The sequence below is a fragment of the Pseudomonas sp. FW215-R2 genome (assembly GCF_058789255.1).
In genome coordinates, this window is the sequence record NZ_JBYTBO010000006.1 from 110,346 (window position 1) to 165,934 (window position 55,589).

Consider the following 55,589-nt stretch of genomic DNA (forward strand, 5'->3'; position numbering starts at 1 on the left):
TGAATAAGCTGCTGGCGATCCTGCTGATATTGCAACTGACCGGCTGCGCCACGGCACGCACGCTCGATGCCGCCAAGCCCGGCGCGCCGGTGGTGTATTCCGGCACGCGGCTGGATCTGTATGCGATGAATGGCGGGTGTTGTGCGATGGATCGGTTCGGAGCCGAGGCGCCAAGCTATCCCGGGGTGGACCTGCCGGCCAGTGCGTTGCTCGATACGCTGCTGTTGCCGTTGTCGTTGCTGACGGTGATCGGCGTAGGCTTTCAGGCGACTGGCGGGCTCTAAAAAAATCGCAGCCGATGGCTGCGATTTTTTGTTTTTACTTGCCGAGCTTTCTCAACTCATCTGACTCGACGATCCGCACTCCGTCCTGTTCCTCAAGCGCCAGCCGCCACATGGCCCGGGCCAGTTGGCAGGCTTCGATGCCGCGGTATTTGCCGGGAATCAGTTTCGAAAACGGTGCGGCAAGCTGCTCGCCCAGCCGTGGCTCGCTGCGATCCCCTAGCAACAACGAAGGCCGGCAGATGGTCAGTTGCGGCCAGTCCTGCGCGCGCAAGGCGTGTTCCATCTCGCCTTTGACCTTGTTGTAGAAAATCGAGGATCGGCGATCAGCCCCCAGGGCACTGATCACGATCAGGTGCCGTGCGCCCATTTCCCGGGCGCGTTTGGCAAACGCCACGACCATGTCCAGATCCACGGCGCGAAACGCCTCTTCGGAGCCGGCCTGTTTGATGGTGGTGCCGAGGCAGCAATAGGCGATGTCGACGCGACCGGCCAGTTGCGGCAGGAAGGTCTGCGGGTCGCCGACCGGGTTTTCCAGATGGGGGTGTTCGGCCAGCGGCCGGCGTGAAGGGGCCAGGACGCGAGTGATCGTCGGTTCGTTGAGCAAACGGTCGAGCAGGTGTTCACCGGTCAGCCCGGTGGCTCCGGCAAGCAAGACATGCTGAGGCGTCAAGTACATAGTGTCTCTCCCTTGATACTGTTCAGCTTAGTTGCTCTTTGTCGCTCCGTCGTTCAACGCAGCACTTTGCAACGCTTTTCTCGCTTGCTGCTTGCGCAGCAGCTGCCAATGGGCGAGCACTGTTTTCGGCGCCCAGATCTGCGGTTCCGAGGCTTCGAAGTTGTCCGCCAGTTCGCGCTCGGCGACGGTGGCCTTGGCCAGTTTGAAGGCTTGCTCCAGATCATCGGTCTGGTTCAGCGCCTGGGCAAACAGGGCATCGCCGAAGTAGGTGAAGTTGGCTTCTTCGGAGCAACCGAACGAGACCCGGTCGGCGCGCGACGCGGTCATGATCAACGTACGTTCGTCCTTCAGCGCCGGAATGAAACCACCGGAATAGCACGAGGAGATGACAATGATCTTGTCGCGGTTCTTCAGCGGTGCGAGCACGGCGGCGAGTTCGTCGGCGGGCAGGTCGGCCAGTTCCATGCGCGGTTGGTCGAGCACCAGTTCATGTTCGGCGGTGCCGTGGCTGGTCAGGTAGATGAACACCAGATCTTCCGGGCCGCTGCGTTCGGCCAGGGTCAACGCCGCGCGGCGCAGATTTTCGCGGGTGGCCATCGGCCGGTCACCGAGGTGGTCGCGATGGTTGACCAGGCGGATCTGGCCAAAGGCGCCGAAGCGGCTGGCGAGCATGTTGGCCACGTAATCGGATTCGCGCAGGAACACGCTCTGTTTGCCGTCGCCGCCGAGGGTCAGGGAGTACAACTCCACCGCCGGGGTCGAGGCTGGCACATTGGCCAGCGCTTCCTCGAGCAGGCGGCCCTGGGCCAACAGGCCGAGTTCGAGTGTATCGGGCAGCAATTTGCCGTCGGCGTCGCGCACGCGCTGGCCGTTGATCCAGGTGCCGCTGAGCACGCTGCCGTCAGTCAGCACCAGCGTGCCTCGGCCCGCGTAGCTGTCGCTGTCGAACCCGCCGATGTAGAAACTGCCGTCGGACAGGTTCAGTCGGCCCTGACCGCTGAAGCGCCAGTCATTGAAGTAGCCGGTGTAATGGCTGCCGTCGGCGCCGATCAACTCGCCCTTGCCGGTCAGCGCGCCTTCCTTGAACTGGCCGAGCCAGACGTCGCCGTCGGCGTTTTCGTAGCGGCCCTTGCCGTGTAGCTGATTGTTCTTGAAGCCGCCGACATAGATGTCGCCGTCGGCGCTGTTGAAGGTGCCGTTGCCTTCGAGCTGGCCGTTCACGAAATGGCCGGTGAACTGATTGCCGCTGGCATCGCCGCGCTGGCCCTCACCGTTGGGTTTGCCGTTTGCGAACTGGCCTTGATAGGAGCTGCCGTCGTCCAGCTCCAGACGGCCGAGCCCGGAATACTGGTCGGCCTTGAATTCGCCGCGATAGGTCATCGCGTTTTCTTTGAGGGTGCCTTCGCCTTCGCGCCGGCCGAGCTTGAAACTGCCGGTGTAGCTGCCGCCGTGGGTGGTCAGTGAGCCCTGGCCGTCGAACAGGCCTTGCTGGAAATTCCCGCGATAAACCTCGCCGTTGCTGCCGTGCCATTCGCCCTGACCGTGCCACTGGCCCTTGTCGAACTCGCCCGCGTACCAGCTGCCGTTCGGGTAGTCGACCCGGCCCTGGCCTTGCAGCAGACCGTTGACCAGCTCGCCGCGATAGCGTCCGCCATCGGGCAGGCGCGCATCCGGGGGCAACAGCGATTCGCCATCGCCGCAAGCGGTGAGCATCAGGGTCAAGGCAAGCGGTGCAAGAGCAGCAAGTGAGCGCATAGCGGGATCCGGGCAATTAGGCGACCGAGTATGCCGCAGCTATGTGACCTTATACAGCCGGCAGAGGGGAGTGGATGCGAAACAGCGTGAGCCGCTTCGCATCCCGGCACTCAGACGAAGCAGAGCGACAGCGGTTCGGCGATGTAGGCCGGTTTGTCCGAGCCTTCGATCTCCAGAGTGGCGGTGGCCTTGAGCAGCCACTGGCCCGGTTTCTTCTCGGTCACTTCACCGAGGTCGACCTTGAGCCGGACTTTGGAATTGACCTTGACCGGCTGGATGAAACGCACGCTGTCCAGGCCGTAGTTGACCACCATCTTCACGCCTTGCGGCAGGATCAGGATGTCTTCCATCAGTTTGGGGATCAGCGACAACGACAGGAAACCGTGTGCAATGGTGCTGCCAAATGGCGTTTGCGCGGCTTTGACCGGGTCGACATGGATGAACTGATAATCCCCGGTGGCTTCGGCGAACAGGTTGATGCGCTCCTGATCGATAGTGAGCCATTCGGAACGTCCGAGTTCCTTGCCGACATAATCTTTGAGCTCTGCAACTGGAACATAGGGCATTGAGACTCTCCTTGGGTTCATCGGTTTTATAGTTTTTCAGGTGGGGGATTTGACCGCCCTGCGAACCACTGTAGATCATCATGACGATTTGCTCAGGTCAACCGACCATGCTTTTGGCGAATGCCGATCCATAGCGCAGGCGTGCTTATAATGCCCGGCCCGTGCTTGGCGGGATGTCGGACGGAGATGACGGATGTTGCTACGCGGCCTGACCATGCTGGTGCTGTTTCAATTGCTCGGCACCGCCCTCAATCATTTGCTGTTGCCGGTGCTGCCGGGGCCGATCATCGGCCTTTTGCTGTTGCTGGTGTTCCTGATCGTGCGCGGTGAAGTCGGCGAGCCGCTGAATCTCGCCGCCGGCAGTCTGTTGCGTTATCTGCCGTTGCTGCTGGTGCCGCCGGCGGTGGGCGTGATGGTTTACGCCACGGCCATTGCCGCCGATTTCTGGGCCATCGTCGGTGCGCTGGTGGTCTCGCTGATTCTGTCCATGGCCTTCGCCGGTGTGCTGATGCAACGGCTGGTCAAGCGTCACGCCCCGCATTCGGAGGAATCCTGATGCTGTTCGACTGGCAAGGTGCCTGGGCTTCGGTGATTCACCATCCACTGTTCGGCATCGGTATCACCCTGGGGGCTTATCAACTGGTGCTGGCGGCGTTCGAGAAAACCCGCTGGATTTTCCTGCAACCGGTGCTGGTCTCCATGCTGTTGGTGATCGGTGTGCTGGTGGGTTGCGGCCTGACTTATGTCGAGTACCGCAAGAGCACCGAGATCCTCAGCATTCTGCTGGGCCCGGCGACCGTGGCACTGGCGGTGCCGCTGTATCTGAATCTGCGGCGCATCCGCCAATTGTTCTGGCCGATTTTTACTACGCTGGTGATAGGCGGGGTGGTCGCCACGGGCATGGGCGTGGCGCTGGGCTGGTGGTTCGGCGCCGATCACATGATCCTGATGACCATGGCGCCCAAGTCAGTGACCTCGCCGATCGCCATGCTGGTAGCCGAGCAGATCGGTGGCGTCGCGGCGCTGGCCGCGGTGTTCGTGTTGATCACCGGGGTGATCGGCGCGATCTTCGGCCCGGCGCTGCTGACCCGCCTCGGCGTGCATAGCCCGGAGGCGCGCGGCATGGCGCTGGGCATGACGGCGCATGCGGTCGGTACGTCGGTGGCGTTGCAGGAAAGCGATGAGTGCGGCGCCTTCGCGGCGCTGGCGATGAGTCTGATGGGCGTGGCCACGGCGGTGTTCCTGCCGTTGGCGGTGTCGATGGTGGTGTAAGGAAATGTCTATGAGTCTGCCGCTTTTTCCGCTGAACACGGTGCTGTTTCCCGGCTGCAATCTGGATTTGCAGATCTTCGAGGCACGCTACCTGGACATGATCGGCCGCTGCATGAAGCAGGGCGGTGGGTTCGGCGTGGTGTGCATCCTTGAAGGCAGCGAAGTCGGCGTCGCCCCCGAAGGTTTCGCCATGGTCGGCTGCGAAGCGCGCATCACCGATTTCCAGCAGCAGGACAACGGACTGCTGGGCATCCGGGTGCAGGGCGGGCGCCGGTTCATCGTGCAGCGCACCGAAGTGCAACGCGATCAACTGATCGTCGCCGAAGTCGAGTGGCTGGACGACGAACCCGAGCAACCCTTGCAGGATGAAGACGCTGATCTGGTGGCGCTGCTCAAGGCCCTGGCCGAGCACCCGATGGTCGAGGCGCTGAACATGGGCATCGAAGCGGCCGGGCAGCAATCACTGGCCAATCAGTTGGCGTATCTGCTGCCGTTCGCCGAGGAAGACAAGATCGACCTGCTGCAACTCGACGACCCACAGCAGCGACTGGATGCGATCCAGGCGCTGCTCGATGAATTGCAGGGCGAGTTGTTCGCTTAAGACGCGTTCAGGTTATTCGGGCCAGACGATGTCGTTGGCGAACCAGTCCTTGCCGCTCGGCAGTGAGAGGATCGGCTTGCCTGCCTTGGCCACCGCATCGATCAAGGCATCGTATTCACGTTGATTGGCCACGCCGCTGTGGGTCCGCGCCTCGATGTCGCTGCCGATGTAGCTGCTTTGGGCTTCAGCGGCGACATCATCGACCTTCGCCGCACGGGTGAAGGTCGAGTCCAGCAGCCAGAGACGCTCCGATTCAATGCCCCGCTTCGACGTGGAAATCAACGCTTCGAGTTCGTCTTCGGGAAACCAGGCACTTTTTTCCAGCGCAGCCAGATTGAGCAGGTGGTTCTCTTCGTTGAGGACCACTTCCATCCTTCGTGTATCGATGACGTAGGCGAAAATGAACTGCTGATTGTGGCGGATCGTCTCGTAATTGCGTTCGACGTCCAGTTCCATGTCTGAAACATCGGACCAGTCGTTATCGGAATTCCCGGAATCGTTATCGGGCTCGCCCGGCTTTTTGCCGGGGTATTTGTTTCTTTGGCTGTTGTAGCGCAGGTATTCCGGATCGGGAGCGTCGGTGCCCTTGCCGCCATACATCTTCACCAGCTTGTGGCTGACCGTGGCGCTGATCGGTTTCTCGGTCGTGGCGCCGCGCGGGTGTTTCAAGCGAGGCAGCATGCGTCCGTCGTTGTGGAACTCGAAAGGCGTGCGCTCGTCCGCCCGGAACAGGCCGGGAATGTCGGTGCGGTACAGGCAGTCGCTGCTGTTGCGCTGGTAGCCGAGAGTGGCCAGGAAAGCGTCGAGAAAATCGCGGCTGACACTTTTGTCGAAGTCCACCAGATCGCTGCGCAACTTGCCGTTTCTTACGGGCAGCAGCAGGGGTTCGATTTCCTGGCGCAGCGTGTCAAAGCGAGTCGGATCGTTCACATCCAGGGTGAGTGATTGGTGCTGTTCGGCCCACTCCGGCATCCGTTGGGGGCTGGCAATCAGGTCGTTGTGCAACCGAATGTGTTGCCCTGGCGAAAGATTGTAGGTGCGCAGCAGCTCGACACGTTGGCCATGAGTCAGCAGCGGATACATCTTGAGCAGTGAGTCGCCAAGCAGTCGGGATGTCGCTTCCCGTGCCGACAGTGGCGAGACCGGAAGCTGTTTGGCCGGCACTTGTTCACTGCTGTGATCGGGTTCGGGCAATGGGCGTTTCAATGGGTTTGGCAATTCCATCTGCCGGGCCGGGCTCCAGGTCGTATCGTCGGTATTTCTGTAGAGCGCGGGTCCCGCTGGCAGTTTTCCGTAAAGATCCGTCGCCCGATAAGTGCCAAGACCCGCGTCGAACTCGACATGCACGGTGCCGATGTCTTTGATGTCGACGAACCGCCGACCGACGACAAAGCGAAAACCGTCGTTGTCCGCAGGTTGCATGTTGCGCAGCAAGGCCGGATTCAACAGATAGCGGTTCATCCCGCTGTGCGATTCGGGGGGGAGGGTGGACAGGTCGGAGATTTTGACATTCGTTGGGGCAGCGTTGCCCTGAGGACGGTTGCCGTGAACTTGATCGGTAGTAGCCCCAGGCCGATGTGTCCCGGGCAACGGCAATTGATGCAGCAACGGCAGATCAGCGTCGGGCCGCACTCGACTCGATCCCGGGGCAGACTGGCCGGGCGTATTGCTTTTCGGGGCGTTGGAGGCAGCAGGTGGTTTGGGGCGCATGTGTCATTCCTTGACGACTGGACGTTGAAAAAAACACTCAGACTGTCGGCTTTACGGCCGTAGGTTGTTCGATGACCAGTTGCCCGGCCTCGATCTGACGCGTCGGGTCGCTGTCGACCTGCCAGCGACCGGAATCCGCGAGGTAGAAAATCTTTCCTGACGGGAACTGCGGCAATCGAATGTATTGAACGTGGACTCGGTCGCTCTCCAGTTCATCGTGCTGCCTGTGTTCCTCGATCAGCGTGACGATGGCTTGGGTCGAGGCGCAGCCTCGTGCGTCGAGGGCGTAAAGACTGATGACATCGAACAGGGCATTGACCCGGTAACGGTGTCCTGACGAAACAATCACATCGACACTCTCCAGTGGCAGCGAAGGGTCGCGGCTGTCCGGCAGATGAATGTGAAGGCTGCCGATCTTCAGCAGGTCGTTGCTGATGGCGAGCTCGCGCCGGGTGATGGTTTCTTCCAACTGCGCGGTGTAGATAGCCCAGCTCGAAGAACCGCTGACGCTTGCGTCGGCCGGGGCGGTCGAGAGCCGGATGGACATGTGGCTGGCGGGATGGATTTCGTAGTGCGCCGATCGACCCTCAAGTGCGTAGATGGCGCTGTGCGGTGCAGCGTTGAAATCGATCCGCTGAGGGGTTGTCTTCAAGGTGCGCTTTTCGACAGAAGGCCGGATGAAAATGTACTGGCCCGCGCGCTTGTGCAGTGAGGCGCGGCTTTGGATCTGACGGTAGCCGGTGTTCCTTGCATCATCGAGATAGGCGTTGTCGGGATAACCGAGGCGATAGGAAACACCGTCTCGCATGACCAGCGTCAAGGCATGATTCATTTGCCAGCCGGAGGCCATGATCCCGGCCCCCATGTCACTTTTCCTGCCCGGACGCTCTCTCACGGCACCGTGCAATGAAAGCAGGCCGCCATGACCGAAAGTGAGGGTGAAGTGGACATTCGTGTAGCTGAGAAATGTGAAGGCGTTTGGCGTTGTTTTTTCAACGGTGTAGAGGGCGCGGACTTCGTCGATTTCCGTGCTGTCGTAGTCGACATACAGAGTGCTGCGAGTGGGTTTGTCACTTTGCGCGGCCACCAGGATCGTGTGATAGATCTGACGGGAAATGAAGTAGTGCGAGTGCGGATTCTTCGCGAGGGTACAAGGGCGATCGTTGACCGGCACCGGGGCGGGTCCGGGCATACCGACGGTCAGAACACTGACACTCACGGTCAAGTCGGCGAGGTCTGGGGTTTCAGCCGGCCATACGGGCTGCAAATGGTAGCCGTCCTGGGTAATGAACGCCCATTTATCGTTGCGCAGGGAACGTTTGCCATCGACAGTCCGGTACACCGCCTCTAGCGCCAGTTCACGTCTCGGCGACCGGACGTCATCGTCGCGCAGTGATTCGATCACCAGAGCGTCATCGCGGATGTACCAGCGCTGGATCGCTTCAAGCGTTACGCCCAGATAGACCTTGCTGGGTTCCTGGCCATCTTCGTGGATGAAAACCTTGCGGCAACTCGGGTCGAGTACATAGGTGTCACTGCCGCTGCCGCCCTTGACGGTGCTATGGAAACCGCGAACGGAAATCAGGTCATCCCCACCCCCGGCATCAACATCGTCATCCCCATTGGCGGCAATGATTTCCGCCTCGTCGGTACCGGTCACGCGATTGATCGCACCGGCGAGGGTCTCGACCTTTCGACGGACTTGAGCGTCGAATGCAGCACAGGTTCCAGCGCTGGATCCGCAGGGTGTAATGCCAGCCTGCCGTTTTTCAGGTCGATGTCAAAACCGATATGACGCGGAGGATTGGGGCCATGGTTTTCGTGTCGGTGATTGCCTTGCAGCCACAACAGGTCGGTGCCGTCACCTCCCGACAGATCACTCACTTTGATCGGATCGGATGAGAGCGCTTCGGATGCCGACTGAAACAGAAAGGAGTCGTCCTTGTTGCCACCGCTCAGGCTTTTACTGCCGGCGGTATAACTGAAGAAGTTCGGCTTTTCCCGCACGCCTTGCACGCGGTCATTACCGCCACCAAGACTCCAGAAAATCCCTTTGACGGGATCACTCTTGGCCTTGATGATCAAATCGTTTGCGGCGGGTAAACCTTCCCTCGCATCATACGTGTCATCTGTGTCACTGATGACGGGGAGGTTTTCGAGGGTGTAGGGCGTTTCGCCCTTCGATTCATCCCATTGGTAGCGATAGATGCGGGTTGGCTGCAACTTGACTTCGAACCGGCCATTGACGATCGCGTCGACACTGTCCTTGAATTCATTGTCGAGCCAGCCGAGGCTGCGGGTCTTCAGGGCTTTGGCGTAGTCGCTCGTGGTTTTGGCAATCAGGTAGCGATCCATCAGCGCCTTGTCCTGATCCTGTCCGGTGAACGCAAACCAGCCGGCACGCCAGCGCTCGTTCACGGTCAGCTCTATGTAATCGTCGATGTCGTCGACCATGCGCACGGCGCCATAGACTCTGGCACCGACAATCATGATCGCCGCTGCTGCAATGCCCACCGGGCCGGCGGCCTGAAATCCCATCAGTGCCGCGCAGCCAAGGGCGATGGACAATGCGCCGCTGAACACACTCAGTCCGCCAGTGACATACAGATCCTGCGCCTCCTTGCCCTGAGCCTTGGCTGCATCATTGAAGGACTTGATGGCGGTGTAGATATCGAAGGGCAGCGTCAGCACACTGGCGATCAACCCTGCACTTCGACAGAGCCATTTGCCCATGGACGTCTTGCCGAATTGCTCGAAGGCCATGGAGCCTTGGCGGAGCATCCGTTCACCAGTCTTGCTCAGTGCGTACTCCAGGCCCAGTGAGGTGATCTCCGTGAGGCCGCCGCCGATATTGATCAGTGCCTCACCCATCTGGCCTTTCCTGAGGGCGTCGATGGCGCCCATGTAGGCGCTGTACAGCCCGTAAGCCTGCAGTCCTGCCCCCATGCTGGTCATCCCGCGACTCTTGGTCTTGTCCACCCAGCTCGGCAAATGCTCGGGCAACGGGCTCCTGTGGATATCCAGGCGCTGGGTGGAGGCCAGCAAGCGATTGATCTGGTTCATCGCGACAGCAGAATCGCCCGCAGGCATTTCACGCAGCAATGGCGCTGCATCGGGAGAGCGCAGGGTGACGATTTCGTAGAGTAATTCCGGTACCCGTTGACGCGCTTGTCCATCGATTGACTTGATCCGTTGCTCAACCTGAACAGGGTCGAGCTCCAGTCCGTCGGTGAAGACCTGATCGGGCTCGGGAAAGTACGTGTTGGACGCTGTAACGGGCTCGCCGTTGATCCGGGCTCCAAGTGCTTGAAGCTCCTGGCGGCTCACGGTCAGCTCGCCAAATCGAAGGGGACCGAACAACTTGTCCAGGTCTCGCAGATCAGGGGATTTTTCGGAAGTGCCTTCCGTTTCTACTGTTGGTGAAGTGGTTGGAACGTTAATGTCGGAAATTGTAATTGGCGCTGTAAGAATAGTTTCAGTGTTTGCAGTAAATGTCTTGGCCAAAATCAATACTCTGCAGTGATGTGTCGATTGAATCTGGCATGAAGGGGTGAAGGTTTCAGTAGTTATTGTTTTTCTGATTGTATTGTTGTTTTTTGTATTGTGTTTGAAGTGCTCTGCGGGTTGATTGTCCGTTGTTGTTCCTCTAGTTTGAAGTCGACCCGAATGAAACGGGCTTCATCATCAAGGAGGACGATATGACGATTTACGAAGATGAGTGGGCTTTCTGGGATGACATCGCCGGGAAGTATATTTTCAAACATGCAGGCGTCGATCTGAATAGCGATATCATCATCAAGGGCGCAGGTTACTACGCTGACTCGATGGTCCTTGAACGGCGCAAGCGCAAACGGGTGAAGAGCGAGCTTGACGTTGCGGTGCCGACAACTGACAAGTGAAGTCTCGGTTGAGTATTTGTCCGGTTTAAATAACAAGAGAGTTGCTATATGTCCAATGCAAAAAATACTACATTTACGGGGCATCTTTTTGCGGGTGGTCTTCCGCTTGTCATCAACTATCAGGTGATGGAGCAGCGTTTAAAGCATCCGCGAATTACGACGGGTCAACGATTGAGTGCGGAAATTTCTCTTAATGACGAAGTTGCATCGCGCATTATTACCCTGGCGGATCATGACGATGCGGAGCCGCTGCTGTTTGAGTTTGTTCCGGATAATCAGGGGCGTTACACCCTTGGCGTCAAGACTGTCGGGCGCTATTTCAATTGGCGACTGCGGATGGATCAGAGCTCCCGGCATCTTCTGGTGGACAAGAATATCGGCAGCTACTTCGAGCTGGAAACCTACGCCGGGAAGTTGAAGTCTTTTGGCGACTTACCTTCCAATCCGGCTTCTGTGGCGCTAGTCAGTGTCGAGAAGAAGCTGGGGCTGTTTCAACACGAAACAAAGGGAGGTCTCAAGTACTTCCTCGACAGGAATCCGAACGACACCGAGCACAATGCCTACAACCCCGTGCCAGTGTCGTTCGTCTTGAGAACCCAACCTTCGGCGCTGTCTGCCGTCGCCTAGTACGAATATCGCAACAATGTATGCGGCAAATGCCGCAACACGAAGAAACCGAACAAGGCGACCAGTGCCGGCAACACCAGCCACCAGACTTTCTGCGGCATCGCTTCAAGGGGGGAGCGGCGCTGAATCAGCCACAGGCTCGCGGCGCAGACACAGGCGGCAAGCATTGCGCCGGCCAGCACATCGGTTGGCCAGTGTGCCCCCAGGTACACCCGTGACAAGGCAATCGCCAGTGCCGGAATGCAGCCGACCAACAGCCAGGTCAGGCGCATTCTTGGCGGTTGTCCACGTCCGGCCAGCACCGCCAGGGTCAGGAACAGCGCGAACGATCCGGACGCGTGGCCGCTGGGCATGCTGTAACTGGTCAACGGGTCGGTCAGCACTTCCGGGCGTACCCGGGCGAAAAACAGTTTGGTCCCGGTGTTGGCCAGCGCGGTGACGAGCAGGGTACTACCGGCGAAGATTGCCTGACGCCACTGGCGGCACAGCAGCAACAGGCCGGTCAGCAAAATGCTGAACACCAGCATGTTGCGGAACTCGCCGATCAGGGTAAAGACCACCGCGACCTCGTCGAGCACCGCGTTGCGGTGTTCCTGTACGAGGGTCATGACGCCCTGATCAAGGGCGGTCAGGTATGGGTAACCGACAAACAGACCGATCAGGATCAGCAGGCTCATGCTGCTGATCCAGATTGTTGCCCGACGATGGCGGCGCAGGCTGCTGTTGGCGCTCAGGCCGACCATCACCGCAATGCTGGCGGCGACGATCCCGGCCTGCAGCCAGAAACCCTCCGGCAATGGCAGACGAATCGCCGCCCCGGTGGCCCAGCCCGGCAGCAGGTACGCGATGCTCCAGCCCGCCGCCGCCAGCAGACTCACGGCCGCGAAGCGCGGGAAGGGCATGTCGCACATCCCGGCGACCATCGGCAACATCGGTCGCAATGGGCCGATGAAACGCCCGACCAGCAGGCTGGCGATACCGTAGCGCTGGAAATAGGTCTCTGCGCCGGCCATCCATTCCGGGTGATGGCGCAAGCCCGGCAGGCGCCGGATGTTCTGGTGGAAGTGGCGGCCCAGGAAGTACGAAATCACGTCGCCGAGAATCCCGCCGAGGAAACCCAGCAACAGGGTTTCGCTCAACGACAGCGCACCGCTGCCGGCCAGCACTGCCACGGCAAACAGCAACACGGTGCCGGGAACAATCAGCCCGGCAATCGCCAGGCATTCAACGCAGGCTACGACGAACACTGCGGCGGCCAGCCACTGCGGATTGGCGGCCAGCCACCCGGTCACGCTATCGAGCCATGGGCCCATACAACACACTCCATTTCATTGATGTCCCTGACCGGCGTACCGCAGAGGGGAAATTCACAGCAGAAAATAATCGCGTCCTTCGACCTGACCCCGGCGCAGCGGGTTCCGGGTGCACCACTGGGCGTAGGCCGCATCAACGAAGCGATACATCAAATGCTCGTCACGCCCGTGGGGGATGCCCAGGCGGGTGGTCTGGATGATGTGGCCTGGCGCGGGGCCGGTGTCTTCCACCAGCAGTATGTCGTGGTCGAAACGCTTGGCATCCCACACCGGCACTTTTAGCCCCAGGGCCTTGCACAGCAGGGTCTGCCCGGCGCAAAGCTTTTGCGACGGTCGCGGGCGACCCTGTGCATCGGGGTTGTTCAGCAGCATCTGCGCCAGGCTGGCCGGGCCGCTGATTTCATCGACCCATGGATAGGCCGATTTGATCAGCACCGCATTGCCAGGACCCTGTGCACTGAAGTTCAACGAATCGCCGCCACGGGCGTAGTACATATAGATGTGGCCGCCATCCAGAAACAAAGCCTTACGCTTTTCCGTGTAGCCGAGGGAGGCATGGCTGCCTTTTTCTTCGCAGTAATACGCTTCGGTTTCGATGATCCGGGCACTGAGCCACAGGTCGCCGACCCGGTGACGAATGACTTTGCCGAGCAGGTCCCGGGCAAGCGTCTGGGCGTCACGGTCGAAAAAAGCGTCCGGAAGGCCCATCGGCAGGCGCTCGGCGTGGGCACGAACGGTCAGATTGGACATGGCAAACGGTGTTTATCCAGGCGAAAGAGGTCGTGATGATAACAATCCGAGCCTTAATTACGGCTGAACATCGGCAAATCGCCGTCCATTTCGACCATCCGCCCGTCACCGCTGTTAGTCCCGGGACGCGACAGCTATAATCTGCCGCTTTCCTCTTTGCCAAGACCCCAGCAGACCATGACTGAGTCCGTTCTTGACTACATGACCCGATTGGGTCGCGCCGCCCGCGAAGCTTCCCGGGTCATCGGCCGTGCCAGCACCGCGCAGAAAAACCGCGCCCTGCTGGCTGCCGCCAATGCCTTGGACGCAGCCCGCGCCGAGCTTGCGGCAGCCAATGAACAGGATCTGGCCGCCGGTCGCGCCAACGGTCTGGAGCCTGCACTGCTGGAACGTCTGGAACTGACCCCGGCGCGTATCGACGGGATGATCGTCGGTCTGCGTCAGGTGGCGGCCTTGCCGGACCCGGTCGGTGCGATCCGCGACATGAGCTTCCGTCCGTCGGGCATTCAGGTCGGCAAGATGCGCGTGCCGCTGGGCGTGATCGGGATCATCTACGAGTCCCGTCCGAACGTGACCATCGATGCCGCGAGCCTGTGCCTGAAGTCCGGTAACGCGACGATCCTGCGTGGCGGTTCCGAAGCGATTCATTCCAACCGTGCGATTGCCGCCTGCATCCAGCGCGGCCTGGCCGAAGCCGAGCTGCCGGCCGCCGTGGTGCAAGTGGTGGAAACCACCGACCGTGCCGCCGTTGGCGCACTGATCACCATGCCCGAGTACGTCGATGTGATCGTACCGCGAGGTGGCCGTGGCCTGATCGAGCGCATCAGCCGTGATGCGCGGGTGCCGGTGATCAAGCACCTGGACGGCATCTGCCACGTCTATGTCAGCGAACACGCCGACCTGCCGAAAGCCCAGCGCATCGCCTTCAATGCCAAGACCTATCGTTATGGCATCTGCGGCGCGATGGAGACCTTGCTGGTCGATCAAAGTGTTGCGAAGGATTTCCTGCCGTCGATGGCTGCCCAGTTCCGCGAAAAAGGCGTCGAGCTGCGTGGTTGCGAGCGCACCCGGGCGATCATCGATGCCGTGCCGGCCAGCGAAGAAGACTGGGGCACCGAGTATCTGGCGCCGATTCTGTCGATCCGTGTGGTCGACGGTCTGGACCAGGCCATCGAACATATCAACCATTACGGCTCCCATCACACCGATTCGATCGTCAGCGAAAACCTCGCCGACACCCGCCAGTTCGTGGCTCAGGTCGACTCGGCGTCGGTGATGATCAACACCCCGACCTGCTTCGCCGATGGTTTCGAATACGGATTGGGTGCCGAGATCGGCATTTCTACTGATAAGCTGCACGCCCGTGGCCCGGTGGGCCTCGAAGGACTGACCTGCGAGAAGTACATCGTGGTCGGTGATGGCCAGTTGCGCGGCCAGGCGACGGTCTGACTTGTCCGACCTCGACCTGAAAGCGCCGAAATCCGGCAGAAAGTCTCGCCCCCGGCGCATTGGCGTTCTGGGCGGAACCTTCGATCCGGTGCATGTCGGCCATTTGCGTGGCGCGCTGGAAGTCGCCGAAGCGCTGGCCCTCGATGAGCTGCGCATGATGCCCAGCGCCCGGCCGCCGCATCGCGATACCCCGCAGGTGTCGGCGCAGGATCGGCTGGCAATGGTTGAATGTGCGGTGGCCGGAGTGCCGCCGCTGGTGGTGGACGCCCGCGAATTGCAGCGGGACAAACCGTCCTGGACCATCGATACCCTGGAGTCGCTGCGCGCCGAAATGGCCGCCGAGACCCAGGTTTTTCTGCTTTTGGGCTGGGACGCATTTTGCGGCCTGCCCACTTGGCACCGCTGGGAGGAGTTGCTCCAGCATTGCCACATCCTGGTGCTACAGCGCCCGGACGCCGACAGCGAACCGCCGGATGCCTTGCGCAACCTGCTGGCAGCGCGTTCGGTGAGCGACCCGCTGGCCCTGAAAGGGCCGAGCGGACAGATTGCATTCGTCTGGCAGACACCGCTTGCGGTCTCCGCCACCCAGATCCGTCAACTGCTGGCCAGCGGTAAGTCGGTACGTTTCCTGGTGCCCGACGCGGTCCTGGCCTACATCGATGCGCACGGTCTGTATCGTGCGTCGAACTGAACAAGGCGTGCTCAAGTAACACGATCATCGTGGGACGAGACGCCGAATACATGAGCAAAACGAGTTTTATATGACTGACAAAGACCAAACCAAAGTAAAGCGCAAAGGCACGTTCAAGAGCGCTCCGCTGCCAGAGCCGGTCAACACCAACGAGCCGCTGAAAGGCGACGAACTGGTCAAGATTGCCGTGGCAGCCCTGGAAGACGTCAAGGCCCAGGACATCCAGATCATCGATGTGCGCGACAAGCAGAGCATCACTGACTACATGATCATCGCCACCGGTACGTCCAACCGCCAGATCAACGCGATGCTGGACAAGGTTCGCGAAGAAGTGAAAAAGCAGGGCGCCAAGCCGCTGGGCGAAGAAGGCAAGGGCGACAGCGACTGGGTGCTGCTGGACCTGGACCTGGTGATCGTGCACATGATGACCGCCTCGGCTCGTCAGTTCTACGACCTGGAGCGCCTGTGGGCCGGTGCCGAGCAAAGCCGTGCGGCGGATGCCAAGCACCACAGCCCGGAAAACACCCACGAGCATTTCACCAAGCTCAACAAAGACCAGCTGTAAGGGACGCGCTGTGCGACTGCGACTGATCGCCGTCGGTTCACGCATGCCCAAATGGGTGGAAGAAGGCTGGCATGAATACGCCAAGCGTCTTCCGTCCGAGCTGGCGCTGGAACTGGTGGAAATACCGCTCAATACCCGTGGCAAGAATGCCGACGTGGCACGCTTCATCCGTCAGGAAGGCGAAGCCATGCTGGCCAAGGTCGGGCAGAACGAGCGGATCGTCACCCTCGAAGTGCACGGCAAGCCCTGGAGCACCGAGCAACTGGCGGTCGAACTCGACCGTTGGCGGCTGGATTCGCGCACGGTCAATTTCATGGTCGGTGGCCCGGAAGGGCTGGCGCCGGAAGTCTGTGCCCGCGCGGATCAGCGCTGGTCGTTGTCGCCGTTGACGCTGCCGCACCCGCTGGTGCGCATCCTCATCGGCGAGCAGTTGTATCGTGCCTGGACCGTGTTGTCCGGCCACCCTTACCACAAGTAATCCTGCCCTCATGTCCCAGCCGATCCGCATCAAGGACCACGAAAAAGACGCCCGTCTGGTGCGTAGCCGCGTCGTGTTCGGGGCCATTGCGGTGGTGTTGCTGATCTGTGTGCTGATTGCCCGGCTGTATTTCCTGCAGGTCATCCAGTACGAGTACCACTCGACCCTGTCGGAAAACAATCGGGTGCATGTCCAGCCGATTCCGCCAACCCGCGGGTTGATCTTCGACCGTAACGGCGTGGTGGTGGCGGACAACCGCCCGAGCTTCAGCCTGAGCATGACCCGCGAGCGCTCCGGCGACTGGCAGCAAGTGCTCGATGTGATCGTCGAGGTGCTGGAGCTGACGCCGGAAGACCGGGTGATCTTCGAGAAACGCATGCGTCAGGGGCGCCGGCCGTTCGAGCCGGTGCCGATCCTGTTCGAGCTGACCGAAGAGCAGATCGCCCGCGTCGCGGTGAACCAGTTCCGTCTGCCGGGCGTGGAAGTGGTCGCGCAACTGGTGCGTCACTACCCGCAGGGCGCGCATTTTGCGCACTCGGTGGGTTACATGGGGCGGATCAACGAGAAAGAGCTGAAGACCCTCGACCCGGTCAATTACAGCGGCACCCACCACATCGGCAAGACCGGCATCGAACGCTTCTATGAAGCCGAGCTACACGGTCAGGTGGGTTACGAAGAGGTCGAGACCAACGCTCGGGGCCGTGTGTTGCGGGTGCTCAAGCGTACCGATCCGGTGCCGGGCAAGGACATCGTCCTGAGCCTCGACATCAAATTGCAGGAAGCCGCCGAAGCCGCGCTGGGCGGGCGACGCGGTGCCGTGGTAGCGCTGGACCCGAACACCGGCGAGGTGCTGGCGATGGTCAGCCAGCCGAGCTTCGACCCGAACCTGTTCGTCACCGGCATCAGCTTCAAGGCGTACGCCGAGCTGCGCGATTCCATCGACCGGCCGCTGTTCAACCGCGTACTGCGCGGTCTGTACCCGCCGGGCTCGACGATCAAGCCGGCGGTAGCGATTGCCGGTCTTGACGCGGGCGTGGTGACGGCGTCGAGCCGCGTGTTCGACCCGGGTTACTACATGCTGCCCAACTACGATCACAAATACCGCAACTGGAACCGCACCGGGGACGGCTTCGTCGACCTCGACACGGCGATCATGCGGTCCAACGACACCTACTTCTATGACCTGGCGCACAAGCTCGGCATCGATCGGTTGTCGGCATACATGAACAAGTTCGGCATCGGCCAGAAGGTCTCGCTGGACATGTTCGAAGAATCCCCCGGTCTGATGCCGTCCCGCGAATGGAAACGTGCCACCCGCAAGCAGGCATGGTTCCCGGGCGAGACCCTGATTCTCGGGATCGGCCAGGGCTACATGCAATCGACGCCGCTGCAGCTGGCCCAGGCCACCGCGCTGGTGGCCAACAAGGGTGTGTGGAACCGTCCGCACCTGGCCAAGACCATCGAGGGCGAGAAGCCCAAGGATGAAAACCCGATGCCGGACATCGTCCTGCGCGATCCGTCGGACTGGACCAAGGTCAACCACGGCATGCAGCAGGTCATGCACGGCGCCCGGGGTACGGCGCGCAAGGCTTCGATCGGCGCGCAATACCGCATCGCCGGCAAGTCGGGTACGGCTCAGGTGGTCGCGATCAAGCAAGGCGAGAAATACGACCGTTCCAAAGTTCAGGAACGCCACCGCGACCACGCCTTGTTCGTCGGTTTTGCACCGGCCGACAACCCGAAAATCGTGGTGTCGGTGATGGTCGAGAACGGTGAGTCCGGTTCCGGCGTCGCCGCGCCGGTGGTGCGTCAGGTGATGGACGCCTGGCTGCTGGATCAGGACGGACGCTTGAAGGCCGAATACGCCAGCCCTATCAGTGCGGAGGCTACGGCCCGTGAAGAATAATTTCGATCGCATGCTCTCCAGCGAGGATGTGATGCGTCGCCGGGCGACGCTGTTGCAACGCCTGCATATCGATGGCCCGTTGTTGGTTCTGCTGTTGATCCTCGCGGCCGGCAGCCTGTTCGTGCTGTATTCGGCGAGCGGCAAGAGCTGGGACCTGCTGGCCAAACAGGCCACATCGTTCGGCATCGGTCTGGTATCGATGATCGTCATCGCGCAGTTCGAACCACGGTTCATGGCCCGTTGGGTGCCGCTCGGCTATGTGGTCGGGGTGGTGCTGCTGATGGTGGTGGACATCATGGGCCACAACGCCATGGGCGCGACCCGCTGGATCAACATTCCCGGGGTGATCCGCTTCCAGCCGTCGGAATTCATGAAGATCCTGATGCCGGCGACCATCGCCTGGTATCTGTCCAAACGCACGCTGCCGCCGCAGCTCAAGCACGTCGGGATCAGCCTGATGCTGATTGGCGTGCCGTTCATTCTGATCGTGCGTCAGCCGGATCTGGGCACTTCGCTGCTGATTCTGGCCGGTGGCGCGTTCGTGCTGTTCATGGGCGGGTTGCGCTGGCGCTGGATCCTCAGCGTGCTGGCCGCCGCCGTACCCGTGGCGATCGCCATGTGGTTCTTCATCATGCACGACTACCAGAAGCAACGGATCCTGACCTTCCTTGATCCTGAAAGCGATCCGTTGGGCACCGGCTGGAACATCATTCAATCGAAGGCCGCCATCGGTTCCGGCGGCGTGTTCGGCAAGGGCTGGCTGCTGGGCACTCAGTCGCACCTGGACTTCCTGCCGGAAAGCCACACCGACTTCATCATCGCTGTACTCGGCGAAGAGTTCGGCCTGGTGGGCATTTGCGCTCTACTGCTGATCTATCTCTTGCTGATCGGTCGCGGCCTGGTGATTACCGCCCAGGCGCAGACGCTGTTCGGCAAACTGCTCGCCGGCGCCTTGACCATGACGTTTTTTGTTTATGTTTTCGTCAACATCGGTATGGTCAGTGGCCTGTTGCCGGTGGTGGGGGTGCCGTTGCCGTTCATTAGCTACGGCGGAACTTCGCTGGTGACACTGCTGTCAGCGTTTGGGGTTTTGATGTCGATCCATACGCATCGCAAATGGATCGCACAGGTTTGAATAAGGTGAAGAGTTCAATGCAAGTAATGCGTGACTGGGCGACACGATACGCACCGTGGCTCGGCCTGGTAGGCATCCTTGGCAGCGCGCAGGAAGCGCTGGCCGGCGATTACGAAGGCTCGCCCCAGGTGGCCGAATTCGTCGGTGAAATGACCCGCGACTACGGTTTCGCCGGCGAACAACTGATGGCGGTGTTCCGCGAGGCGCAGCGCAAACAGGCGATTCTCGACGCGATTTCCAAACCCGCCGAACGGGTCAAACAGTGGAAAGAATACCGGCCGATGTTCCTCACCGACGCGCGCATCGCCCGGGGTGTGGACTTCTGGCGCCAGCACGAGGCCGTGCTGGCCCGCGCCGAGCAGGAATACGGCGTTCCGGCCCAGGTGATCGTGTCGATCATCGGCGTTGAGACCTTTTTCGGACGTAATACCGGCAATTACCGGGTGATCGATGCCTTGTCCACGCTGGGATTCGACTATCCTCCCCGTGCCGAATTTTTCCGCAAGGAACTGCGTGAGTTCCTGCTGCTGGCGCGTGAAGAGCAGGTCGACCCGCTGACCCTCAAGGGTTCCTACGCCGGGGCGATGGGCTTGCCGCAGTTCATGCCGAGCAGCTTTCGCGCCTACGCGGTGGATTTCGACGGCGACGGCCACATCAATATCTGGAACAACCCGGATGATGCGATCGGCAGCGTCGCCAGCTACTTCAAGCGTCACGGCTGGGTGGCCGGCGAGCCGGTGGTCAGTCGGGCCGATGTGCGCGGCGAACAGGTGGATGAGGGTTTGACCACCGGGATCGAACCGACGAAGACCGTCGGGGAGTTGCGAGCGCTGGGCTGGTCAAGTCATGATGCGCTGCGCGATGATATGCCGGTTACTGCATTCCGCCTGGAAGGCGACAACGGCCCGGAATACTGGATGGGCCTGAAAAATTTCTACGCGATCACGCGTTATAACCGCAGCGTGATGTACGCCATGGCTGTACATCAACTGTCTGAAGAGCTGGTAAAAGCACGGGGCGTCAAGTAATGCAGGCATTGCCTATCAACAAACCCCTGAAGCTGGTGGCATTCGCTGCGTTGGCAGTGTTGGTCGCCAGTTGCTCGACCAGCCGTGCACCGAGCCAGAAGACTTCGTCCACTGCTGTTCGCGCGCAGCCGGGCCTGGATATCAACCGGGCCCACAAGGATGGCGCGCCGTGGTGGGACGTCGATGTGTCGCGCATCCCGGACGCCACGCCGACCCTGCACACCGGCCCGTACAAGGCCAACCCGTACACCGTGCTGGGTAAGACCTACTTCCCGTTGCAGGAGTCCAAGACCTACGTGGCCTCGGGCACTGCATCCTGGTACGGCACCAAGTTCCACGGTCAGAACACCGCCAACGGCGAAGTCTATGACCTGTACGGCATGAGCGCCGCCCACAAGACATTACCGCTGCCGAGTTACGTTCGGGTGACCAACCTGGACAACAACAGGAGCGTGATCCTGCGGGTCAACGACCGCGGGCCGTTCTATTCGGACCGGATCATCGACCTGTCCTACGCCGCGGCCAAAAAACTCGGCTATGCCGAAATCGGCACCGCGCGGGTCAAGGTCGAGGGTATCGACCCGCAACAGTGGTGGGCCGCAAAAGGCCGTCCGGCGCCTTTGATGCTCAACGAGCCGCAAGTCGCGCAGAATACTGCGCCGGTGATCACGGCCTCGGCCGGTACCATCGAGCAGTGGACTCCACCGCCGCAACAACATGCCTCTGACACTGTACCTGTACAGATCAGCGCAAAAAAAAACGCTTCTGCACCAGCGTCTGGCCAGTATCTGCAGGTGGGCGCGTTCGCCAACCCGGACGCTGCAGAACTCCTGAGGTCGAAGCTCAGCGGGATGGTGAGCGCTCCGGTGTTCATCAGCTCGATCGTGCGCAATCAGCAGACCCTGCACCGGGTACGCCTGGGACCGATCGGTTCGCCGGGTGAAATTGCCCAGGTACAGAACAGCGTGCGCTCGGCCAATCTTGGTTCGCCAAGCGTGGTTACCGAGTAAGTAATACGTAGCACTTGATTGACGGTTCACCAGCGATTGGGGGGTGAATCAGGTTGTTGGCTCGTCGAAGAACAAAAGCCCGGCAAAGGGTGACTGGAGTGAGCAACTGAACACGCGATGGCCCGTTAGAAAGCCATCTGATTAATTTTGCCCGCAAGGGCAGTTTCCATTAGCGATTTCGAGAGACGGATGAACATCACCACCTTTGCCAAACGCCTGTGTCTGCTAGTCCCGCTGCTCCTCTCGCCAGCCGCCTTCGCGGCCGAGATGATGCCGTCGCCACCTCAACTGGCCGCAAAAGCCTACGTGCTCATGGACGCCAGCAGCGGCAACGTGCTGGTGGAGAACAACGGTGACCAGCGTCTGCCACCGGCCAGTCTGACCAAACTGATGACCGCGTACATCGCTACGCTGGAAATCCGTCGCGGCCAGATCGGTGAAAACGATCCAGTGACCATCAGCGAAAACGCCTGGCGCACCGGCGGCTCGCGGATGTTCATCAAAGTCGGCTCGCAAGTGACCGTCAGCGACCTGCTGCACGGCATCATCATCCAGTCCGGCAACGACGCCAGCGTCGCGGTTTCCGAGCACATCGCCGGCAGCGAAGACGCCTTCGCCGACCTGATGAACAAGACCGTCGCCGATCTGGGCATGACCAACACCCACTTCATGAACCCGACCGGTCTGCCGAACCCTGAGCACTACTCGTCGGCTCACGACATGGCGATCCTGGCGCGCGCGATCATCCACGAAGACCCGGCTCACTACGCGATCTACTCGCAGAAAGAGTTCTTCTGGAACGGCATCAAGCAACCTAACCGCAACCTGCTGCTGTGGCGCGACAAGACCGTTGACGGTCTGAAAACCGGTCACACCGACGAAGCCGGCTACTGCATGGTGTCCTCGGCCGTACGTGACGGCATGCGCCTGATCGCCGTGGTGTTCGGCACCAACAGCGAAGTGGCTCGCGCTGCTGAAACCCAGAAGCTGCTGACCTACGGTTTCCGCTTCTTCGAAACCCAGACCTTCTATCAGAAGGGCACCGAACTGGCTCAGGCCCCGGTGTGGAAAGGCACCACCAATCAAGTCAAGGCCGGCCTGGCTGAAGACCTGACCATGACCCTGCCGAAAGGCCAGCTGAAAAAGCTCGCTGCCAGCATGACCATGAACCCGCAACTGACCGCGCCAATCGCCAAGGGCGACGTGATCGGTAAAGTCGAAGTGAAACTGGACGACAAGGTGGTGCACAGCGCCGACCTGATCGCCCTGGACGCTGTCGAGGAGGGTGGTATCTTCCGCCGCATGTGGGATAGCATCCGTCTATTCTTCTACGGCTTGTTCAACTGATTCGAGTTGACCTGCATGGCCCCGTTCCGATCCGGAGCGGGGCCTTGTTCGTTACCGGGCTTACGCTTACGAGGCCGTTACGCCATGACCGATACCGAAGTAAAGGCGCCAAAGATCGAATTTCCGCAGGTTGATTATCCGGTTAAGGTGATCAGCGATACGGGCGTCGGCAACAAAGACAAGATCATCGACATCGTCAAGAAACACGCCAAGATCAACGATGAGCGTGTGGACGAGCGTCAAAGCAGCAACGGCAAGTACACCACCATCCAGTTGCACATCGTCGCGACCGACCAGGATCAGCTGTACAACATCAACAGCGAACTGCGGGCGACCGGTTTCGTGCACATGGTGTTGTGATGTCCGGCACGCTGGGCTTTCGCGAGCTTGGCCAGATGGCTTACGAGCCGGTCTGGCATGCCATGCAACGTTTTACCAACGAACGCGGCAGTGATGCCGCCGACGAAATCTGGCTCGTCGAACACCCGCCGGTGTTCACCCAGGGCCAGGCCGGCAAGGCCGAACACCTGTTGCTGCCGGGGGATATTCCGGTGGTGCAGGTCGACCGCGGCGGGCAGGTGACCTACCATGGCCCCGGCCAACTGGTGGCGTACCTGCTGCTGGATGTGCGCAAACTGGGTTTTGGTGTACGAGACCTGGTCACGCGCATGGAGCGGTGCCTGATCGAACTGCTGGCCAGTTACGGTGTAACCGCCGTCGCCAAGCCAGATGCTCCCGGCGTGTACGTCGACGGAGCGAAAATCGCTTCTCTGGGTTTGCGGATTCGCCACGGTTGTTCCTTTCATGGCCTGGCCCTGAACGTGGACATGGACCTGGAACCGTTTCGACGGATTAATCCCTGCGGCTACGCCGGGCTGGCGATGACCCAGCTGAGCGACCATGCAGGATCGATTGAATTTGCCGAGGTAAGTGCCCGGCTGCGTGCGCAGCTCGTCAAACACCTCGACTATGCTGAGCAGACGACCCTGACGGGCGGAATCGACTGATATGACTACTGATGCAGTGCAAACCATGATCCCGACGCTCGACGTGACCGAGCGCCCGGCCCCGCGTCCCAAGGTTGAAGCGGGCGTCAAGCTGCGCGGCGCCGAGAAGGTTGCACGCATCCCGGTGAAGATCATTCCGACCACCGAACTGCCGAAGAAACCCGACTGGATCCGCGTGCGCATCCCGGTTTCGCCGGAAGTCGACCGCATCAAGAGCCTGCTGCGCAAGCACAAGCTGCACAGCGTCTGTGAAGAAGCGTCCTGCCCGAACCTGGGCGAGTGCTTCTCCGGCGGCACCGCGACGTTCATGATCATGGGTGACATCTGCACCCGTCGCTGCCCGTTCTGCGACGTGGGTCATGGCCGTCCGAAGCCACTGGACGTCAACGAGCCGGAAAGCCTGGCTATCGCCATCGCCGACCTGAAACTCAAGTACGTGGTGATCACCTCGGTTGACCGCGACGACCTGCGTGACGGCGGTGCCCAGCACTTTGCCGACTGCATCCGCGAAATCCGCAAACTGTCGCCGAACGTGCAGCTCGAGACCCTGGTCCCGGACTACCGTGGCCGCATGGACATCGCCCTGGAAATCACCGCGGCCGAGCCGCCGGATGTGTTCAACCACAACCTGGAAACCGTGCCGCGCCTTTACAAGGCTGCGCGTCCGGGTTCGGACTACCAGTGGTCGCTGACCCTGCTGCAACGCTTCAAGCAGATGATGCCGCACATTCCGACCAAGTCCGGCCTGATGCTGGGTCTGGGCGAGACCGACGACGAAGTCATCGAAGTCATGAAGCGCATGCGCGAACACGACATCGACATGCTGACCCTGGGCCAGTACCTGCAACCGTCCCGCAGCCACTTGCCGGTGCAGCGTTTCGTGCACCCGGACACCTTCGCCTGGTTCGCCGAGGAAGGTTACAAGATGGGCTTCAAGAACGTCGCGTCCGGCCCGTTGGTGCGCTCTTCGTACCACGCCGACGAGCAGGCGAAACTGGTCAAGGCCGAGCTGCTCGGTTCCTGATTCAGCGCTGAATGAGAAAATGCCCGCCGAGGCTTCAGTGCCCGGCGGGCATTTTTTTGCCCGGCCTACACTCGTTACTGACTTTTCCTGCAATCTGCGGCGCAGCCGAGCCTCTTCTGTTTGTCGCCGTTCCTGACTACTGTGTGAGCATGACTTCACACAGGGAGATCCATGGATGACCGTTCGACCGACCCACACCCTTTGTCCGCACAAGCCTGTCCCCGCACTGCCTTCGGAAGGGCTGATAGGCGTCATCGCTCCAGCCGGCCCCGGCACGCTGGATACTGAAAAGGCTGTTCAATGGATGCGCGCCCGGGGTTACGGATTGCGGGTGTTCCCTGGCGTCTACGAAAAGGATGGCTATCTGGCCGGCAGCGACGAGGTGCGGCTCAACGATCTGCACGCTGCATTCGCTGACGAGGAAGTCGATGCAATCATTTGCCTGCGCGGTGGTTACGGCACGCCACGGTTGCTAGACCGGATCGACTACGACTTGCTGAGCCGCCATGCCAAGCCCTTCGTCGGTTACAGCGACATCACCGCGCTGCATCTGGCTATCAGTCGCTACGCCGGGTTCGTGACCTTTCACGGGCCACTGTTGAATGCCGATCTGCTGGGGGACAAGGAACCGCCGACGGTGACGTCGTTCTTCGCCATGCTGCGCGGTCAGTTGAAGACCGGCAGCGTATTGAGCCATCCGGTGGCCTACCCATTGACCACCGTAGAACCCGGCATTGCCCACGGGCGTTTGCTGGGCGGCAATCTGGCGATGATCGCCGCGACCTTGGGCACGCCTTATGAAATCGACGTCGAAGGGGTGATTCTGCTCATCGAGGACATCAACGAGCCGCTGTATCGGATCGACCGCTTGCTGACCCAGATGCGTCTGGCGGGCAAGTTGGCCAGATTGCGTGGCGTGTTGGTCGGGGATGTGGCGGGCGTGGATGTCGAGGCCTTGAACCGCCTGCTCAAGCAGACCTTTGAACCGTTGCGGATTCCGGTGCTGTCGGGCTGGCGCAGCGGGCATTGTGATCCGAACCTGACGTTGCCGATGGGGGCGCTGGTCCGGCTGGATGCGGGGAAGAAGGAGTTGATGCTGGAGCAGGATGTGGTGATTCGGTAGCCGAACCCCAAAACAAGACCGCCGCCTGAAGAGGCGGCGGTCTTGTTTTTACTGGCTACGCAAGCTTTCCAGCAGCTTGTGCGTCGGGTAACCGTCCGCGGGCCAGCCAAATGACTGCTGCGCACTGCGGATCGCCTTGCGCGTATTGGCGCCGATGATGCCGTCGGCGGTACCCGCGTCGTAGTTGCGTGCAGTCAGCAGATTTTGCAGCTCGATGCGCTCGGTGCGACTCAGCGGCAGATCATCTTTTGGCCAGGTGCCGTTGATCAGGCCTGCGCCGTTGAAACGCTCTGACAACAGGCTCACGGCCAGGGCATAGGACGACGAGTTGTTGTACTTGAGGATCGCCCGGAAGTTATCGAGGATCAGGAACGCCGGGCCACGATAGCCGGCCGGCAGCAGCAGGGCGGCCGAAAGTTGCTCGGAGCCGGCCGGTGCCTGGCCGCCGTTGGGCAGAATCACACCCAGTTGCCGCCATTCGGCGACACTTTTGCGAATTGCACCGTCTGCCAGGGTGTAGTTGAAACCGCTCGGCAGCTGCACCTCGAAGCCCCACGGCTGGCCACGCTGCCAGCCGGAGCTTTGCAGGTAGTGCGCGGTCGAGGCCAAGGCGTCAGCCGGGCTGCCCCAGATGTCACGTCGTCCGTCACCGTCGAAATCCACCGCGTGGGTGTTGTAGGTGGTCGGGATGAACTGGGTCTGGCCCATGGCGCCGGCCCAGGAGCCGAGCATCTTCTCTGGCGTGATGTCGCCCTGTTGCAGGATTTGCAGCGCCGCGATCAGTTGCGCGTGGGCAAAGCCCGGGCGGCGGCCTTCATAGGCCAGGGTCGCCAGGGAATTGATCACCGACTTGGTGCCCTGGAACTGGCCGAAATTGCTTTCCATCCCCCACACAGACACCAGCGCCTGGCGATCGACGCCATAGCGTTGTTCGATGCGTTGCAGGATGTCGGCGTACTGGTTGATCAGCGCCTGGCCTTTGCGCACTCGCAGCGGCGACAGGGCGCCATCCAGGTATTCCCACACCGGCCGGGCGAATTCCGGCTGGCTGCGGTCGGCACGGATCACGCTGGCATCGAAGCTGACGTTGGCAAAGGCGCGATCGAAGACGTCGGCGCGAATCCCGGCGGCCAAAGCGTCCTTGCGGAAACCGGCCTGCCACTCGGCGAAGGTTTGGGTGGGTTGCAGGTTGAGGTCGTCACCGGACGGCACTACCGGCGGGATGATCGCGGGGGCCGTGGCAACAGGAGCGGTCTGAAGCGGTTGAGCGTCGGCGGCGGTGGGTTTTTCCGCGCAGGCGACAAGCAGTACGAAACTTGTGGCAGCGATCAGTTGGCGAAAGGGCCAACGACGGGAAAGACTAAGGGGCATGCACAGGTCCAGAGGATACGAATCAGGTGCAGACCTTAACATGAGGAAGGGGTGCTGCGCTTCAAGCGGCCAGAAAGTAAGAAGCCTCCCAGCTGTCAGACTGGAAGGCTTCGCGGCGGTAGCTGCCTTTACCCTTGGTTGGTCGTTCCTGGCGGCTGCGGAACAGGGGTTGGGCGACGATGGATTTGGCCTTGTTATGGCCATGTTTCGATGGCTTTTTGCTCATGAGGGTTCTCGCGAGTGAGTGGGTTTTGCGCGGCAAATGATCTGCCGATGTCGAGCGTCTGTCTATAGGACAGAAGGCGGGATGTTCTGTAGGAAATGGTCTGTACAAAAAAACCGGATCGCCGTGTGCGATCCCGGGTGTCATTCGGCAGGTAACGTCAGACGCTGACCGGCCATCAACAGCGCCAGCCGACTGAGGCTCATCCACGGCGAGCCGGCCGCCTGACCCTTGATCTGTGCGTCGATGCGCTGGGCCTCGAGCAACAATTGCGCCCAGCGTTGCGCCGAGTAGCGTTGCAGGGCTTTGCTCATCAGCGGTTTGCGCTTGTCCCAGACCGGCGGTTTCGCCTGACTGAAGCACTTGTCCAGCGGTGTGCCCTGGCTGTACTGCAACGAGATATTGGCCAGCAGGCGCAACTCCCGCGCCAGGGCCCAGAGAATCACCGGCGGCTCGACACCTTCGCCGCGCAGCCCTTCGAGCATGCGCAGCGCGTGAGCCGGTTCGCCGTTGAGCACCGCATCGGTCAGGCCGAACACATCGAAGCGCGCACTGTCGGCCACGGCCGCCTGCACGGTTTCGACGCTGATCTGCCCACCCTCGGCCATCAGCTTGAGCTTCTCGATCTCCTGCGCAGCAGCCAGCAGGTTGCCTTCGACTCGCGCGGCAATCAGTTCGACGGCGTCCTGACTGGCTGACAGCCCAGCCTGGGACAGGCGTTGGCGAATCCAGCTCGGCAACTGGTTGGCATCCACCGGCCAGATCTGGATGAACTGAGTCTGCTGACCTTCGACCAGCGCCTTGCCCCACTTGGTCTTCTGCGCGCTGCCGTCCAGCTTGGGCAAGCTGATCAGCAGCACCGTGTCTTCAGCGGGGCGCGAGCAGTATTCGATCAGTGCAGCAGCGCCTTTGTCACCAGGCTTGCCGGACGGCAGGCGCAGTTCCAGCAGGCGCTTTTCGGCGAACAGCGACATGCTGGCGCCGGCCTGCAGCAACGTTCCCCAATCGAAATTGGCGTCGGCGGCGAAGACCTGGCGTTCGTCGAACCCTTGCTGACGGGCAGCGGAGCGAATGGCGTCGGCGGCTTCCTGACACAGCAGCGGGTCATCGCCGCTGATGATGTAGACCGGCGCGAGCGCACCTTGCAGGTGTTTGCCGAGTTGGGCGGGAGCGAGCTTCATAAGAAACGGCGAACGGGGCGCCTGAGCGCCCCGTACGTCTTACTGCTGCGGCAGTTCGAGCGGCGACTGACGCGGGGTTTCCGCTTCAGCCTTCTGCGCCGCTTCCAGGGCGTCGGCTTCTGCCTTGGCCCGGTCGTTGGCGGCTTGTTGCAGAGCTTCCAGCTGAGCCGGCGTCAGCTGTTGCAGGCGCAGCATCATGCGCTGTACCAGCTCGCGGCGTGTCTCGTTACGGGCATCGTTGGCTTCCTGGTCGGAACCCACCAGGTTGTTGCCGTCGTGGATGAACACTCTCTGCACTTCAAGCTTGTCGCTTTTGAGCAGCAGGTTCTTGTCGCCACGGATGTCGTAGCTGAGCACAGTGTTTACCTGATACTCGCCAGTACGGCCGGCGCCAGCGTAGCTGAGGATGCGCTGGTTCTCCTGCTCGTCGGCCAGGTACAGCTTGTACGGCGCACCGGAGACGATCTTGACGCCGCTGGCCTCCAGCAGCTGACGCAGTTGCGTCACGGTTTCGCCGTAGGCGTTGCGGGCGCTCAGGTCGAGTTCCTTGATCGCCAGTTCGGTGGTGCCGGTGCCGCGCAGCTGGAAACCGCAGGCGCTCAACAGGACCGCGAGGCCCATCACCAGCAGATTGCGTTTGATCATTGTGTTGCTCCCCTTGAAACCATGTGGGCCGACCTTGCGGCCCGAAAGGTTTTACAGGGCGCCAGGCAAACCCGGCGCCCGATCCAATTAGCTGGCGACGATATTGACCAGTTTCCCGGGCACTACGATCACTTTGCGAATAGTCAGGCCGTCGACGAAGCGCAGCACGTTTTCGTTGGCACGGGCGGCGGCTTCGACTTCCTCACGGGTTGCGGCGGCCGGCATTTCGATCTGGCCGCGCAGCTTGCCGTTGACCTGGATGACCAGCGTCAGGCTGTCCTGCACCAGTGCGCTTTCGTCCAGCACCGGCCAGCCGGCGTCGATTACCGGTTCGGCGTGGCCCAGTCGGTTCCACAGTTCATGGCTGATGTGCGGCGTGATTGGCGCCAGCAGCAGCGTCACGGCTTCCAGACCTTCCTGAACCAGTGCGCGATCCTGTTCGGTGGCCTGGGCGGCTTTTTCCAGCACGTTCATCAGCGTCATCACCTGAGCGATGGCGGTGTTGAATTTGTGGTTCTGGCCGACGTCATGGCTGGCCTGCTTGATCGCCTGGTGGATCGAACGGCGGATGACTTTCTGTTCGTCATTCAGGCCGGTCACGTCCAGTTTGCCCGGCAGGCCCTGAGTCACGTGGGCCTGAGCCAGACGCCAGACGCGCTTGAGGAAGCGGTGCGAGCCTTCCACGCCGGAGTCGGACCACTCAGCGCTCATGTCAGGTGGCGAAGCGAACATCATGAACAGACGGCAGGTGTCTGCGCCGAACTGATCGATCATCGACTGTGGGTCGACGCCGTTGTTCTTCGACTTGGCCATTTTCTCGGTGCCGCCGATTTCCACCGGCAGGCCGTCGGCGATCAACTTGGCGCTGATGACCTTGGCCTTGCTGTCGCGCTCGAGTTCCACGTCCGCCGGGTTGAACCAGGTGTAGGCACCGTTGGCTTCACGACGATAGTAAGTCTCGGCGACCACCATGCCCTGGGTCAGCAGGTTCTTGAACGGCTCGTTGGAGCTCACCAGGCCTTCGTCGCGCATCAGCTTGTGGAAGAAGCGCGCGTAGAGCAGGTGAAGAATGGCGTGTTCGATACCGCCGATGTACTGATCCACCGGCAACCAGTGGTCGGCTGCGGATTTTTCCACCAGGCCGCCTTCGAAGTGCGGCGAGGCGTAACGGGCGTAGTACCAGGACGATTCGACGAAGGTGTCCATGGTGTCGGTTTCACGCTTGGCAGGCTGGCCGCATTTCGGGCAGGTGCACTCGTAGAACTCGGGCATGCGCGCCAGCGGCGAACCGGCGCCGTCCGGCACCACGTCTTCCGGCAGTACGACCGGCAACTGGTCTTCCGGCACCGGCACGTCACCGCAGGCATCGCAGTGGATGATCGGGATCGGGCAGCCCCAGTAGCGCTGGCGGCTGATGCCCCAGTCGCGCAGGCGGAACTGGGTGCGCGAGGCGCCCAGCTCTTTCTTGATCAGGGCGACTTCCATGGCGTCGAACGCGCCGGCGAAGTCCAGGCCGTCGAACTCGCCGGAGTTGATCAGCGTGCCGTGCTCGCCATAGGCGTCCTGCCACGGCGCCGGGTTGGTTTCACCGGAACTGGTACGAACCACGGATTTGACCGGCAGGTTGTACTTGTGGGCGAACTCGAAATCGCGCTCATCGTGAGCCGGCACAGCCATGACCGCGCCATCGCCGTAGTGCATCAGCACGTAGTTGGCGACCCACACCGGCAGTTTTTCACCGGTCAGCGGGTGCTCGACGAACAGGCCGGTCGGCAGGCCTTTCTTCTCTTGAGTGGCGACGTCGGCTTCGGCGACGCTGCCGCCCTTGCATTCAGCGATGAACGCTTGTAGCTCAGGGTTGTTCTTCGCGGCAAGGGCCGCCAGGTGGTGCTCGGCAGCCACGGCAACATAGGTTGCGCCCATCAGGGTGTCCGGACGGGTGGTGAAGACTTTCAGGGTGCCGCTTTCGCCGATCGAGTCGACGTTGTACGGGAACTGCACTTCCATCCCGCGCGACTTGCCGATCCAGTTGCGCTGCATGGTCTTGACCTGTTCCGGCCAGCCGGTCAGTTCGTCGAGACTCTCCAGCAGCTCATCCGCGTAGGCGGTGATCTTGAAGTAGTACATCGGGATTTCGCGCTTTTCGATCAGCGCGCCGGAACGCCAGCCGCGACCGTCGATCACCTGTTCGTTGGCCAGAACGGTCTGGTCGATCGGGTCCCAGTTCACGGTACCGTTCTTGCGGTAGATCACGCCTTTTTCGAACAGGCGAGTGAACAGCCACTGCTCCCAACGGTAGTAATCAGGCTTGCAGGTGGTGACTTCGCGCGACCAGTCCACCGCCAGGCCCAGGCTGCGCAGCTGGGATTTCATGTAGGCGATGTTTTCGTAGGTCCACTTGGCCGGGGCCACGTTGTTCTTCATCGCGGCGTTTTCCGCCGGCATGCCGAAGGCGTCCCAACCCATCGGTTGCAGAACGTTCTTGCCGAGCATGCGCTGATAGCGGGAGATCACGTCGCCGATGGTGTAGTTGCGCACGTGCCCCATGTGTAGCTTGCCGCTGGGGTAAGGGAACATCGACAGGCAGTAGTAAGTCTCCTTGCCTGGCTGTTCACTGACTTCAAAGGACTTTTGCTCGTCCCAGAACGACTGGGCGGCGGCTTCGATTTCACGGGGCTGATATTGTTCGTGCATGGCTACTTTTGTACTGGATAGGGGTGGCCTAATCCTCTTCAATGCGACATCCGGAGCGGGCCGGACGGGCTGGAAGTGGAGTTACAGGAAGCGCCGTAGCATACATGACCGCGCTTGGCCTAGGGAAACCCTGATTGCAGCCGTTTGACCGGGCAAAATCGCGGCGAGGGCCGTTGGTCGCGGCGTGCAGCCGGTTTGTGCAGCGAAGCTAAGCTCTAACTGGGGAGTGAGTCTTATCTTCAATGAGGTGAGGGATGGTGGAGTCACAGCAAAAAAACGTTACCAAACCCGAGTTGTACGAGCGGTTGATCGATCGCCTGGGGACGGCCCTGGACGCTGCAAAAACCGCTGTCCGGCTGCGCGACGAGCGCCCCCTGGAGCTGGAATTGCGTGGCTTGAGCCCCGCCGAGTTCGAACTGGTCAAGGCCTATCTGGATCGCAGTGAGCGTGAAACCCATGGATATCTGTCTCAGGCAGTGAAGCAACTCGATGCACCCCGTTCGGCCAAAGTCATCTGGCTCAAGGACAAGGCGCCCGGCAGAGACACCGTCAAGGTTCGGACTCTGCAGGCCAAGTAAACGCATGGCAGGTCAAAAAGCGGATCTTTTTCAGCGGATCCGACCCTACTGGTTGTCGCGCTGTACTAACCCACTTAGGCTTCGGGCATCTCTGGAGATGCTCGATGCCTTTTCGTTATTTCATTAAACAACTTCTATTGCCGCCCGGCCTTCTCTTGCTGCTGTTGCTCGTCGCCTGGTGGCTGCGTCGCTCGCGGCCGCGACTGGCGGGGCTGTGCTTTGCCTTGGGTTTTGGCGGTTTCCTGCTGATGAGTCTGCCGGTGGTCGTGCAATGGGGGGCCAAGGCCCTGGAGCGCGAGCCGCCGCTGGCCCGGGAAGACTGGACAAACCTTGCACAACGCGCCGATGCCATCGTGGTGCTGGGCTCCGGTCGCGAGCGCGGTGATCTGGCCTGGGGCGAGGATCAGCCGACCGGTATCGGGCTCGAACGGCAGCGTTATGCGGCGCGGTTGGCCAAGGCCTCAGGGTTGCCGATTCTGACCAGTGGTGGCCTGCATTACGGTACGCCGCCGAGCGAAGCCAGACTGATGGCCGATTCGCTACGCGATGATTTCGGTGTGACGGTGCGTTGGCAGGAAGGGGAGAGCCGCACCACGTGGGAGAACGCCGCCTTCAGCGCCAAGATGCTGTTGCCGGAGGGCGTCAAGCGTGTAGTGCTGGTGACCCAGGCCTGGCACATGCCGCGAGCGGTGTGGAGTTATCGACAGGCCGGATTCGAAGTGGTGCCGGCGCCGGTCGGTTTCCTCGGCACTGACAATGCCCGGCCGTTTGGCGGCTGGATGCCGGAGTTCAAGTCGATCTGGCAAAGCGGGCAGTTGTTGAACGAGGCGGTGGGGCAGATCGGTTATTCGTTGTTCTACCGAGGGGAAGACAGCGCCGATTGATCACTCCCGCGCAGAGCGCGGGAGTGATCGGGTTTTCAGAGGGTCTTGGATATCCGGTTGGTCATCAGCGCCCAGCCAAACAGCACCACGCACAGGATGATCAGCGGCCACGAGCGCCATTGCAGGTAAGGCGTCAGGTTATGCATCGGTACCACTTCGCCGTAGAGCACGCCTTGTTCGAACTGCGGAATGCGCTCGGTGATCTGTCCGAACGGGTTGATCAGGCCGGTCACGCCGTTGTTGGTCGCACGAATCATCCAGCGCCCGGCTTCAAGGGCGCGCATTTGCGCCATCTGCAAGTGTTGCAGCGGGCCGATCGAGGTGCCGAACCAGGTGTCGTTGCTGATGGTCAGCAGCAGGTCGCTGCGTGCCGCCAGGCTGGCGGCGAATTCCGGGTACACCACTTCGTAGCAGATGAACGGTGCAATCTGATAACCCTTGGCCTGCAACAGCGCCTGATCGGCAGGGCCACGGGCAAAATCGGACATCGGCAAGTCGAAGAACGCGATCAGCCCGCGCAGGATGTCCTGCAGCGGTACGTATTCGCCGAACGGCACCAGCTTCTGTTTTAGGTAAGTGCCGTCGCCTTCGCCGACCACGGTGATACCGTTGAAGAAGCGCTTCTCGTGACGCACTGTCTGGCGGATCGGCACACCGGTGATCAGCGCCGATTTACGCTCGGCGGCGAAGTTGCCCATCATGTTCAGGTAGCCCTCGGCGGACTCCTTGAGTACCGGTACGGCGGTTTCCGGCCAGATCAGCAGGTCCACGGGTTTCGAACGGAAGCTCAGGTCGCGGTACAGCGCCAGTTGTGCGTTGAGCTCGGCCGGGTCCCATTTCATGCTTTGCGCGACGTTGCCCTGAATCGCAGCAACACTCAGTGGTGCGCCAGCCGGACTGGTCCAGGCATGGCCCTTCAGCGCGATACCCGCCACCCACGGCCCGACCAGCAATACCAGGCCCGCGACGATAAAGCCTTTGCGGCCGGTCTGCAGCAGGCGCGGTGCGTTGTAGATCAGTGCAGCGGTCAGCGCCAAAACGAACGACACCAGCCACATGCCGCCCACTGGCGCGAGCCCGGCCAGCGGGCCGTCGAGCTGGCTGTAACCGGAGTACAACCACGGGAAACCGGTAAGGAACCAGCCACGGAACGCTTCCTGCCCAACCCACAGCGCAGCGAAGGCCAGGGCATCGGCCAGCGGCGCCTCGTTGCGACGCAGCCAGCGCGCCCAGAGCCAGGCGGGCAGGGCGAAGAACCAGGCAATGGCCGCCGTGAAAATCAGCATCAGGAACCCGGCCAGCAGCACCGACGCGCCGCCGAAGTGGTGGATGCTGTAGTAGATCCAGCTGGTGCCGGCGCCGAACAGGCCGAAACCGAAGCACCAGCCGCGACCCAGCGCCTGGCGCGGGCTCAGCTCGCGCAGGCCGGCATAGAACAGGCCGACCGCCAGCAAGGCCAGCGGCCAGAGATCGAACGGTGCCAGAGCGAAGGTGGTGATTGCACCGGCCGCCACGGCCAGCAGGTTACCGGGCCAGCCGGGGCGGGTTGTCCAGCGCATTTCAGTCCTTAAATTTACCGGGCGATTGGCGTGAGTCGCAGCAAATGAATCCGACGGCTGTCGGCGTTCAGGATGCGGAAACGATAGGCGCCGATTTCAGTGATTTCGTTGCGTTTTGGCAAGTGCCCGAACGCGCTCATCACCAGCCCGCCGACGGTGTCGAACTCGTCGTCGGAGAATTCGCTGTCGAAGAACTCGTTGAAGTTCTCGATCGGCGTCAGGGCCTTGATCAGGAAATCACCGCTGGGCAGCGGCTTGATGTAGCTGTCTTCTTCGACGTCGTGCTCGTCTTCGATGTCGCCGACGATTTGCTCAAGCACGTCTTCGATGGTCACCAGACCCGCCACACCGCCGTATTCGTCGATCACGATGGCCATGTGGTTGTGGTTGGCGCGGAATTCACGCAGCAACACGTTCAGACGCTTGGACTCCGGCACGAACGTGGCCGGGCGCAGCAGGTCCTTGATGTTGAAGCTGTCGCCGTTCTCTTTGAGGATCAGCGGCAGCAGATCCTTGGCCAGCAGCACGCCCATCACGTCGTCATGGCTTTCGCCGATGACCGGGTAGCGCGAGTGGGCCGAGTCGACCACGGCAGGGAGGAATTCGCGGGGTGTCTGGGTCGCCTTGATGCTGATCATCTGCGAGCGCGGCACCATGATGTCGCGTACTTGCAGGTCAGCCACCTGAATGGCGCCTTCGACGATGGCCAGCGCTTCGCTGTCCAGCAGTTTGTTCTGATGTGCATCGCGCAGCAGCTCCAGCAGCTCCTGGCGGTTCTTCGGCTCGTGGGCAAAAGCCTGGGTCAGTTTACCCAGCCAGGACTTCTGCCCGTTGCTCGATCGATCTTCGCTCATAGCGATTACTCTGAATCCTTTGTTGTAACGATAGGGGATGTTTCGGTTTCGTCGTCCGCGTACGGATCGGGATAACCCAGTTCGGCAAGCAACTCGCGTTCCAGTGCTTCCATTTCCTCGGCTTCCTCGTCATCTATATGGTCGTAACCAAGCAGATGCAAGCAGCCGTGAATGACCAGATGTGCCCAGTGGGCGTTGAGTGCCTTGCCCTGTTCGGCGGCTTCACGCTCAACCACGGCCACGCAGATCACCAGATCGCCCAGCAATGGAATGTCGAGAAACTCGTCGGGCACTTCGGCGGGAAAGGACAGGACGTTGGTCGCGTAATCCTTGTGGCGCCAGGTGTGATTCAGTTCGCGGCCTTCTTCTTCGTCGACCAGACGAATGGTCATTTCCGAATCGGCGGTGCGCTGGCGCAGGGCCAGTTCGCACCATTGGCGGAATTCGGCTTCGGTCGGCGCAGACGCTTCGGTCGCGATTTGCAGGTCAAGCTCAAGCATCGTGGCGATTGTCCTTCGGTGTTTCATCGGCCACGCGATTTTCGAAGCGCTCGTAGGCTTCGACAATGCGTTGCACCAACGGATGGCGCACGACGTCTTTGGGCTGGAAGTGGGTGAAGCTGATACCCGGCACATCTTTCAGGACTTCGATGACGTGATGAAGTCCGGATTTGGTGCCGCGCGGCAGGTCGACCTGGGTGATGTCACCGGTGATCACCGCCGTGGAGCCGAAGCCGATCCGGGTCAGGAACATCTTCATCTGCTCGACCGTGGTGTTCTGACTCTCATCGAGAATGATGAAGCTGTTGTTCAGCGTGCGACCGCGCATGTAGGCCAGCGGCGCGACTTCGATCACCTGACGCTCGATCAGCTTGGCCACGTATTCAAAGCCGAGCATCTCGTAGAGCGCGTCGTAGAGCGGGCGCAGGTACGGGTCGATCTTTTGCGACAGGTCGCCGGGCAGGAAGCCGAGTTTTTCACCCGCTTCGACCGCCGGACGCACCAGCAGAATGCGGCGGATCTGCTCGCGTTCCAGGGCATCCACGGCGCAGGCCACGGCCAGGTAGGTCTTGCCGGTACCGGCCGGGCCGATGCCGAAGTTGATGTCGTTGCCGAGGATTTCCTTCACATAGCGCAGCTGATTCAAGCCGCGAGGGCGAATCATGCCTTTCTTGGTGCGCAGGGCGACGGAGGCTTCGGCGGGGGCGTGGTTGTCCAGCTCGACGACGGACGATTCCTGGAGGAACAGGTGAACCGTATCCGGCGACAGCTCTGAACCCTTGGTTTCCCGGTACAGGCGGCGAATCAGGTTTTCCGCAGAAGTGGTGAGCTTGGGTTCGCCGATCAGCTCGAACTGATTGCCGCGGTTGCGGATCTCGATGGCCAGGCGCTGTTCGATCAGGCGCAGGTGCTCGTCGAACTGCCCGCACAGATTGGCGAAGCGGCGAGCCTCAAAAGGCTCGAGGATAAAACGATGAGGTTCTATGGGTGCGTTCAAGGTCGTATTTAGCCGCCCTGGGGCAATTAGGATGAAATCAAGGATAACGCCAGTGGCCTGGGTGCGAAAGCTCTTAAAAAGCCTGGCACCGATTCAGCCGTCTGGCGGGGTCTCCTTGCGGTGTTACTGGATCAGCGAGCCGCGCAGCGAGTGCGGTTGTGCCGCATCGATGTGCACGTCGGCGAACTGGCCGATCAGGGTCGGATTATCGCAGCGGAAGTTGACGATACGATTATTCTCGGTGCGCCCTTGCAGCTCGCCCGGGTCTTTCTTCGAATAGTCGGTCACCAGAATCCGCTGGATCGAACCGACCATTTGTCGGCTGATCTCGAAACCTTGCTGGTTCAAACGGTGCTGCAAGGCGTTCAGGCGTTCTTTCTTCAGCTCTTCCGGGGTGTCGTCGGCCAGGTCGGCAGCCGGGGTACCCGGGCGCTGGCTGTAGACGAAGGAGTAGGAAAAGTCGAAACCGACGTCGGCAATCAGCTTCATGGTCTGTTCGAAATCTTTCTCGGTTTCCCCCGGGAAGCCGACGATGAAGTCCGAGCTGATGCAGATGCCCGGTACGGCGGCGCGCAGTTTGCGCAGCTTGGACTTGTACTCCAGCGCTGTGTGGTTGCGCTTCATCGCCGCCAGGATCCGGTCCGAACCGGACTGCACCGGCAAGTGCAGATGCTTGACCAGTTCCGGCACGTCGGCGTGGGCCTGGATCAGGCTGTCGGAGAATTCCAGCGGGTGCGAGGTGGTGTAGCGGATGCGGTCGATGCCATCGACAGCGGCGACAACACGGATCAATTCCGCCAGGTCCGCCAGGCGACCGTCGTGGGTCAGACCGCGATAGCCGTTGACGTTCTGCCCCAGCAGGGTCACTTCACGCACACCGTTCTCGGCCAGGTGGATGATTTCGGCGATCACGTCGTCGAACGGCCGGCTGACTTCTTCGCCGCGGGTGTAAGGCACCACGCAGAACGTGCAGTACTTGCTGCAGCCTTCCATCACCGACACGTAGGCGCTCGGGCCGTCGATACGCGGCTCGGGCAGGTGGTCGAACTTTTCGATTTCCGGGAACGAGACGTCCACTTGCGGCAGCTTGCTGATGCGCGCGGCGTCGATCATTTCCGGCAGACGGTGCAGGGTCTGCGGGCCGAAGACCACGTCGACGTACGGGGCGCGATCACGGATCGCCGCGCCTTCCTGGCTGGCCACGCAACCGCCGACGGCGATCACCATGTCCGGGTTGGCCAGTTTCAGTTCGCGCCAGCGACCGAGCTGGGAGTACACCCGGTCCTGGGCGCGTTCGCGGATCGAGCAGGTGTTGAGCAGAATCACGTCGGCGTCTTCCGCTCGCGCCGTGACTTCCAGGGCCTGGTGTTCGCCCAGCAGATCGACCATGCGCGAGCTGTCGTACTCGTTCATCTGGCAACCGTGGGTTTCGATGTAAAGCTTCTTGGCCATGGAATAGGGTCGTCACGTGGTTCAAAGAACCGCGCATTATAGGGAACATGTCCCCAGGTTCCTACCGTTGCGCGTCCGGCGGCTATGCTATAGTTCGCGCCCTCATTTTTACCCCGATGTGTTGTCCGCCCGCCATGACCAAACGCGAAGCTCCAATCTATAAGGTGATATTCCTCAACCAGGGCCAGGTGTTCGAAATGTACGCCAAGCAGATCTATCAAAGTGATCTGTGGGGTTTCCTGGAAGTGGAAGAGTTCGTCTTTGGCGAGCGCACCCAGGTCGTCGTTGATCCGAGTGAAGAGAAGCTCAAGGCACAGTTCGAAGGCGTGGTGCGCAGCTTTGTGCCGATGCATTCGATCGTGCGCATCGACGAAGTGGAACGTCTCGGTACGCCGAAAATCAGCGAAGCTCGCGGTGCGGTCGGCAATGTGATGCCGTTTCCGGTGCCGATGCCCGAGAAGTAGGCGGGGCGGGAGAAGGGACTACGGAAGCGGCGAGAACGGCGTACGGCCGTCAGCGCTCTGCAGTTCCATCAGGTATTTACGGAAAATTTGCCCGAGCACCTGGGTGGCGGTTTCCAGGTCTTCGCGGGGCATTTTCTCGGCGACTTCGTCGGCGGTGTCCAGGGCATCTTCTGCGCCGTTGACCGCGGCCATCTTCAGCACGATGTACGCCTGAATGTTGTTGGCCTGCACGCCTTCACCGTGGAAGAACATGGTGCCGAGCTTGAATTGCGCCTGGGCGTGGCCTTGCAGCGAGGCCTTTTCGAAATAGCTCAGGGCTTGATTGAGGTCGCGCGGCGCATTCTTGCCGTCGTAGTAGAACTCACCCAACTCGTATTGCGCTTGCGCATCCCCCTCATCCGATGCCTTTTGGCAGGCGGCGAGGGCCTGCGTGACATCTTGCGGCTGAGTATTGAGGGTGCAACGACCCATCGCCGGGATCAACAACGAGTTGCCGCCTGCTTGTGCATGTGCGAGCAGTGGCTGAAGGAGCAACAGGCAGCCCAAGGCAAGGGTGCGGCCGGTGCGGTTCATGAGAATCGACTTACCTCTGAAGGGCGCGCGGACCCATCGAGGGATCCAATAAGCGCGCATTATGAAATAAGCAGGGCCAACCTTACAAAGTCTTTACTCGATTTTCTGCTGTGTGGGGAATATATCACCCGGTTTGCGGGATATTTTTGGCAGAAGCGTCGGAGAAAGCGCTGGAATGTAGGTGAAAGCTGACGCTGGCAATGGCCAACGTCAGCGATCAAGCCATTACTTCAGTTTGGCGAACGCGCGCTCGGCAGCGTCGAGGGTCAGTTTCAGCTCGGCTTCGCCGTGGGCGATCGAGGTGAAACCGGCTTCGAACGCGCTCGGTGCCAGGTACACGCCACCTTCCAGCATCAGGTGGAAGAATCGACCGAACAGCGCTGCATCGCTGGCCATCACGTCTTCGAAAGTAACAATGTCGTCAGCGCCGCTGAAGTACAGACCGAACATGCCGCCAGCCTGAGTGGTCACGAACGGAATGCCCGCCGCGTCAGCGCGCTGTTGCAGGCCGTCGAGCAGGCGAGTGGTGTAATCGGTCAGCTCGGCGTGGAAGCCTGGACGGCTGATCAGGCGCAGGGTGGTCAGACCGGCGGCCATCGCCAGCGGGTTACCCGACAAGGTGCCCGCCTGATAGACCGGGCCCAGCGGCGCGATGCGCTCCATGATCGAACGCTTGCCGCCGAAGCAGCCGACCGGCATGCCGCCACCGATGATCTTGCCGAAGGTGGTCAGGTCCGGGGTCACACCGTAATAAGCCTGGGCACCGCCGAGGGCCACGCGGAAACCGGTCATCACTTCGTCGAAAATCAGCACCACGCCGTGCTTGTCGCACAGGCTGCGCAGGCCTTCGAGAAAACCCGGCGCCGGCGGCACGCAGTTCATGTTGCCGGCAACCGGCTCGACGATGATGCAGGCGACGTCCTGGCCGACGTCGGCGAGCATTTTTTCAACGGCGTCGATGTCGTTGAACGGCAGGGTCAGGGTGTGTTTGGCGAACGCTGCCGGTACGCCGGCCGAGCTTGGCACGCCTTGGGTCAGTGCGCCGGAACCGGCCTTGACCAGCAGGCTGTCGGAGTGACCGTGGTAGCAGCCTTCGAACTTGATGATGCTGTCGCGGCCGGTGAAACCACGGGCCAGACGGATCGCGCTCATGGTCGCTTCGGTGCCGGAGCTGACCATGCGCACCATCTCCATCGACGGCACCAGCGAGCAGACCAGGTCGGCCATCTCGGTTTCCATCGCGGTCGGCGCGCCGTAGGACAGGCCGTGCTGCAGTTGGTTACGCACGGCGTCCAGCACGTCCGGGTGGCTGTGGCCGAGGATCATCGGGCCCCAGGAGCCGACGTAATCCACATAACGCTTGTCGTCTTCGTCGGTGACGTAGGCGCCTTCGGCGTGCTTGAAGAACAGCGGCGTGCCGCCGACGCTCTTGAACGCGCGAACCGGCGAGTTCACGCCACCGGGAATGTGTTTCTGAGCGTTGGCAAACAGGGTTTCGGAACGAGACATGATCGGGCTCTCAAAAAATCAGGATTTGAACAATTCGTTGAATGCACGGGCGCGGCGGGTCACTTCGGCGGTGCTGTCAGCGCCGAACAGGCCATGGACCACGGCCAGCAGATCGACACCGTGGGCCACCAGCGGCGCGGCGTTGTCGAGGGTGATGCCGCCAATCGCGCAGATCGGCAGGTGCAGGGTGCGTTTGGCCTCGTCGAGCAGATCGAGGCTGCAACTCGGTGCACCGGGTTTGGTGCTGGAATTGAAGAAGCGACCGAAGGCGACGTAACTCGCGCCTTCTTTGGCAGCCTGTTCGGCCAGTTCAAGCTGCGCGTGGCAGGTCGAACCGATGATCGCCTTGGAACCGAGCAGGGCGCGGGTCGGCGACAGCGGGCCGTCGGTCTGACCCAGGTGCACGCCAACGTTCAGGCGTGCGGCCAGTTCGGCGTCATCGTTGATGATCAACTGGGTCTTGTAGCGTTCGCACAGATCGCGCAGGGCTTCGGCCTCACGCAAGCGCCGGGCTTCGTCGCTGCTCTTGTCGCGATACTGCAGCAGCGTGACGCCGCCTTCCAGCGCCGCCTCCACATAAGGCAGAAACTTGCCGGCCAGCAATGGACCGTCGGTAATGGCGTACAGGCCACGTAGTTTCATCAGGCAGACCTCACGACGTTACGAGCAGAAATCCAGCGGCAGACGACGCGGTACGAACTGGCCTTTGCCCAGTTGTTCGGCATCGCGCAGGGTGCGCCAGGTGTAATCCAGCGCGGTACGCACGGCGCTGGCCAGGTTTTCGCCCAGTGCCAGTCGGCCGGCGAGGGTGCTGGCCAACGTGCAGCCGGAACCATGGTAGCTGCCGGGCAGACGCTGGCACTTGAAGGTTTCGCGCAGGCCGTCGCGGCTGTACAGGCGATTGTGGATTTCGGTTTCGTCGCCGTGACCGCCGGTGATCAGCAGGTTCTTGATGAACGGCAGGAGTTTTTCAGCACACTCGTCCGCGGTGCCTTCTGGCAGTTCGGCGAGGATCCGGGCTTCGGGAAGGTTGGGAGTGGCGATGATCGACAGCGGCAGCAGGCGTTCGCGCATGGCGTAGCCGACTTCGTCCTTGCCCAGGCGTCCGCCGCCGCCGGCGCGCAGCACCGGGTCGCAGACCACTGGCAAGTGCGGGTGCGCCTGAAGCAGTTCGACAACGGTGTCGACCATTTCCAGGGAACCGAGCATGCCCAGTTTCACTGCCGCGACTTCGGAATCGTTGAGCACGGCATTGGCCTGGGCCAGTACCCACTCACGGTCGAGGACGCGAAAGTCAGTGACGTTGACGGTGTCTTGCACGGTCAGGGCGGTGACGGCCGGAGCCGCATGGCAACCCTGAGCGAGCAGGGCTTCGATATCTGCCTGCAAGCCGGCGCCACCACTGGGGTCGTGGCCGGAGAGACAGAGGACAACGGGGCGGGAGCTGTAGATATTCATGGTGCGCGAGCTTACCACCAAACCTGTTTTTCGGGTGTTGTGGCACAGCGTTCGGCCGATAACCTCGGTATCCGGATCCACACGGGTTCTCACAATCTGACCGAGTCAACAGCTCTAGCTCGGTGTTTTGCTCTGAAACGCCCGTTCTAGAGCCTTTGTCGGAAAAATTTCCATGGTGCTCAATGGCCATCAACGGCTATGCTAGAGTGGATCCAAACCAATAACAGGTAATACCGGTTTTACGTCATCTCAAAGGGAATGGGGGGCTTCCTGACACAACCGGACAAGCCACGCTGGGGCTTCAATGCGCTATTTGTTGATGTTGCTGTTCTGTTTGCCCCTCCTGGCAAACGCCGTCGAATTCGACGAGTTCACCCAGAGCCTCCCGCTGGGTCGATCCCTGCAAGTGTTCGAAGACCCGAGCGGTCACGCGAGCATTGCCGACGTCCGCGCGCAAGCCGCTGCCGGACAATTCAAGGCCCACGATAAAGCCACGCTCAATGCCGGTTACTCGCGTTCGGCGTTCTGGCTGAAAATCGACCTGCATTACCGCCCGAGCAATCCGGCAGCGCAGCGTACCTGGCTGCTGGAGCTGGCCTATCCGCCACTCGACCATCTCGACCTCTATCTGCCCGATGCCGCCGGTGACTATCGTCTGGTGCGCCAGACCGGGGACGCGCTGCCGTTCGCCAGTCGCGAGATCCGGCAGAACAACTACCTGTTCAACCTTACGTTCCGGCCGGACCAGCAACAGACCGTCTATTTGCGACTGTCCAGCGAAGGCTCGATCCAGGCGCCGGTGACGTTGTGGTCGAGCACCGCGTACCTCGAAGATCAGCCGGTGCGCCTGTACGTGCTGGGCCTGATTTATGGCGTGCTGCTGGGGATGCTGGTCTACAACCTGTTCATCTACCTCAGCGTGCGCGACACCAGTTACCTCTATTACATCTTCTATATCGGCTCGTTCGGCCTGTATCAGCTGTCGGTCAATGGCGCGGCGGTCGAGTATTTCTGGCCGGACAACCCCTGGTGGGCCAACGCTGCGACGCCGTTCTTCATCGGTTGCGCAGGCCTGTTCGGCAGCCAGTTCGCCCGCAGTTTCCTGCAGACCAAGAACCACAGCCGCTGGCTCGACCGTTTGTTGATCGCCCTGATTGCCTTCGGCGCACTGGTAATCGGTCTGTCGCTGATGACCAGTTATGCCCTGGCCCTGCGCCTGGCAACGACCCTGGCGCTGACCTTTACCGTGGTGATCTTCGCCGCCGGGATCCTCGCCTGGTGGCGCGGCCTGCGAGTGGCGCGCTACTTCATCATCGCCTGGTCGGCGTTTCTGCTCGGCGGGATCGTCAACACGATGATGGTCCTGGGATTGCTGCCGAACGTGTTCCTGACCATGTACGCCAGCCAGATCGGCTCGGCCATCGAGGTGGCGCTGCTGTCGCTGGCGCTGGCCGACCGCATCAATGCGATGCGCGAACAACAGGCGCAGACCCTGTTCGACGCCGGCCAGAAGCTGGAAGTGCTCAACCAGCAACTGGCCCACAGCAACAAGCTCAAGGACGAATTCCTCGCGACCCTGACCCACGAACTGCGCACGCCGATGAACGGTGTGATCGGTTCACTCGAGTTGATGCAGACCGTCGAACTGGACCCGGAGCTGGAGCAATACCAGCAGACCGCCGCCGGTTCGGCGCGGGACATGATGCGCATGGTCAACGGCATCCTGACCCTGACCGAACTGCAGGCCGGCAAGCTCAAGGCGACGCCGGGCAGTTTCAGCCTGCGCGCCGTGGTCGAGGCGCTGCGTGTGCAGTTCGATGGCAACGCCTCGAGCAAGTCGCTGGACTTCAAGGTCGACGTGCTGCCGACTCTGCCGGATCGTCTGCAGGGCGACAGCGCCAAACTCGCGCAATGCCTGGAATGCCTGCTGGACAACGCGATCAAGTTCACCCGCGTCGGCGGCCTCGCACTACGGGTTACCGGCAAACCGTCGACAGACAATCGTCTGGCGCTGTCCTTTGCAGTGATCGACACCGGCATCGGCTTCACCGATCTGGGCGAGGCGACGATGTATCAGCGATTCTTCCAGCTCGACGGTTCGATGACCCGCGAATACGGCGGCCTGGGCGTTGGTCTGGCGATCTGCCGACAACTGGTGGAACTGCTCGGCGGCAAGCTCACGCACCGTTCCGAGCCAGGGCGCGGCAGTCGCTTTCAGCTGGATGTCGAGTTTGAGTTGCCGGCGGTTGAAGCGGCGCCGACGCTCGTTCGCGATGCCGTGCGCGCACCGCAGGACTGCACCGTGTTGCTGGTGGACGACAACAGCGTCAATCAGTTGGTGATGCGCGGCATGCTGCTCAAGCTCGGTTTCCGCGTGCGCACTGCCGACCATGGTGCCGCGGCGCTCGAATATTTGCAGCGTGAAGCGTTCGATGCGGTGCTGATCGATTGCCAACTGCCACCGCTTGATGGCGCATCGTTGTGCTGCCAGATCCATGACCTGCCGGGCTGCGCCAACCTGCCGGTGTTCGTGATCGCGCTGGGGGCGGATCGAGAGCATTGCGCATCCGCCGGCTCGATCGATTACCTGAGCAAACCGGTGAAATTTGAAGACTTGCAGGTTGCGATGCAACGGCGCGTGTTGAGTTGTTGATAGGGTGAAAGCGCCGGCATTTAGGCCGGTATGACACTTTGATCGGTTCGGGGGCGGTGCTTAACTGAAGCTCTGGCCGATCAAGGAGCCCCGTCATGAACCTGCATCAGTTCGCCGAAACCCACGAAGTCACCAACCAGCCACCGTCGCTGGACGGCACCAACCTGTACCGCATCGACCTGCCGTTGCAGGAGTGGTCGCGGCGGTTCGGCGCCGGCTGGGCCGAGTCGCGGATCGATGCCTACGGCGCGTTGGCCGGCGGGCCGCTGATGGAGGCCGGGTTCCTCGCCAACCAGAACAAACCGGTGTTCGCCAGCCATGACCGCTACGGTCATCGCGTCGATCTGGTGGAATTTCATCCGGCGTATCACGAGCTGATGCGCACCGCCATCGAACATGGCCTGACGTCGTTGCCCTGGGCTCATCCACAGGACGGCGCCCACGTTGCCCGCGCCTCCATGAGCTATCTGCATAGCCAGGCCGAGGCCGGCAGCGGTTGCCCGTTGACCATGACCTTCGCCAGTGTTCCCGCGCTGCGTTTGCAGCCGGATCTGGCCGAACAGTGGCTGCCGAAAATCCTCGCCACCGAATACGATCCGCGCAATGTCGGCATGGCCCACAAGGCGGGCGTCACCATCGGCATGGCGATGACCGAGAAACAGGGCGGCACCGACGTGCGCGCCAATACCACCAAGGCTTATCCGGTCGGCGCCAGCGGCCCGGGCCAGGCTTATGAACTGGTGGGGCACAAGTGGTTCTGTTCGGCGCCGATGTGCGATGCGTTCCTCACGCTGGCACAGACCGACAAGGGCCTGACCTGCTTCCTGCTGCCGCGCCATCGTCCGGACGATACGCGCAATCAGTTCTATATCCAGCGCCTGAAAAACAAACTCGGCAACCAGTCCAACGCCTCCAGCGAAGTGGAGTTCCGTGGCGCGCTGGCGTGGATGGTCGGTGAAGAAGGGCGCGGGGTGCCGACCATCATCGAGATGGTGGCCATGACCCGTTTCGATTGCATGGTCGGCTCCAGCTCGCTGATGCGTCAGGCCCTGACCCAGGCCAGCCATCACTGCGCCCATCGCAAGGTCGGCGGCAAGCTGCTCAGCGAACAACCGCTGATGCAGAACGTGCTGGCCGATCTGGCGCTGGAAAGCGAAGCCGCGCTGGCCCTGAGTCTGCGCATGGGCAAGGCGCTGGATCATCTGAACGATCGCCACGAAGCGCAGTTCGCCCGACTGGTGACGGCGGTGGGCAAATACTGGATCTGCAAACGCGCGCCGGCCATGATCAATGAAGCCGCCGAATGCATGGGCGGCGCCGGGTATGTCGAAGACAGCATTCTGCCGCGCCTGTACCGCGAAGCGCCGGTGAACTCGACATGGGAAGGCTCCGGCAACGTGCAATGCCTCGATGTGTTGCGTGCACTGTCGAAGGAGCCGGGCGTGCTCGATGTGCTGTTCAACGAGCTGGGCGACGGCCATGGCGACAAACGGCTGGCCGCGCATATCCAGCAATTGCAGGCGTCGTTCAAGGACACCGGCGACATTCAGTACCGTGCGCGGCAATTGACCGAAGACATTGCCCTGGGGCTGCAAGCGAAGCTGTTGCTGGAGGCCGGGAACTCGGCGGTCAGCGATGCGTTTATCGCCAGTCGTCTGAGCGGTGGCGGCCGGGTCTACGGTGCCTTGCCCCGTGGGCTGGATGTCGAGTCCATCGTCGCCCGCTCGACACCGCAAGGTTTCTGAAGGGCGATTGCGACAAAGCCATTACGCCACTGTTTCCGTGACGCCACGATGCAGGCAAGATGAAGCTCTGCAAGTCAGAACACAGGAAGCTGATCGTGACCGAAGCGTTTATTGTCGTTCAAACCGCCGAACAAGCCGTGGATCGTCTGGCCGAGCTGCATGAGCGGGCCACCACGGCGCTGAACTCGGCGCTCAAGCGTTATCTCAAGGATCGCGTCGAGCCCGACGCCGAGCAACGTGCCCTGTTCCGTTATCCCGAACTGCGTCTGACCTACCACTGCCAGGGCGAAGTCCCGCAAACCACCCGCGCTTACGCCAAGGTGCAGTTGCCGGGCACCTACAGCGTGACCGTCACCCACCCGGCGGCGTTTCGCAAATACCTGCTGGAGCAGCTCACGCCGCTGATGCACGACTTCACGGTGACCGTGGAAGTCGGGGTCAGCGCACAGAACATTCCATATCCGTACGTGGTCGAGCAGGGCGATGAACTGGCCGGCTCCGGCGTCACCGCCGCCGTGCTGGCGCGGGTGTTCCCGAGTACCGACCTGTCTGCTGCCACCGACGGTATCGCCGACGGTCTCTACGACTGGGAAAACACCGATCCGCTGCCGCTGGCATTGTTCGATGCGGCGCGCGTCGACTTCTCGCTGCGTCGCCTGGTGCACTACACCGGCAGCGACTGGCGCCATGTGCAGCCGTGGATCCTGCTGACCAACTACCACCGCTATGTCGATCAGTTCATCCTTCATGGCCTGGAGCAATTGCGCCGCGACCCGCGTTTCGTGCGCATGGTGTTGCCGGGCAACGTGATCATCGAAAAGGGCATGGACCACGGCGAAGCCTCGGCCATTGCGGCCGGTGTGGTCTGGCACCGCTATCAGATGCCGGCCTATCACCTGATCGCCAGCGATGGCCACGGCGTGACCCTGGTGAACATCGGCGTCGGCCCGTCCAACGCCAAGAACATCACCGACCACCTGGCGGTGCTGCGTCCGCATTGCTGGCTGATGATCGGTCACTGCGGCGGCCTGCGTCAGTCGCAGACCATCGGCGACTACGTATTGGCCCACGCTTACATGCGTCGCGACGGGATTCTCGACCGGGTGGTGCCGCCGAACATTCCGATCCCGGCGCTGGCCGAGGTGCAATTGGCGTTACAACAAGCGGCTGCCAACATCACCGGCGAGAAGGGCGACGACCTGAAGAAACGCCTGCGCACCGGCACCGTGCTGACCTACGACGACCGTAACTGGGAATTGCGCTGGGCCCAGGAACGACCGCTGATCAACCTGTCCCGCGCCGTGGCCGTGGACATGGAAAGCGGCACCATCGCCGCCCAGGGTTATCGCCTGCGGGTGCCGTACGGCACGTTGTTGTGTGTGTCGGACAAGCCGCTGCACAGCGAAATCAAGCTGCCGGGCTCGGCCAACGCGTTCTACGAGCGCGCGGTGAGCCAGCACTTGAAGATCGGTATCGAAGCGGTGGACCTGCTGCGCACCGAACTCAACTCGCTGCACTCGCGCAAACTGCGCAGCTTCGACGAGCCGCCGTTCCGCTAACGGTTTGTCGTGGTCATTTGGCGGTCTGGGCACTAGCATTAGCAGCCCAGATCGCCAGATGTTGTTTTGCCCATGTCCCGTCCCCCACGTCCATCTTCCCGCCGCCCCGGCGCGAAGCCGTCCTCTTCAGCCCCGCGTCGTGTCGCCAAGGCACCACCGGCCGAGCCGAAGTTGATCCTGTTCAACAAACCGTTCGATGTGCTGACGCAATTCAGCGACGGCGAAGGGCGGGCGACGCTCAAGGATTACATCGACGTTCCGGGCATCTACCCGGCCGGGCGGCTGGACCGCGACAGCGAAGGTTTGCTGCTGCTGACCAACGACGGTCAGTTGCAGGCTCGGATCGCCGACCCCAAGCACAAGCTGGCGAAAACCTATTGGGTGCAGGTCGAAGGTGTGCCGACGGCCGAGCAGTTGCAGCGTCTGCGTGACGGCGTCGAACTGAATGACGGCATGACCTTGCCCGCTGAAGCGCGGCAACTGGAGGAGCCTGAACTGTGGCCGCGCAATCCGCCGGTACGCTTTCGTGCAACGATTCCGACAACCTGGCTGGAACTGGTGATTCGCGAAGGCCGCAACCGTCAGGTGCGGCGGATGACGGCGGCGGTCGGGCTGCCGACATTGCGGCTGGTGCGGGTCAGGATTGGTGACTGGACGATCGAAGGGCTCGACCAGGGCCAGTGGAAAGAAGTGCCGGCTCGCTTATAGAGCGCCGGATTCGATCAGACCGATCACCACGCTCTTGATGATGAACGCGGCCACGCCGAGGCCCAGCACGAAGAACAGAATGAACGAGCCGAAGCGCCCGGCCTTGGACTTCTTCGCCAGATCCCAGACGATGAAACCCATGAAAATGATCAGGATGCTGACCAGACCGGTCATCATCCACTCTTCAAATACTGCTGGATCCATCGGGCATCTCCGGCGCTGTGCGGCTGAAAGGGCGGCCGGGAGTATACGCCAGCGGCGAACGACGCAGCATTGACCTGCGTCGGTGTGCCGCAGTCATTCGTCGATTTCAGCTACGCAAATGAGTCAGCGGTAGTTCGGTGCTGTTGAGCACCTGATTGAGCACAAAGCTCGAGCGCACGCTGGTCACGCCTTCGATGCGGGTCAGGTGCCCCAGCAGCAGCTTCTGATAATGGTCCATGTCCGGCACCACCACTTTCAGCTGATAGTCGGCATCCACCCCGGTGACCAGGCTGCATTCCAGCACTTGCGGCAAGGTGCGGATCGCTGCTTCGAAGTTCTCGAAACGCTCCGGCGTGTGCCGGTCCATGCCGATCAGCACGTAGGCGGTCAGGCTCAGGCCGAGCATCTTGCGATCGAGCAGGGCCACCTGACGCGAAATGTAGCCGTCGTCCTCCAGTTGCTTGACCCGGCGCGAGCACGGGGAGGGCGACAGACCGATGCGCTCGGCCAGTTCCTGGTTGGAGATGCGGGCGTCGCGCTGCAATTCCGCCAAAATGCTGAGGTCGTAACGGTCGAGTTTGCTCATCAATCGGTCCTTTGTCCTAACTATTGCGGCGGATTATCTATCCAGGGTTAAAAATTGCGCAAGTGATGTTTATTTGAGCAATCTTCGCAATCATCTGTCGCAGCCTCCGGCCTATTCTTATCACCAGAATCACTGCTCGGTAACACAGTCCACGCGGCCCGCCCTATCCGGCCTGCCGCGGCCGCCACCCCCACCGGGGTTGTGCCGGCCCCCGAGCTGCACACTGTCCAGAAGACGGCGTGAGGTGAGCCGACGTCAAAAGCGTCGAGCCAGGACGAAGTTCTCTAAAAGGGAGGCCGACGGGTCTCCCTTTTTTCTTGCCCGCAATTTGGCCTCGCTCGCTCAATAAATAAATGGCGTGACTGATAACCTGTAGCAGAACCCGGTGTGCCCATTCCCGGTCTTAGCTACAAACCCTCTTAATTACAGGGTCCAGCCCGCAGTGAGGAATTTCATGAAGTCGCGTATCTGGCGTCTGGCCAGTGTTGGTGTGCTGTGTGTGAGTGTCTGTGCGCAAGCGCTGGCCGATGAGCCGCAGAATCGCGGCCCTGAAAATGGCGGACGCGAACGGGAACACCAGGAAAACAATCAGGGCCACGGCGGCAACAATCAGCCGCGCCCGCAGAACAACGAAATCATTCGCGGCGACAACAGCCGCCAGTTCGAGCACAACGGTCAGCAGCACAACAATGGGCAGTGGCAGAACCACGACCAGAACCGTCCGGCCTACAATCCCAATCCGGTTCGCCAGCCGCCACCGCCGCCACAACTGCCGGCCAACAGCCTGCCGATCCAGCCACGCCCCGACACCGTGCGCCAGACTCAGGAACCGCGTCAGGGCTATTACCGCGATGAGCGTCCACAGAATGGTTACCACCAGAACTGGCAGACCGGCAATCGTCCCAACGACAACCGCTGGCCGGGTCGTCCGGACGGGCATGGCAACGGCTGGGGCCCCGGCCCGCAATACCGGCCGGGCCATGTGATCGACCGTTTCCCGGATCGTGACTTCCGCGTGCCATATCGTGGCCAGGATTACTTCTACTCCGGCGGTTACTGGTATCGCCCGCAAGGCCCGCGCTACATCGTGGTTCAGCCGCCACGCGGTATTCGTATCCAGTACCTGCCGGATTACGCGCGTGAAGTGTGGATCGGCGGTTCGCTGTTGTTCCTGGCGGCAGGCTCGTACTACGCCTACCAAGAAGCGACGCAGGATTACGTGGTGGTCGAGCCACCGGTGCAGCAACCTCCGCAACCGGCGAGCAACGGCTATGACGTCGAAGCGTATCCCGCCAACGGCCAGTCGCCGGAGCAAGTCCAGCAGGATGGCTACCAGTGCTATCAGTACGCGGTGCAGCAAAGCGGTTTCGATCCGCGCACCGCGACCTACCAGCCCGCACCCGAAGTGGTGCAGGCCTACCGCCAGGCCCAGGGCAATTGCCTGAGCAGTCGCGGTTATCAGGTCAGTTATTGAGCCCTGGCGGCCTTGACCACTTCCTGCGGGTCGGCGTGCACCAGCACTTCGGCCCGTGGGTAGGCGGCATGAATCGCATCCGCCGCCTGATCGCTGATGCCATGGGCGACTGACAGCGTCAGATCCCCCGGCAATTCCAGGTGCAACTGCACGAACCAGTGATTGCCGGAAATTCGTGTGCGCAGATCATGTGCGCCCAAAACGCCCGGCACGCCGCACGCCAGTTCGAGCATGTGCTGACTGACATCCACCGGCAGTTCTTCATCCATCAGCACCGAAAAACTTTCCCGGGCGATCTGGATCGCGCTCCAAAGAATGTACGCCGCAATCCCCAGGCCGAACCACGCATCCAGTTGAGCGAAACCCAATCCGGCCAACACCAGCGCGATCAGAATGCTGCCGTTGAGCAACATGTCCGAACGGTAATGCAGCGAGTCCGCTCGCACCGCGTTGGAGCCGGTCTGCTTGATCACCCGGTGCTGCAGCATCAACAGCGCCGCCGTCAGCAGCAGGGAAAACACGATCACCCCGATGCTCAGCCAAGGCGCGCCGAGCGGCTCCGGATTGTTCAAGCGCTCATAAGCCTGAAACGCGATCAGCACCGCACTGCCGCCAATGAACAGCGCCTGTGCCATGCCCGCCAGGGACTCGGCCTTGCCGTGACCATAACGGTGATCGTCATCCGCCGGCCGCAGCGCGTAATGCACCGCCAGCAGATTGAGCAGCGAGGTGACGCCATCGAGGGCCGAATCGGTGAGGCCGGCGAGCATGCTCACCGAACCGCTCAGCCACCAGGCGATGGCTTTGGCGATGATCAGCGTACAGGCCACCGCCACCGAGGCGCGGGTCGCCAGCCTCAGCAGGCGGGCGTGTTCGGGGCTGGAGGTCATGGGGGCGTTGATTCCTTATGCGGCAGGTTGCAGGCCGAACATCGCCAGTTGCTGGGTGCTGCCCTTGTGCTGGATCAGCCGTGGGTCGTCCAGCGGCAGATTGCGGCCGAGTTCTGTTTCGAGAATAGCCTGCAACTTGAGGTTATCGACCTGGCCGTCCGGGCCGATGGCTTGCTTGAGCTTGGCCGGATCGACCTGCGCCGTGTGGCCCGGTTCGAAATAGATCGCGCCGGTGGTGAAGTCCACGGCAAACGCGATCACGCCCGGAAGGATATAGAACAACAGGCCCACGGCATCGAGCACGGCAATCGCCGGGTCGATCTTGCCGTCGATCTGGCCGCGCCGGTCGGGATAGAAAATCGAACCGCACGCGGTGATCTGAGTGAGCAGGGTGGCAACCAGTACACCGCCGATCAGGCGAAAAGGTAAGCGCATGGGAATCTCCTGAGTCATCTATTAACGAAGCGTCATCGTGTGAAGTTAAGACCCTGACGAACGCTCAGCAGTTCGCCGTTATACTCGGCCCGGCAGGGCATGCCCACAGTAAATTGCGGCCCCGTCTCACCCCTATCGAAATACGTTGAGGATTGAAGTTGTTTTCTCCAGATCCATATCGCGTGATGGCTACCGAATCCTTCCGGGGTTCGGCCCTCCGGGCTAAAGCTGTGAGCGCGCCATGCTGCGTTGCGGGACTTGGTAAGGAAACGACCCTTACCTGCGTCCCGCGCCTTGCCTGGCACGCTCACAGCTTTAACGCGACTCGCAATTTACTGTGGGCACGCCCTGGGGAGCCAGTATGAATTCGTTGCCAATCGATGAAGTTTTACCCGCCCTGCGTGAAGCCCTCGCGACACGCCACGAAGCCGTGCTCGAAGCACCGCCCGGTGCTGGTAAAACCACCCGCGTGCCCTTGGCCCTGCTCGATGAAGCGTGGTTGAACGGGCAGACCATTCTCATGCTCGAACCCCGTCGGTTGGCCGCGCGCGCAGCCGCAGAACGGCTGGCCAGCGAGCTGGGCGAGAAGGTCGGTGAAACCGTCGGTTATCGCATCCGTCTCGACAGCAAGGTCGGCCCCAATACGCGCATCGACGTGGTCACCGAAGGCATTCTCACCCGGCGCTTGCAGGACGACCCGGCGCTGGAAGGCGTGGGTCTGCTGATCTTCGACGAATTCCACGAACGCAGCCTCGACGCCGATCTGGCGCTGGCGCTCAGTCTGAACGGTCGCGAACTGTTTCGAGCTGAACAACCGCTGAAGATTCTGCTGATGTCCGCCACCCTCGAAGGCGAGCGTCTGGCCGGCTTGCTCGACGACGCACCGATCCTGCGCAGCGAGGGCCGGATGTTCCCGGTGACGATGCGCTGGGGCCGGCCGTTCCAGCCCGGCGAATACATCGATCAACGCGTCACACAAACGGTGCTCGAAGCCCTGCACGACGAAACCGGCAGCCTGTTGGTGTTCCTGCCGGGGCAGGCGGAAATCCGGCGTGTTCATCAGCAATTGGCGGACGCCATCGGTGAGCGCAGCGACGTGTTGCTCTGCCCGTTGCACGGCGAACTCGACCTGAACGCCCAGCGTGCCGCCATCGACCCGGCCCCGGCTGGCCAGCGCAAAGTGGTGCTGGCCACCAACATCGCCGAGACCAGCCTGACCATCAACGGTGTGCGCGTGGTGATCGACGCCGGGCTGGCGCGAGTGCCGCGTTTCGATCCGGGCAGCGGCATGACCCGCCTCGACACCCAACGCATCTCCAGGGCCAGCGCCACTCAGCGCGCGGGCCGGGCCGGGCGTCTGGAACCGGGCGTGTGTTATCGCCTGTGGTCGCAGGATCAGCATGAGCAACTGGCGGCTTATGGCAGTGCGGAAATTCTTTCGGCGGATCTCGCCGGTCTCGCTTTGCAACTCGGGCGTTGGGGCGTGGCGCCGAGTGATCTGATCTGGCTGGACGTACCGCCAGCGGCCGCTTATGCACAGGCGCAGGATTTGTTGCAGCGCCTCGGTGCGCTGGACGGCGAAACTCTCAACCGTCACGGTCAGGCCATGGCCGAACTGCCGGCGCATCCGCGCATCGCGCATTTATTGCTACGCGGTCAGGCGTTGGGGCTGGCGACCATGGCGTGCGACGTCGCTGCGTTGCTCGGCGAGCGGGATATCTTGCGCGGCGCCGGGGCGGATCTGCACAGTCGTCTGGTGCTGCTGTCCGGCGAAGAACGTGCGGCGCGCGGTGCTCAGGGCGGCGTGCAGCGCGCCCGGCAACTGGCGCGGCAATATCGTGGTTATCTGCGCGGTAAGGCGAGTGAACCGGTCGCCGACCCGGATCACCCGCGCTGGCTCGGCGCCTTGCTGGCGCTGGCCTACCCGGACCGCGTCGCCCAGCAGCGGCGCGCCGGTGGTGCCGAATATCGACTGGCCAACGGCCGTGCGGCGTTGTTCGCCGAAGCCGACAGCCTGATGAAAGAACCGTGGATCGTCATTGCCGACTTGGGCAGCCGTCAGGGGCAACGCGAGGAACGGATTTATCTGGCGGCGGATTTTGATCCGGCGCTGTTCGATTCGGTGCTGGCCGAACAGGTACACAACGTCGATCAACTGGACTGGGACGAACGCGAGG

General features: G+C 61.5%; 55 protein-coding genes (3 of these 55 running past the window's edge). 29 read left to right on the forward strand and 26 right to left on the reverse strand.

The window, feature by feature from the left end; translation table 11 throughout:
• A protein-coding gene (gene ubiX, locus AC3WRD_RS10630) for a flavin prenyltransferase UbiX (protein ID WP_011336112.1) crosses the window boundary here: on the forward strand, positions 1–7 show its 3' portion. The gene continues 629 nt to the left of window position 1, outside the view; 7 of the gene's 636 nt are visible here — the last part of the coding sequence; its start codon lies beyond the left edge, outside the window; its stop codon occupies positions 5–7.
• A protein-coding gene (locus tag AC3WRD_RS10635; RefSeq protein WP_039771878.1) for a YceK/YidQ family lipoprotein crosses the window boundary here: on the forward strand, positions 1–284 show its 3' portion. It extends 1 nt beyond the left edge of the window; 284 of the gene's 285 nt are visible here — the last part of the coding sequence; its start codon straddles the left edge of the window (only 2 of its three bases are visible, at positions 1–2); it ends in the stop codon at positions 282–284. The genes ubiX and AC3WRD_RS10635 overlap by 8 nt, the downstream gene beginning before the upstream one ends.
• Positions 285–318: 34 nt before the next feature.
• On the opposite strand, the gene AC3WRD_RS10640 is transcribed toward AC3WRD_RS10635, so the two are convergent.
• From AC3WRD_RS10640 to AC3WRD_RS10650, 3 genes are all read right to left on the reverse strand, one after another.
• Positions 319–960 (reverse strand): oxidoreductase, encoded by a 642-nt coding sequence (locus tag AC3WRD_RS10640; protein ID WP_096820775.1) that lies wholly within the window; start codon positions 958–960, stop codon positions 319–321.
• A gap of 27 nt (positions 961–987) precedes the next feature.
• Positions 988–2,715: a C13 family peptidase gene (locus AC3WRD_RS10645; protein WP_102620858.1), complete on the reverse strand. Its 1,728-nt coding sequence runs from the start codon at positions 2,713–2,715 to the stop codon at positions 988–990.
• Between the two features lie 110 nt (positions 2,716–2,825).
• A complete protein-coding gene (locus AC3WRD_RS10650; RefSeq protein ID WP_007909575.1) occupies positions 2,826–3,281 on the reverse strand; it encodes a MaoC family dehydratase in 456 nt (151 codons plus the stop codon).
• Between the two features lie 193 nt (positions 3,282–3,474).
• On the opposite strand from AC3WRD_RS10650, the gene AC3WRD_RS10655 reads away from it, so the two are divergent.
• From AC3WRD_RS10655 to AC3WRD_RS10665, 3 genes are read left to right on the forward strand one after another with little or no spacing between them, the layout of a single operon-like run.
• Positions 3,475–3,837 (forward strand): CidA/LrgA family protein, encoded by a 363-nt coding sequence (locus AC3WRD_RS10655; RefSeq protein ID WP_007958636.1) that lies wholly within the window; start codon positions 3,475–3,477, stop codon positions 3,835–3,837.
• Entirely contained in the window at positions 3,837–4,553 is a 717-nt protein-coding gene (locus AC3WRD_RS10660; RefSeq protein ID WP_096820777.1) for an LrgB family protein, read from the forward strand. The genes AC3WRD_RS10655 and AC3WRD_RS10660 overlap by 1 nt, the downstream gene beginning before the upstream one ends.
• Before the next feature lie 10 nt (positions 4,554–4,563).
• A complete protein-coding gene (locus AC3WRD_RS10665; RefSeq protein WP_102620857.1) occupies positions 4,564–5,154 on the forward strand; it encodes an LON peptidase substrate-binding domain-containing protein in 591 nt (196 codons plus the stop codon).
• A gap of 12 nt (positions 5,155–5,166) precedes the next feature.
• Here the strand turns inward: AC3WRD_RS10665 and AC3WRD_RS10670 are convergent, their stop codons facing one another.
• The 3 genes from AC3WRD_RS10670 to AC3WRD_RS10680 all read right to left on the reverse strand — a co-directional run bounded on the left by AC3WRD_RS10670 (position 5,167) and on the right by AC3WRD_RS10680 (position 10,368).
• Positions 5,167–6,615 (reverse strand): hypothetical protein, encoded by a 1,449-nt coding sequence (locus tag AC3WRD_RS10670; RefSeq protein ID WP_178081851.1) that lies wholly within the window; start codon positions 6,613–6,615, stop codon positions 5,167–5,169.
• Between the two features lie 286 nt (positions 6,616–6,901).
• Positions 6,902–8,524 (reverse strand): hypothetical protein, encoded by a 1,623-nt coding sequence (locus AC3WRD_RS10675; protein ID WP_178081850.1) that lies wholly within the window; start codon positions 8,522–8,524, stop codon positions 6,902–6,904.
• The gene (locus tag AC3WRD_RS10680) at positions 8,521–10,368 is read right to left on the reverse strand and encodes a hypothetical protein (protein ID WP_178081849.1); all 1,848 of its coding nucleotides are present in this window, start codon (positions 10,366–10,368) and stop codon (positions 8,521–8,523) included. The genes AC3WRD_RS10675 and AC3WRD_RS10680 overlap by 4 nt, the downstream gene beginning before the upstream one ends.
• A 194-nt stretch (positions 10,369–10,562) precedes the next feature.
• On the opposite strand from AC3WRD_RS10680, the gene AC3WRD_RS10685 reads away from it, so the two are divergent.
• Positions 10,563–10,763, forward strand: coding sequence for a hypothetical protein (locus AC3WRD_RS10685; RefSeq protein ID WP_102620856.1), 201 nt, complete (start codon positions 10,563–10,565; stop codon positions 10,761–10,763).
• 48 nt (positions 10,764–10,811) lie between these two features.
• A complete protein-coding gene (locus AC3WRD_RS10690) occupies positions 10,812–11,390 on the forward strand; it encodes a hypothetical protein (RefSeq protein ID WP_102620855.1) in 579 nt (192 codons plus the stop codon).
• On the opposite strand, the gene AC3WRD_RS10695 is transcribed toward AC3WRD_RS10690, so the two are convergent.
• Entirely contained in the window at positions 11,387–12,703 is a 1,317-nt protein-coding gene (locus AC3WRD_RS10695; RefSeq protein WP_102620854.1) for a bifunctional DedA family/phosphatase PAP2 family protein, read from the reverse strand. The genes AC3WRD_RS10690 and AC3WRD_RS10695 overlap by 4 nt on opposite strands.
• 54 nt (positions 12,704–12,757) lie before the next feature.
• Positions 12,758–13,453: a DNA-3-methyladenine glycosylase gene (locus tag AC3WRD_RS10700; RefSeq protein ID WP_102620853.1), complete on the reverse strand. Its 696-nt coding sequence runs from the start codon at positions 13,451–13,453 to the stop codon at positions 12,758–12,760.
• Positions 13,454–13,630: 177 nt separating this feature from the next.
• Here AC3WRD_RS10700 and AC3WRD_RS10705 point away from each other — a divergent pair, with 177 nt between their 5' ends.
• From AC3WRD_RS10705 to AC3WRD_RS10765, 13 genes are all read left to right on the forward strand, one after another.
• On the forward strand, positions 13,631–14,902 hold the full coding sequence (locus AC3WRD_RS10705) for a glutamate-5-semialdehyde dehydrogenase (RefSeq protein WP_102620852.1): 1,272 nt from the start codon (positions 13,631–13,633) through the stop codon (positions 14,900–14,902).
• Positions 14,871–15,593, forward strand: a complete 723-nt coding sequence (nadD, locus tag AC3WRD_RS10710) for a nicotinate-nucleotide adenylyltransferase (protein WP_085732954.1) — start codon at positions 14,871–14,873, stop codon at positions 15,591–15,593. The genes AC3WRD_RS10705 and nadD overlap by 32 nt, the downstream gene beginning before the upstream one ends.
• A 70-nt stretch (positions 15,594–15,663) precedes the next feature.
• Entirely contained in the window at positions 15,664–16,158 is a 495-nt protein-coding gene (gene rsfS, locus AC3WRD_RS10715; RefSeq protein ID WP_008087903.1) for a ribosome silencing factor, read from the forward strand.
• A 10-nt stretch (positions 16,159–16,168) separates the two neighbouring features.
• Entirely contained in the window at positions 16,169–16,636 is a 468-nt protein-coding gene (rlmH, locus tag AC3WRD_RS10720; RefSeq protein ID WP_009051038.1) for a 23S rRNA (pseudouridine(1915)-N(3))-methyltransferase RlmH, read from the forward strand.
• A 10-nt stretch (positions 16,637–16,646) separates the two neighbouring features.
• The gene (mrdA, locus tag AC3WRD_RS10725) at positions 16,647–18,542 is read left to right on the forward strand and encodes a penicillin-binding protein 2 (RefSeq protein WP_102620851.1); all 1,896 of its coding nucleotides are present in this window, start codon (positions 16,647–16,649) and stop codon (positions 18,540–18,542) included.
• A 31-nt stretch (positions 18,543–18,573) separates the two neighbouring features.
• Positions 18,574–19,677 (forward strand): rod shape-determining protein RodA, encoded by a 1,104-nt coding sequence (gene rodA / locus AC3WRD_RS10730; protein ID WP_085712360.1) that lies wholly within the window; start codon positions 18,574–18,576, stop codon positions 19,675–19,677.
• 17 nt (positions 19,678–19,694) lie between these two features.
• Entirely contained in the window at positions 19,695–20,705 is a 1,011-nt protein-coding gene (gene mltB / locus AC3WRD_RS10735) for a lytic murein transglycosylase B (RefSeq protein ID WP_096820785.1), read from the forward strand.
• Positions 20,705–21,715 (forward strand): septal ring lytic transglycosylase RlpA family protein, encoded by a 1,011-nt coding sequence (locus tag AC3WRD_RS10740; RefSeq protein WP_096820786.1) that lies wholly within the window; start codon positions 20,705–20,707, stop codon positions 21,713–21,715. The genes mltB and AC3WRD_RS10740 overlap by 1 nt, the downstream gene beginning before the upstream one ends.
• A 189-nt stretch (positions 21,716–21,904) precedes the next feature.
• Positions 21,905–23,062 carry a D-alanyl-D-alanine carboxypeptidase family protein gene (locus AC3WRD_RS10745; RefSeq protein WP_096820787.1) on the forward strand — a complete coding sequence of 386 codons (1,158 nt, stop codon included), beginning with the start codon at positions 21,905–21,907 and terminating at the stop codon, positions 23,060–23,062.
• Positions 23,063–23,146: 84 nt separating this feature from the next.
• The gene (locus AC3WRD_RS10750; RefSeq protein WP_007958664.1) at positions 23,147–23,422 is read left to right on the forward strand and encodes a DUF493 domain-containing protein; all 276 of its coding nucleotides are present in this window, start codon (positions 23,147–23,149) and stop codon (positions 23,420–23,422) included.
• Positions 23,422–24,069: a lipoyl(octanoyl) transferase LipB gene (gene lipB, locus AC3WRD_RS10755; protein ID WP_102620850.1), complete on the forward strand. Its 648-nt coding sequence runs from the start codon at positions 23,422–23,424 to the stop codon at positions 24,067–24,069. Before AC3WRD_RS10750 ends, lipB begins: the two co-directional genes overlap by 1 nt.
• A gap of 25 nt (positions 24,070–24,094) precedes the next feature.
• Positions 24,095–25,093 carry a lipoyl synthase gene (gene lipA / locus AC3WRD_RS10760; protein WP_162130488.1) on the forward strand — a complete coding sequence of 333 codons (999 nt, stop codon included), beginning with the start codon at positions 24,095–24,097 and terminating at the stop codon, positions 25,091–25,093.
• Positions 25,094–25,268: 175 nt separating this feature from the next.
• A complete protein-coding gene (locus AC3WRD_RS10765) occupies positions 25,269–26,216 on the forward strand; it encodes a S66 peptidase family protein (RefSeq protein ID WP_102620849.1) in 948 nt (315 codons plus the stop codon).
• A gap of 48 nt (positions 26,217–26,264) precedes the next feature.
• Here AC3WRD_RS10765 and AC3WRD_RS10770 read toward each other — a convergent pair whose 3' ends face one another.
• The 5 genes from AC3WRD_RS10770 to leuS form a co-directional block, all read right to left on the reverse strand.
• Positions 26,265–27,587 carry a lytic murein transglycosylase gene (locus AC3WRD_RS10770; RefSeq protein WP_102620848.1) on the reverse strand — a complete coding sequence of 441 codons (1,323 nt, stop codon included), beginning with the start codon at positions 27,585–27,587 and terminating at the stop codon, positions 26,265–26,267.
• Between the two features lie 61 nt (positions 27,588–27,648).
• A complete protein-coding gene (arfA, locus tag AC3WRD_RS10775) occupies positions 27,649–27,813 on the reverse strand; it encodes an alternative ribosome rescue factor ArfA (RefSeq protein WP_007958672.1) in 165 nt (54 codons plus the stop codon).
• A 140-nt stretch (positions 27,814–27,953) separates the two neighbouring features.
• Positions 27,954–28,991 (reverse strand): DNA polymerase III subunit delta, encoded by a 1,038-nt coding sequence (gene holA / locus AC3WRD_RS10780; RefSeq protein WP_096820791.1) that lies wholly within the window; start codon positions 28,989–28,991, stop codon positions 27,954–27,956.
• Between the two features lie 39 nt (positions 28,992–29,030).
• Entirely contained in the window at positions 29,031–29,636 is a 606-nt protein-coding gene (locus AC3WRD_RS10785) for an LPS-assembly lipoprotein LptE (protein ID WP_102620847.1), read from the reverse strand.
• A gap of 87 nt (positions 29,637–29,723) precedes the next feature.
• Positions 29,724–32,330, reverse strand: a complete 2,607-nt coding sequence (gene leuS, locus AC3WRD_RS10790) for a leucine--tRNA ligase (RefSeq protein WP_096820793.1) — start codon at positions 32,328–32,330, stop codon at positions 29,724–29,726.
• Between the two features lie 254 nt (positions 32,331–32,584).
• On the opposite strand from leuS, the gene AC3WRD_RS10795 reads away from it, so the two are divergent.
• Together AC3WRD_RS10795 and AC3WRD_RS10800 are read left to right on the forward strand one after the other, a co-directional pair.
• A complete protein-coding gene (locus AC3WRD_RS10795; RefSeq protein WP_096820794.1) occupies positions 32,585–32,908 on the forward strand; it encodes a hypothetical protein in 324 nt (107 codons plus the stop codon).
• A 104-nt stretch (positions 32,909–33,012) separates the two neighbouring features.
• Positions 33,013–33,792: a YdcF family protein gene (locus AC3WRD_RS10800; RefSeq protein ID WP_102620846.1), complete on the forward strand. Its 780-nt coding sequence runs from the start codon at positions 33,013–33,015 to the stop codon at positions 33,790–33,792.
• 35 nt (positions 33,793–33,827) lie between these two features.
• On the opposite strand, the gene lnt is transcribed toward AC3WRD_RS10800, so the two are convergent.
• The 5 genes from lnt to miaB all read right to left on the reverse strand — a co-directional run bounded on the left by lnt (position 33,828) and on the right by miaB (position 39,154).
• Positions 33,828–35,351 (reverse strand): apolipoprotein N-acyltransferase, encoded by a 1,524-nt coding sequence (gene lnt, locus AC3WRD_RS10805; RefSeq protein ID WP_102620845.1) that lies wholly within the window; start codon positions 35,349–35,351, stop codon positions 33,828–33,830.
• A 14-nt stretch (positions 35,352–35,365) separates the two neighbouring features.
• Positions 35,366–36,205, reverse strand: coding sequence for a CorC family transporter (locus tag AC3WRD_RS10810; protein ID WP_007909641.1), 840 nt, complete (start codon positions 36,203–36,205; stop codon positions 35,366–35,368).
• 5 nt (positions 36,206–36,210) lie between these two features.
• Positions 36,211–36,705 (reverse strand): rRNA maturation RNase YbeY, encoded by a 495-nt coding sequence (ybeY, locus tag AC3WRD_RS10815; protein WP_102620844.1) that lies wholly within the window; start codon positions 36,703–36,705, stop codon positions 36,211–36,213.
• The gene (locus AC3WRD_RS10820; RefSeq protein ID WP_096820798.1) at positions 36,698–37,702 is read right to left on the reverse strand and encodes a PhoH family protein; all 1,005 of its coding nucleotides are present in this window, start codon (positions 37,700–37,702) and stop codon (positions 36,698–36,700) included. The genes ybeY and AC3WRD_RS10820 overlap by 8 nt, the downstream gene beginning before the upstream one ends.
• Positions 37,703–37,825: 123 nt before the next feature.
• Positions 37,826–39,154, reverse strand: a complete 1,329-nt coding sequence (gene miaB, locus AC3WRD_RS10825; RefSeq protein WP_015096961.1) for a tRNA (N6-isopentenyl adenosine(37)-C2)-methylthiotransferase MiaB — start codon at positions 39,152–39,154, stop codon at positions 37,826–37,828.
• A 134-nt stretch (positions 39,155–39,288) separates the two neighbouring features.
• Between miaB and AC3WRD_RS10830 the strand changes: the two genes are divergently transcribed.
• Positions 39,289–39,618, forward strand: a complete 330-nt coding sequence (locus tag AC3WRD_RS10830; protein ID WP_077045543.1) for a DUF1820 family protein — start codon at positions 39,289–39,291, stop codon at positions 39,616–39,618.
• An 18-nt stretch (positions 39,619–39,636) separates the two neighbouring features.
• Here AC3WRD_RS10830 and AC3WRD_RS10835 read toward each other — a convergent pair whose 3' ends face one another.
• The 4 genes from AC3WRD_RS10835 to AC3WRD_RS10850 all read right to left on the reverse strand — a co-directional run bounded on the left by AC3WRD_RS10835 (position 39,637) and on the right by AC3WRD_RS10850 (position 43,158).
• Entirely contained in the window at positions 39,637–40,191 is a 555-nt protein-coding gene (locus AC3WRD_RS10835) for a tetratricopeptide repeat protein (RefSeq protein ID WP_096820799.1), read from the reverse strand.
• A 225-nt stretch (positions 40,192–40,416) separates the two neighbouring features.
• Positions 40,417–41,700: a glutamate-1-semialdehyde 2,1-aminomutase gene (hemL, locus tag AC3WRD_RS10840; RefSeq protein ID WP_102620843.1), complete on the reverse strand. Its 1,284-nt coding sequence runs from the start codon at positions 41,698–41,700 to the stop codon at positions 40,417–40,419.
• A gap of 18 nt (positions 41,701–41,718) precedes the next feature.
• Entirely contained in the window at positions 41,719–42,342 is a 624-nt protein-coding gene (gene thiE / locus AC3WRD_RS10845) for a thiamine phosphate synthase (protein WP_102620842.1), read from the reverse strand.
• 18 nt (positions 42,343–42,360) lie between these two features.
• Entirely contained in the window at positions 42,361–43,158 is a 798-nt protein-coding gene (locus tag AC3WRD_RS10850; RefSeq protein WP_039771996.1) for a hydroxymethylpyrimidine/phosphomethylpyrimidine kinase, read from the reverse strand.
• 304 nt (positions 43,159–43,462) lie between these two features.
• Here AC3WRD_RS10850 and AC3WRD_RS10855 point away from each other — a divergent pair, with 304 nt between their 5' ends.
• From AC3WRD_RS10855 to AC3WRD_RS10870, 4 genes are all read left to right on the forward strand, one after another.
• Positions 43,463–45,811, forward strand: coding sequence for a hybrid sensor histidine kinase/response regulator (locus AC3WRD_RS10855; protein WP_102620841.1), 2,349 nt, complete (start codon positions 43,463–43,465; stop codon positions 45,809–45,811).
• A 95-nt stretch (positions 45,812–45,906) separates the two neighbouring features.
• Positions 45,907–47,556, forward strand: a complete 1,650-nt coding sequence (locus AC3WRD_RS10860) for an acyl-CoA dehydrogenase family protein (RefSeq protein WP_102620840.1) — start codon at positions 45,907–45,909, stop codon at positions 47,554–47,556.
• A gap of 59 nt (positions 47,557–47,615) precedes the next feature.
• Positions 47,616–49,115 carry an AMP nucleosidase gene (gene amn, locus AC3WRD_RS10865; RefSeq protein WP_173861355.1) on the forward strand — a complete coding sequence of 500 codons (1,500 nt, stop codon included), beginning with the start codon at positions 47,616–47,618 and terminating at the stop codon, positions 49,113–49,115.
• Between the two features lie 72 nt (positions 49,116–49,187).
• Positions 49,188–49,823, forward strand: coding sequence for a pseudouridine synthase (locus AC3WRD_RS10870; protein WP_102620839.1), 636 nt, complete (start codon positions 49,188–49,190; stop codon positions 49,821–49,823).
• On the opposite strand, the gene AC3WRD_RS10875 is transcribed toward AC3WRD_RS10870, so the two are convergent.
• Entirely contained in the window at positions 49,818–50,027 is a 210-nt protein-coding gene (locus tag AC3WRD_RS10875; RefSeq protein ID WP_003228500.1) for a DUF2788 domain-containing protein, read from the reverse strand. The two genes, AC3WRD_RS10870 and AC3WRD_RS10875, sit on opposite strands and share 6 nt — an antisense overlap.
• A gap of 106 nt (positions 50,028–50,133) precedes the next feature.
• Positions 50,134–50,613: an Lrp/AsnC family transcriptional regulator gene (locus AC3WRD_RS10880; protein ID WP_007909658.1), complete on the reverse strand. Its 480-nt coding sequence runs from the start codon at positions 50,611–50,613 to the stop codon at positions 50,134–50,136.
• Between the two features lie 454 nt (positions 50,614–51,067).
• On the opposite strand from AC3WRD_RS10880, the gene AC3WRD_RS10885 reads away from it, so the two are divergent.
• Positions 51,068–52,087: a DUF6515 family protein gene (locus AC3WRD_RS10885; RefSeq protein WP_102620838.1), complete on the forward strand. Its 1,020-nt coding sequence runs from the start codon at positions 51,068–51,070 to the stop codon at positions 52,085–52,087.
• Here AC3WRD_RS10885 and AC3WRD_RS10890 read toward each other — a convergent pair.
• Entirely contained in the window at positions 52,081–52,977 is an 897-nt protein-coding gene (locus AC3WRD_RS10890) for a cation diffusion facilitator family transporter (protein ID WP_096820806.1), read from the reverse strand. The genes AC3WRD_RS10885 and AC3WRD_RS10890 overlap by 7 nt on opposite strands.
• 15 nt (positions 52,978–52,992) lie before the next feature.
• Positions 52,993–53,412, reverse strand: coding sequence for a polyribonucleotide nucleotidyltransferase (locus tag AC3WRD_RS10895; RefSeq protein WP_102620837.1), 420 nt, complete (start codon positions 53,410–53,412; stop codon positions 52,993–52,995).
• 361 nt (positions 53,413–53,773) lie between these two features.
• On the opposite strand from AC3WRD_RS10895, the gene hrpB reads away from it, so the two are divergent.
• Positions 53,774–55,589: the 5' portion of an ATP-dependent helicase HrpB gene (gene hrpB, locus AC3WRD_RS10900; RefSeq protein ID WP_102620836.1), read on the forward strand. Its footprint extends 704 nt past the window's final position; only the first 1,816 of its 2,520 coding nucleotides appear in the window; it begins with the start codon at positions 53,774–53,776; the stop codon falls past the right edge of the window.

What these genes read in the sequence shown, in the direction of transcription:
- AC3WRD_RS10685 (WP_102620856.1), top strand. Translation starts at nt 10,563, where the DNA reads ATGACGATTTACGAAGATGAGTGGGCTTTCTGGGATGACATCGCCGGG.
- AC3WRD_RS10875 (WP_003228500.1), bottom strand. Translation starts at nt 50,027, where the DNA reads ATGGATCCAGCAGTATTTGAAGAGTGGATGATGACCGGTCTGGTCAGC.
- lipA (WP_162130488.1), top strand. Translation starts at nt 24,095, where the DNA reads ATGATCCCGACGCTCGACGTGACCGAGCGCCCGGCCCCGCGTCCCAAG.
- AC3WRD_RS10645 (WP_102620858.1), bottom strand. Translation starts at nt 2,715, where the DNA reads ATGCGCTCACTTGCTGCTCTTGCACCGCTTGCCTTGACCCTGATGCTC.
- AC3WRD_RS10660 (WP_096820777.1), top strand. Translation starts at nt 3,837, where the DNA reads ATGCTGTTCGACTGGCAAGGTGCCTGGGCTTCGGTGATTCACCATCCA.
- AC3WRD_RS10830 (WP_077045543.1), top strand. Translation starts at nt 39,289, where the DNA reads ATGACCAAACGCGAAGCTCCAATCTATAAGGTGATATTCCTCAACCAG.
- lnt (WP_102620845.1), bottom strand. Translation starts at nt 35,351, where the DNA reads ATGCGCTGGACAACCCGCCCCGGCTGGCCCGGTAACCTGCTGGCCGTG.
- AC3WRD_RS10765 (WP_102620849.1), top strand. Translation starts at nt 25,269, where the DNA reads ATGACCGTTCGACCGACCCACACCCTTTGTCCGCACAAGCCTGTCCCC.
- holA (WP_096820791.1), bottom strand. Translation starts at nt 28,991, where the DNA reads ATGAAGCTCGCTCCCGCCCAACTCGGCAAACACCTGCAAGGTGCGCTC.
- AC3WRD_RS10740 (WP_096820786.1), top strand. Translation starts at nt 20,705, where the DNA reads ATGCAGGCATTGCCTATCAACAAACCCCTGAAGCTGGTGGCATTCGCT.
- AC3WRD_RS10835 (WP_096820799.1), bottom strand. Translation starts at nt 40,191, where the DNA reads ATGAACCGCACCGGCCGCACCCTTGCCTTGGGCTGCCTGTTGCTCCTT.
- AC3WRD_RS10795 (WP_096820794.1), top strand. Translation starts at nt 32,585, where the DNA reads ATGGTGGAGTCACAGCAAAAAAACGTTACCAAACCCGAGTTGTACGAG.
- AC3WRD_RS10690 (WP_102620855.1), top strand. Translation starts at nt 10,812, where the DNA reads ATGTCCAATGCAAAAAATACTACATTTACGGGGCATCTTTTTGCGGGT.
- nadD (WP_085732954.1), top strand. Translation starts at nt 14,871, where the DNA reads ATGGCCAGTTGCGCGGCCAGGCGACGGTCTGACTTGTCCGACCTCGAC.
- AC3WRD_RS10670 (WP_178081851.1), bottom strand. Translation starts at nt 6,615, where the DNA reads ATGAACCGCTATCTGTTGAATCCGGCCTTGCTGCGCAACATGCAACCT.
- AC3WRD_RS10860 (WP_102620840.1), top strand. Translation starts at nt 45,907, where the DNA reads ATGAACCTGCATCAGTTCGCCGAAACCCACGAAGTCACCAACCAGCCA.
- AC3WRD_RS10810 (WP_007909641.1), bottom strand. Translation starts at nt 36,205, where the DNA reads ATGAGCGAAGATCGATCGAGCAACGGGCAGAAGTCCTGGCTGGGTAAA.
- AC3WRD_RS10705 (WP_102620852.1), top strand. Translation starts at nt 13,631, where the DNA reads ATGACTGAGTCCGTTCTTGACTACATGACCCGATTGGGTCGCGCCGCC.
- AC3WRD_RS10855 (WP_102620841.1), top strand. Translation starts at nt 43,463, where the DNA reads ATGCGCTATTTGTTGATGTTGCTGTTCTGTTTGCCCCTCCTGGCAAAC.
- amn (WP_173861355.1), top strand. Translation starts at nt 47,616, where the DNA reads ATGAAGCTCTGCAAGTCAGAACACAGGAAGCTGATCGTGACCGAAGCG.
- ybeY (WP_102620844.1), bottom strand. Translation starts at nt 36,705, where the DNA reads ATGCTTGAGCTTGACCTGCAAATCGCGACCGAAGCGTCTGCGCCGACC.
- AC3WRD_RS10650 (WP_007909575.1), bottom strand. Translation starts at nt 3,281, where the DNA reads ATGCCCTATGTTCCAGTTGCAGAGCTCAAAGATTATGTCGGCAAGGAA.
- leuS (WP_096820793.1), bottom strand. Translation starts at nt 32,330, where the DNA reads ATGCACGAACAATATCAGCCCCGTGAAATCGAAGCCGCCGCCCAGTCG.
- AC3WRD_RS10700 (WP_102620853.1), bottom strand. Translation starts at nt 13,453, where the DNA reads ATGTCCAATCTGACCGTTCGTGCCCACGCCGAGCGCCTGCCGATGGGC.
- AC3WRD_RS10750 (WP_007958664.1), top strand. Translation starts at nt 23,147, where the DNA reads ATGACCGATACCGAAGTAAAGGCGCCAAAGATCGAATTTCCGCAGGTT.
- thiE (WP_102620842.1), bottom strand. Translation starts at nt 42,342, where the DNA reads ATGAAACTACGTGGCCTGTACGCCATTACCGACGGTCCATTGCTGGCC.
- AC3WRD_RS10655 (WP_007958636.1), top strand. Translation starts at nt 3,475, where the DNA reads ATGTTGCTACGCGGCCTGACCATGCTGGTGCTGTTTCAATTGCTCGGC.
- rodA (WP_085712360.1), top strand. Translation starts at nt 18,574, where the DNA reads ATGCGTCGCCGGGCGACGCTGTTGCAACGCCTGCATATCGATGGCCCG.
- AC3WRD_RS10695 (WP_102620854.1), bottom strand. Translation starts at nt 12,703, where the DNA reads ATGGGCCCATGGCTCGATAGCGTGACCGGGTGGCTGGCCGCCAATCCG.
- AC3WRD_RS10665 (WP_102620857.1), top strand. Translation starts at nt 4,564, where the DNA reads ATGAGTCTGCCGCTTTTTCCGCTGAACACGGTGCTGTTTCCCGGCTGC.
- AC3WRD_RS10785 (WP_102620847.1), bottom strand. Translation starts at nt 29,636, where the DNA reads ATGATCAAACGCAATCTGCTGGTGATGGGCCTCGCGGTCCTGTTGAGC.
- arfA (WP_007958672.1), bottom strand. Translation starts at nt 27,813, where the DNA reads ATGAGCAAAAAGCCATCGAAACATGGCCATAACAAGGCCAAATCCATC.
- AC3WRD_RS10770 (WP_102620848.1), bottom strand. Translation starts at nt 27,587, where the DNA reads ATGCCCCTTAGTCTTTCCCGTCGTTGGCCCTTTCGCCAACTGATCGCT.
- mrdA (WP_102620851.1), top strand. Translation starts at nt 16,647, where the DNA reads ATGTCCCAGCCGATCCGCATCAAGGACCACGAAAAAGACGCCCGTCTG.
- hemL (WP_102620843.1), bottom strand. Translation starts at nt 41,700, where the DNA reads ATGTCTCGTTCCGAAACCCTGTTTGCCAACGCTCAGAAACACATTCCC.
- rsfS (WP_008087903.1), top strand. Translation starts at nt 15,664, where the DNA reads ATGACTGACAAAGACCAAACCAAAGTAAAGCGCAAAGGCACGTTCAAG.
- AC3WRD_RS10880 (WP_007909658.1), bottom strand. Translation starts at nt 50,613, where the DNA reads ATGAGCAAACTCGACCGTTACGACCTCAGCATTTTGGCGGAATTGCAG.
- lipB (WP_102620850.1), top strand. Translation starts at nt 23,422, where the DNA reads ATGTCCGGCACGCTGGGCTTTCGCGAGCTTGGCCAGATGGCTTACGAG.
- AC3WRD_RS10870 (WP_102620839.1), top strand. Translation starts at nt 49,188, where the DNA reads ATGTCCCGTCCCCCACGTCCATCTTCCCGCCGCCCCGGCGCGAAGCCG.
- AC3WRD_RS10745 (WP_096820787.1), top strand. Translation starts at nt 21,905, where the DNA reads ATGAACATCACCACCTTTGCCAAACGCCTGTGTCTGCTAGTCCCGCTG.
- AC3WRD_RS10850 (WP_039771996.1), bottom strand. Translation starts at nt 43,158, where the DNA reads ATGAATATCTACAGCTCCCGCCCCGTTGTCCTCTGTCTCTCCGGCCAC.
- AC3WRD_RS10800 (WP_102620846.1), top strand. Translation starts at nt 33,013, where the DNA reads ATGCCTTTTCGTTATTTCATTAAACAACTTCTATTGCCGCCCGGCCTT.
- miaB (WP_015096961.1), bottom strand. Translation starts at nt 39,154, where the DNA reads ATGGCCAAGAAGCTTTACATCGAAACCCACGGTTGCCAGATGAACGAG.
- AC3WRD_RS10890 (WP_096820806.1), bottom strand. Translation starts at nt 52,977, where the DNA reads ATGACCTCCAGCCCCGAACACGCCCGCCTGCTGAGGCTGGCGACCCGC.
- AC3WRD_RS10885 (WP_102620838.1), top strand. Translation starts at nt 51,068, where the DNA reads ATGAAGTCGCGTATCTGGCGTCTGGCCAGTGTTGGTGTGCTGTGTGTG.
- AC3WRD_RS10640 (WP_096820775.1), bottom strand. Translation starts at nt 960, where the DNA reads ATGTACTTGACGCCTCAGCATGTCTTGCTTGCCGGAGCCACCGGGCTG.
- mltB (WP_096820785.1), top strand. Translation starts at nt 19,695, where the DNA reads ATGCAAGTAATGCGTGACTGGGCGACACGATACGCACCGTGGCTCGGC.
- AC3WRD_RS10895 (WP_102620837.1), bottom strand. Translation starts at nt 53,412, where the DNA reads ATGCGCTTACCTTTTCGCCTGATCGGCGGTGTACTGGTTGCCACCCTG.